The organism is Mycobacterium sp. 1274761.0, from assembly GCF_001668615.1.
In the GTDB taxonomy this organism is placed as follows: Bacteria; Actinomycetota; Actinomycetes; order Mycobacteriales; family Mycobacteriaceae; genus Mycobacterium.
Genome location: NZ_LZMC01000038.1, coordinates 171115 through 228726 on the forward strand (window position 1 = coordinate 171115; position 57612 = coordinate 228726).

Annotated in this window: 52 protein-coding genes and 2 pseudogenes (1 of these 54 only partly in view); 24 read left to right on the forward strand and 30 right to left on the reverse strand. The window is 66.4% G+C overall.

Translation table 11 applies throughout. From position 1 onward, the window contains the following. Positions 1-256, reverse strand: the beginning of a protein-coding gene (locus A5651_RS06790; protein WP_066977129.1) for a hypothetical protein. 413 nt of this gene lie to the left of the window's left edge; 256 of the gene's 669 nt are visible here — the first part of the coding sequence; its start codon is at positions 254-256; the stop codon falls past the left edge of the window. A gap of 44 nt (positions 257-300) precedes the next feature. Next, a complete protein-coding gene (locus tag A5651_RS06795; protein WP_066977340.1) occupies positions 301-1515 on the reverse strand; it encodes a multidrug effflux MFS transporter in 1215 nt (404 codons plus the stop codon). Between the two features lie 55 nt (positions 1516-1570). On the opposite strand from A5651_RS06795, the gene A5651_RS06800 reads away from it, so the two are divergent. Both A5651_RS06800 and A5651_RS06805 read left to right on the forward strand, forming a co-directional pair. Next, positions 1571-2023, forward strand: coding sequence for a MarR family winged helix-turn-helix transcriptional regulator (locus A5651_RS06800; protein WP_082943620.1), 453 nt, complete (start codon positions 1571-1573; stop codon positions 2021-2023). 13 nt (positions 2024-2036) lie between these two features. Continuing rightward, on the forward strand, positions 2037-2993 hold the full coding sequence (locus tag A5651_RS06805) for a DNA polymerase domain-containing protein (RefSeq protein ID WP_066977137.1): 957 nt from the start codon (positions 2037-2039) through the stop codon (positions 2991-2993). On the opposite strand, the gene A5651_RS06810 is transcribed toward A5651_RS06805, so the two are convergent. After that, positions 2981-4060, reverse strand: a complete 1080-nt coding sequence (locus A5651_RS06810) for a spore photoproduct lyase family protein (protein WP_066977153.1) — start codon at positions 4058-4060, stop codon at positions 2981-2983. The two genes, A5651_RS06805 and A5651_RS06810, sit on opposite strands and share 13 nt — an antisense overlap. 418 nt (positions 4061-4478) lie before the next feature. Between A5651_RS06810 and A5651_RS06815 the strand changes: the two genes are divergently transcribed. The 3 genes from A5651_RS06815 to A5651_RS06825 are packed head-to-tail and all read left to right on the forward strand — an operon-like array spanning position 4479 to position 6818. Continuing rightward, the gene (locus tag A5651_RS06815; protein WP_066977156.1) at positions 4479-4724 is read left to right on the forward strand and encodes a BatC protein; all 246 of its coding nucleotides are present in this window, start codon (positions 4479-4481) and stop codon (positions 4722-4724) included. Positions 4725-4734: 10 nt separating this feature from the next. After that, positions 4735-5934 carry a cupin domain-containing protein gene (locus A5651_RS06820; RefSeq protein ID WP_066977344.1) on the forward strand — a complete coding sequence of 400 codons (1200 nt, stop codon included), beginning with the start codon at positions 4735-4737 and terminating at the stop codon, positions 5932-5934. Then, positions 5931-6818: a sucrase ferredoxin gene (locus A5651_RS06825; RefSeq protein WP_066977159.1), complete on the forward strand. Its 888-nt coding sequence runs from the start codon at positions 5931-5933 to the stop codon at positions 6816-6818. The genes A5651_RS06820 and A5651_RS06825 overlap by 4 nt, the downstream gene beginning before the upstream one ends. Positions 6819-6821: 3 nt before the next feature. Here A5651_RS06825 and A5651_RS06830 read toward each other — a convergent pair whose 3' ends face one another. Both A5651_RS06830 and A5651_RS06835 read right to left on the reverse strand, forming a co-directional pair. Beyond that, positions 6822-7925: an acyl-CoA dehydrogenase family protein gene (locus A5651_RS06830; protein WP_066977162.1), complete on the reverse strand. Its 1104-nt coding sequence runs from the start codon at positions 7923-7925 to the stop codon at positions 6822-6824. A gap of 7 nt (positions 7926-7932) precedes the next feature. Continuing rightward, positions 7933-9108 (reverse strand): acyl-CoA dehydrogenase family protein, encoded by a 1176-nt coding sequence (locus A5651_RS06835; protein WP_066977166.1) that lies wholly within the window; start codon positions 9106-9108, stop codon positions 7933-7935. A 213-nt stretch (positions 9109-9321) separates the two neighbouring features. Here A5651_RS06835 and helR point away from each other — a divergent pair, with 213 nt between their 5' ends. Next, positions 9322-11550: an RNA polymerase recycling motor ATPase HelR gene (gene helR, locus A5651_RS06840; RefSeq protein WP_066977169.1), complete on the forward strand. Its 2229-nt coding sequence runs from the start codon at positions 9322-9324 to the stop codon at positions 11548-11550. Here helR and A5651_RS06845 read toward each other — a convergent pair. Then, positions 11513-12232: a CoA pyrophosphatase gene (locus A5651_RS06845; protein ID WP_066977172.1), complete on the reverse strand. Its 720-nt coding sequence runs from the start codon at positions 12230-12232 to the stop codon at positions 11513-11515. The two genes, helR and A5651_RS06845, sit on opposite strands and share 38 nt — an antisense overlap. Positions 12233-12263: 31 nt before the next feature. Further along, positions 12264-12740 (reverse strand): MarR family winged helix-turn-helix transcriptional regulator, encoded by a 477-nt coding sequence (locus tag A5651_RS06850; protein WP_066977175.1) that lies wholly within the window; start codon positions 12738-12740, stop codon positions 12264-12266. 77 nt (positions 12741-12817) lie between these two features. Here A5651_RS06850 and A5651_RS06855 point away from each other — a divergent pair, with 77 nt between their 5' ends. The 3 genes from A5651_RS06855 (at position 12818) to A5651_RS06865 (ending at position 16103) form a co-directional block, all read left to right on the forward strand. Continuing rightward, the gene (locus tag A5651_RS06855; protein WP_066977178.1) at positions 12818-13876 is read left to right on the forward strand and encodes a glucose 1-dehydrogenase; all 1059 of its coding nucleotides are present in this window, start codon (positions 12818-12820) and stop codon (positions 13874-13876) included. A gap of 3 nt (positions 13877-13879) precedes the next feature. Continuing rightward, positions 13880-15688 (forward strand): glycoside hydrolase family 15 protein, encoded by a 1809-nt coding sequence (locus tag A5651_RS06860; RefSeq protein ID WP_066977182.1) that lies wholly within the window; start codon positions 13880-13882, stop codon positions 15686-15688. Positions 15689-15782: 94 nt separating this feature from the next. Continuing rightward, on the forward strand, positions 15783-16103 hold the full coding sequence (locus A5651_RS06865; protein ID WP_066977185.1) for an ANTAR domain-containing protein: 321 nt from the start codon (positions 15783-15785) through the stop codon (positions 16101-16103). Here the strand turns inward: A5651_RS06865 and A5651_RS06870 are convergent. The 4 genes from A5651_RS06870 to A5651_RS06885 are packed head-to-tail and all read right to left on the reverse strand — an operon-like array spanning position 16100 to position 19541. After that, positions 16100-18268: a glycoside hydrolase family 3 C-terminal domain-containing protein gene (locus tag A5651_RS06870; RefSeq protein WP_066977188.1), complete on the reverse strand. Its 2169-nt coding sequence runs from the start codon at positions 18266-18268 to the stop codon at positions 16100-16102. The genes A5651_RS06865 and A5651_RS06870 overlap by 4 nt on opposite strands. Next, positions 18265-18702: a thioesterase family protein gene (locus A5651_RS06875; RefSeq protein WP_066977192.1), complete on the reverse strand. Its 438-nt coding sequence runs from the start codon at positions 18700-18702 to the stop codon at positions 18265-18267. Before A5651_RS06875 ends, A5651_RS06870 begins: the two co-directional genes overlap by 4 nt. Then, the gene (locus A5651_RS06880) at positions 18692-19306 is read right to left on the reverse strand and encodes a TenA family protein (RefSeq protein ID WP_066977195.1); all 615 of its coding nucleotides are present in this window, start codon (positions 19304-19306) and stop codon (positions 18692-18694) included. Before A5651_RS06880 ends, A5651_RS06875 begins: the two co-directional genes overlap by 11 nt. 10 nt (positions 19307-19316) lie before the next feature. Next, entirely contained in the window at positions 19317-19541 is a 225-nt protein-coding gene (locus A5651_RS06885; protein WP_066977198.1) for a hypothetical protein, read from the reverse strand. 244 nt (positions 19542-19785) lie between these two features. Between A5651_RS06885 and A5651_RS06890 the strand changes: the two genes are divergently transcribed. After that, positions 19786-20253 (forward strand): hypothetical protein, encoded by a 468-nt coding sequence (locus tag A5651_RS06890; protein WP_066977347.1) that lies wholly within the window; start codon positions 19786-19788, stop codon positions 20251-20253. Between the two features lie 36 nt (positions 20254-20289). Further along, complete coding sequence (locus A5651_RS06895) at positions 20290-21063, forward strand: enoyl-CoA hydratase/isomerase family protein (RefSeq protein ID WP_066977200.1); 774 nt, start codon at positions 20290-20292, stop codon at positions 21061-21063. 15 nt (positions 21064-21078) lie between these two features. Here A5651_RS06895 and A5651_RS06900 read toward each other — a convergent pair whose 3' ends face one another. The 8 genes from A5651_RS06900 to A5651_RS06935 all read right to left on the reverse strand — a co-directional run bounded on the left by A5651_RS06900 (position 21079) and on the right by A5651_RS06935 (position 34360). Beyond that, on the reverse strand, positions 21079-21834 hold the full coding sequence (locus tag A5651_RS06900) for a class I SAM-dependent methyltransferase (RefSeq protein WP_066977204.1): 756 nt from the start codon (positions 21832-21834) through the stop codon (positions 21079-21081). Then, positions 21831-22811, reverse strand: a complete 981-nt coding sequence (locus tag A5651_RS06905) for a methylenetetrahydrofolate reductase C-terminal domain-containing protein (RefSeq protein ID WP_255361790.1) — start codon at positions 22809-22811, stop codon at positions 21831-21833. Before A5651_RS06905 ends, A5651_RS06900 begins: the two co-directional genes overlap by 4 nt. A 292-nt stretch (positions 22812-23103) precedes the next feature. Further along, positions 23104-23961, reverse strand: coding sequence for an acyl-CoA thioesterase II (locus tag A5651_RS06910; protein WP_066977210.1), 858 nt, complete (start codon positions 23959-23961; stop codon positions 23104-23106). A gap of 36 nt (positions 23962-23997) precedes the next feature. Then, the gene (locus A5651_RS06915; RefSeq protein ID WP_066977214.1) at positions 23998-25359 is read right to left on the reverse strand and encodes a cation:proton antiporter; all 1362 of its coding nucleotides are present in this window, start codon (positions 25357-25359) and stop codon (positions 23998-24000) included. A gap of 8 nt (positions 25360-25367) precedes the next feature. Continuing rightward, positions 25368-26225 carry an ABC transporter permease gene (locus A5651_RS06920; protein WP_066977219.1) on the reverse strand — a complete coding sequence of 286 codons (858 nt, stop codon included), beginning with the start codon at positions 26223-26225 and terminating at the stop codon, positions 25368-25370. Further along, complete coding sequence (locus A5651_RS06925) at positions 26225-27073, reverse strand: ABC transporter ATP-binding protein (protein ID WP_066977222.1); 849 nt, start codon at positions 27071-27073, stop codon at positions 26225-26227. Before A5651_RS06925 ends, A5651_RS06920 begins: the two co-directional genes overlap by 1 nt. Continuing rightward, positions 27070-32568 carry a type I polyketide synthase gene (locus A5651_RS06930; protein ID WP_066977224.1) on the reverse strand — a complete coding sequence of 1833 codons (5499 nt, stop codon included), beginning with the start codon at positions 32566-32568 and terminating at the stop codon, positions 27070-27072. The genes A5651_RS06925 and A5651_RS06930 overlap by 4 nt, the downstream gene beginning before the upstream one ends. 28 nt (positions 32569-32596) lie before the next feature. Next, positions 32597-34360 (reverse strand): NAD(P)/FAD-dependent oxidoreductase, encoded by a 1764-nt coding sequence (locus A5651_RS06935; protein ID WP_066977350.1) that lies wholly within the window; start codon positions 34358-34360, stop codon positions 32597-32599. A gap of 273 nt (positions 34361-34633) precedes the next feature. Here A5651_RS06935 and A5651_RS06940 point away from each other — a divergent pair, with 273 nt between their 5' ends. Next, complete coding sequence (locus A5651_RS06940) at positions 34634-35662, forward strand: fused (3R)-hydroxyacyl-ACP dehydratase subunits HadA/HadB (protein ID WP_066977226.1); 1029 nt, start codon at positions 34634-34636, stop codon at positions 35660-35662. A 12-nt stretch (positions 35663-35674) separates the two neighbouring features. On the opposite strand, the gene A5651_RS06945 is transcribed toward A5651_RS06940, so the two are convergent. Continuing rightward, a complete protein-coding gene (locus A5651_RS06945) occupies positions 35675-37252 on the reverse strand; it encodes an FMN-binding glutamate synthase family protein (protein ID WP_066977229.1) in 1578 nt (525 codons plus the stop codon). 137 nt (positions 37253-37389) lie between these two features. Between A5651_RS06945 and A5651_RS06950 the strand changes: the two genes are divergently transcribed. Continuing rightward, a complete protein-coding gene (locus A5651_RS06950; protein WP_066977232.1) occupies positions 37390-38634 on the forward strand; it encodes an MFS transporter in 1245 nt (414 codons plus the stop codon). An 8-nt stretch (positions 38635-38642) separates the two neighbouring features. Beyond that, positions 38643-38819, forward strand: coding sequence for a hypothetical protein (locus A5651_RS25660; RefSeq protein WP_197496564.1), 177 nt, complete (start codon positions 38643-38645; stop codon positions 38817-38819). A 12-nt stretch (positions 38820-38831) separates the two neighbouring features. On the opposite strand, the gene A5651_RS06955 is transcribed toward A5651_RS25660, so the two are convergent. Then, positions 38832-39038, reverse strand: a complete 207-nt coding sequence (locus tag A5651_RS06955) for a zinc-ribbon domain-containing protein (RefSeq protein WP_369803916.1) — start codon at positions 39036-39038, stop codon at positions 38832-38834. Between the two features lie 22 nt (positions 39039-39060). Here A5651_RS06955 and A5651_RS06960 point away from each other — a divergent pair, with 22 nt between their 5' ends. The 3 genes from A5651_RS06960 (at position 39061) to A5651_RS06970 (ending at position 41083) form a co-directional block, all read left to right on the forward strand. Beyond that, positions 39061-39498, forward strand: coding sequence for an EVE domain-containing protein (locus A5651_RS06960; protein WP_231988593.1), 438 nt, complete (start codon positions 39061-39063; stop codon positions 39496-39498). Between the two features lie 61 nt (positions 39499-39559). Continuing rightward, complete coding sequence (locus tag A5651_RS06965; RefSeq protein ID WP_156662674.1) at positions 39560-40237, forward strand: GAP family protein; 678 nt, start codon at positions 39560-39562, stop codon at positions 40235-40237. Positions 40238-40291: 54 nt separating this feature from the next. Then, complete coding sequence (locus A5651_RS06970) at positions 40292-41083, forward strand: DUF1906 domain-containing protein (protein ID WP_066977238.1); 792 nt, start codon at positions 40292-40294, stop codon at positions 41081-41083. A gap of 14 nt (positions 41084-41097) precedes the next feature. On the opposite strand, the gene A5651_RS06975 is transcribed toward A5651_RS06970, so the two are convergent. Continuing rightward, the gene (locus A5651_RS06975) at positions 41098-41484 is read right to left on the reverse strand and encodes a hypothetical protein (RefSeq protein ID WP_231988594.1); all 387 of its coding nucleotides are present in this window, start codon (positions 41482-41484) and stop codon (positions 41098-41100) included. A 339-nt stretch (positions 41485-41823) separates the two neighbouring features. Between A5651_RS06975 and A5651_RS06985 the strand changes: the two genes are divergently transcribed. Then, positions 41824-42246, forward strand: coding sequence for a pyridoxamine 5'-phosphate oxidase family protein (locus tag A5651_RS06985; RefSeq protein WP_066977362.1), 423 nt, complete (start codon positions 41824-41826; stop codon positions 42244-42246). Positions 42247-42284: 38 nt separating this feature from the next. Here the strand turns inward: A5651_RS06985 and A5651_RS06990 are convergent, their stop codons facing one another. The 5 genes from A5651_RS06990 to rpsF form a co-directional block, all read right to left on the reverse strand. Continuing rightward, positions 42285-45377, reverse strand: a complete 3093-nt coding sequence (locus A5651_RS06990) for a replicative DNA helicase (RefSeq protein WP_066977365.1) — start codon at positions 45375-45377, stop codon at positions 42285-42287. 478 nt (positions 45378-45855) lie between these two features. Continuing rightward, entirely contained in the window at positions 45856-46314 is a 459-nt protein-coding gene (gene rplI, locus A5651_RS06995; protein WP_066977244.1) for a 50S ribosomal protein L9, read from the reverse strand. Positions 46315-46337: 23 nt separating this feature from the next. Further along, on the reverse strand, positions 46338-46592 hold the full coding sequence (rpsR, locus tag A5651_RS07000) for a 30S ribosomal protein S18 (protein ID WP_059100487.1): 255 nt from the start codon (positions 46590-46592) through the stop codon (positions 46338-46340). Positions 46593-46631: 39 nt separating this feature from the next. Then, positions 46632-47144, reverse strand: a complete 513-nt coding sequence (locus A5651_RS07005) for a single-stranded DNA-binding protein (protein WP_066977248.1) — start codon at positions 47142-47144, stop codon at positions 46632-46634. 103 nt (positions 47145-47247) lie between these two features. Further along, positions 47248-47538 (reverse strand): 30S ribosomal protein S6, encoded by a 291-nt coding sequence (gene rpsF / locus A5651_RS07010; protein WP_066977251.1) that lies wholly within the window; start codon positions 47536-47538, stop codon positions 47248-47250. 142 nt (positions 47539-47680) lie between these two features. Between rpsF and A5651_RS26190 the strand changes: the two are divergent. Further along, positions 47681-48996, forward strand: a pseudogene (locus A5651_RS26190) (adenylate/guanylate cyclase domain-containing protein). A 3-nt stretch (positions 48997-48999) separates the two neighbouring features. Here A5651_RS26190 and A5651_RS07020 read toward each other — a convergent pair. The 3 genes from A5651_RS07020 to A5651_RS07030 all read right to left on the reverse strand — a co-directional run bounded on the left by A5651_RS07020 (position 49000) and on the right by A5651_RS07030 (position 53673). Further along, a complete protein-coding gene (locus tag A5651_RS07020) occupies positions 49000-50616 on the reverse strand; it encodes a glycosyltransferase family 87 protein (protein ID WP_066977368.1) in 1617 nt (538 codons plus the stop codon). A 107-nt stretch (positions 50617-50723) separates the two neighbouring features. Then, positions 50724-53246 (reverse strand): transglycosylase domain-containing protein, encoded by a 2523-nt coding sequence (locus A5651_RS07025; protein WP_082943622.1) that lies wholly within the window; start codon positions 53244-53246, stop codon positions 50724-50726. Further along, positions 53239-53673, reverse strand: coding sequence for a DUF5318 family protein (locus A5651_RS07030; RefSeq protein ID WP_066977254.1), 435 nt, complete (start codon positions 53671-53673; stop codon positions 53239-53241). Before A5651_RS07030 ends, A5651_RS07025 begins: the two co-directional genes overlap by 8 nt. Before the next feature lie 110 nt (positions 53674-53783). Between A5651_RS07030 and A5651_RS07035 the strand changes: the two genes are divergently transcribed. From A5651_RS07035 to A5651_RS07055, 5 genes and pseudogenes are all read left to right on the forward strand, one after another. Continuing rightward, positions 53784-54674 (forward strand): DUF1707 domain-containing protein, encoded by an 891-nt coding sequence (locus A5651_RS07035; protein WP_066977257.1) that lies wholly within the window; start codon positions 53784-53786, stop codon positions 54672-54674. 18 nt (positions 54675-54692) lie between these two features. Continuing rightward, a complete protein-coding gene (locus A5651_RS07040) occupies positions 54693-55550 on the forward strand; it encodes a DUF1707 domain-containing protein (RefSeq protein ID WP_066977259.1) in 858 nt (285 codons plus the stop codon). A 120-nt stretch (positions 55551-55670) separates the two neighbouring features. After that, positions 55671-56216, forward strand: coding sequence for a PadR family transcriptional regulator (locus A5651_RS07045; protein ID WP_066977266.1), 546 nt, complete (start codon positions 55671-55673; stop codon positions 56214-56216). A 46-nt stretch (positions 56217-56262) separates the two neighbouring features. Further along, a complete protein-coding gene (locus A5651_RS07050) occupies positions 56263-57342 on the forward strand; it encodes an inositol-3-phosphate synthase (RefSeq protein WP_066977269.1) in 1080 nt (359 codons plus the stop codon). A 90-nt stretch (positions 57343-57432) separates the two neighbouring features. Continuing rightward, positions 57433-57612: pseudogene (locus A5651_RS07055) on the forward strand (alpha/beta hydrolase); the annotation flags it as partial.

The following is a 57612-nucleotide window of genomic DNA, read 5'->3' on the forward strand; positions in this document are numbered from 1 at the left end:
TGACGTCGATCTCGTAGTCGAGCCAGCGGGTGTCGGTTCGGTCGTGCTCCCGCGCCGTTCGCTGGATCGTCTGCCACTGGGCCGTCCGGCTGAGCCGCTTCGGTTGCGCCCCATCGCCTTTCGTCGCATCGTCGGGAGCGGGGTCATCAATGCGGTCGCGGACTTTGGTCACCGCCTTGTAGCCGCCGTAGATCACGCCGATCAGCGGCACGATCACGATCAGCAGCTCCACGAGCCGGACGATGAGCAAGCCCATTCCGCCAGGATGCCACCGTCGGTCGCGTTGGCGGCGCCGGAATGTCAGCGCTCGCGCGTCAGCAGCACAAGGGCCGACGCCGCAATCAGCGCGCTGGTCACCATTGCGATAGCCATCGGCAGCGCGGTGTGGTCGCCGGCGATGCCCACCAGCGGTGCGACGACCGCGGCCATGCCGAATTGCAGGGCGCCCAGTACGGCCGAACCGCTGCCGGCGACGTGGCGGACTTCGTCGAGCGCGAGCGCCGTCGCGTTGGCGACGACAAGCCCAAGGCTGGTGACGGCACACCACAGCAGAACCAGCGTCGCCCAGAGCACCGGGCCGAGCACGGCGTCGACGACCAGCAGCGCCGAGAACAACACCAACAGGCTGACGCCGAGGTGCAACAGCGGCCGCTGGCCGAAGCGGGCGACGATCCTGGCGTTGACGGCGTTCATCGCGACGAGACCAACGGCGTTGGCGGCGAAGGCAAATGAGTACGTGATTCTCGACAGGCCGAGGACGTTCTGCAGCACAAAGGGTGACGCGGCGATGTAGGAGAACATGACCGTGAAGCCGAACGCGAACGCGCACGTGTACCCGACGTAGCGGCGGTTGCGGAACACCGACGCCGCTTCGCGCACCATCGCGCCGAGACCGCCGGTGGTGCGGTGCTCGGCCGGATGCGTCTCGGCCAGCACGAAGCTCACCCCGAGAAACATCGCCGCCGCGAGCCCGGCGAGGATCCAGAAGACGCCGCGCCACCCGATGGGGCCGATCAGCGAACCGCCGAGCAAGGGCGCGACCACCGGAGCCGCCCCGTTGATGATCATCATGATGCTGAAGTAGCGGGCCGCCCTCGCACCGTGGGCCCGGTCGGAGATTACGGCGCGGCTGAGGACCACACCGGCCGCGCCGCTGAAGCCCTGCACGAAGCGGAAGGCGGTGAGCAGCCCGATGGTCGGCGCGAGCGCGCAGGCCGCTCCGGCGCCGATGCACACCAGCGTGCCTGCCAGCATCAGGGGTCGCCGTCCGAAGCGGTCCGACAGCGGACCGATGACCAGCTGTCCGAGCGCCAGCCCGATCATGAACGTCGTCAGCGTCAGCTGGATCGCCGATGCGGACGTGCCGAACTCGGTGGCCATCGCCGGGAATGCGGGCAGGTACATGTCGATCGAGAGCGGGGCGACCGCCGTCAGCAGCGCCAAGACCGCCAGCCAGCTCAGCGGTATGGCGGTGGGGGTCGCAGTCTCGGGCCGGGCCGCGCGTACGTCAGTCATCCACATCCTCAGACAGTTATAAATTTATAGCTATATTTAGAGCTACTCTATCGACATGGCCCCCGTCCGGGTACCCGCAACCATGCGTGAGATACGCGACATCGCCGAGACCACGCGCACGCTGGTGTGGTCGCTGCGCCGCTTCGGTGAGCGGCAGGTGGGTCTGGAACCGCTGCCGCACTCGGAGTTCGAGGTGATTCGGACGGTCGCCGACAACCCGTCGAGCACGGTGTCCGATGTGGCCCGGGTTCTCGGGCTGCAGGCCAGCAACGTCAGCACGACCGTGCGCCGCCTCGTCGACCGCGGTCTCATCGACCGGCTACCCGATGCCCACGACCGCCGGTCGACTCGCCTGCGGCTCACCGACAAGGCGAGCAGGCACAAGAAGATGATCGAGTCGGTGTGGGTTGACGGTGTGCGCAGGCAGCTCGACGGGATGACCGACGATGAGGTCGCACTGCTGGTGAAGGCCGCGCCGCTGTTCCGCAGGCTCGCCGCGATGACGTGACTAGGGTCAAGACGTGGCCGCCGAAGAGCAGCGCGACGGGGTAAAGCTGACCAACCTCGACCAACCGCTGAGCCCACGGGCCGGCGCCACCAAGCGCGACCTGGTGGACTATCTCGACGCGGTCGCCGACCGAATACTGCCCGGGCTCGCGGGTAGGCCGTTGACGGTGCTTCGCGTGCTGCGCGGCCAGGACCCGTTCATGCAGAAGAACGTCCCGAAATACACGCCGGATTGGGTGAAGACGGTGCCGCTGTGGGCGGAGGCATCCAAGCGGGAAGTGCATTACGCATTGTGCGACGACCGCCGGACCCTGCTGTGGTTCGCGAACCAACGAGCGGTCGAGTATCACCCGGCGCTGGGCATGGCCGACGACATCTACCGGCCCACGCATCTGGTCCTCGACCTCGACCCGCCCGCGGGCGGCGCCTTCGCCGACGTCGTAGCCGTCGCACACCTGGTGCGTGAGGCGCTGTCGAACTGCGGCCTGGCCGGTGCGGTAAAGACCAGCGGCGCAAAGGGAATTCACGTCTTCGTGCCCATTGACGATTCCAATCCGGTCGAGGATGTCGCCGGCGCCACCCGGGCACTGGCGGCGAGGACGGAAGCCCTCGACCCCGACCGCGCCACCACCGCCTTCATCGTCTCCGATCGGGGCGGGAAGGTATTCGTCGACGCCACCCGCGCCGGCGGGGCCACGGTCGTCGCCGCTTACAGTCCGCGATTGCGTCCGGGCACCCCGGTGTCGTTCCCGCTGGCCTGGTCGGACCTCGATCGCATCACCCCCTCCGATTTCACCGTGCACACCGCGATCGACGCTCTGGGCGGAGCAGATCCGTGGGCGGACTTCATGCCCGAACCACAGCAGCTACCAACGGACTTGATCGAACAGGGGCGCACCATCCCCGTCGCGCGGGTGGCGGCCATGCACGAGGGCAAGCGACGCGCCCGCGCCAACCGTCAGAAGGCGTAGCGAATCCGACAGGACGGCAGCCGGTCGGCGATGAGGTTGGTGAGCTGCTGCACCCACTTGCCCTTCCAAGGGCTTTTGTAGCGGACGTTCCACTGTCCGCTCTGGCTGCGCTTGAGCTGCTGCAGGTCGGGTCGCCACAGCAGCTCTTCACCCTTGGGATGCCAGCCGAGGTTGACTTCGTGCAGGCTCTCGTTATGGGTGAGAAAGATGATCTCGGCGGCGAGTTGGCTCTTGGTGCGTTCGTTGGTTCCGTCGGCGATCTGGTCGAGCAGCTCTGCCCAATCTCTCAGCCAGTCCTCGTGAACGATCACCGGGCTGAAGTTGAGGTGCACTTCGTAGCCGGCTGCAACGAAATCGTCGAGCGCAGCGATCCGTTCGGCGACCTTCGACGTACGGATGTCGACCAGCCGTGACGTCATTGCCGGCATCAGGCTGAACCGGATACGGGTGCCGCCCCTCGGCTCATAGGTCAGCAGTTGCGGGTTCACCAACTTCGTCGCGAAGCTGGCCTTCGCGTTGGGCAGTCGTGCAAAAAGGGCGACGAGGTCGGCGACGTTGCCGGACACCATGGCGTCGACCGAGCAGTCGCTGTTCTCGCCGATGTCGTACACCCAGTCCACCGGATCGCATTGGTTGGGGGCGGGCTTGACGCCTTGTCGGGCCGCGTGGCGCTCCAAATAGCCCGCGATCTTGTCGATGTTGGCGAAGACCGTGATCGGGTTCGCGTACCCCTTGCGGCGCGGCACATAGCAGTAGGAGCAAGCCATCGCGCAACCGTTGGCCGTCGACGGGGCGATCCAGTCGCTGGACCGTTCATTGCGACGCGCCGACAACGCTTTTTTCTCGCCGAGAACGAGGACTTCGCGCTTGTTGCTCACCCAGTCCTCGACGCTACCCTGGTTGCCATAGAGTCCGGGGAGCGTCTGATGGGTGGGCACTTCGATGCGCTCGGCGCTGGGAAATCGTTCCAGCACCTGGCGGGCACGAGCAAAGCGGTCGATATCAGGCTCGTGATAAATCCGCTTGATGTCTAAGAGCCGCGAGGAGACGTCGTGGGCAAGACTCACGAGCCGAGCAACGAATGATCATGCTCGACTGTTCCGCGAGCGCTCAGGCGACGAGGTCTTCGCATACCGCGCTGGCGTGCGAGGCGCAGACCTCGTCTTCGAGGCTGAAGTGGCCGCAGGTTGGGCAGATGAAATCGAGCATCTCGCGCCGCCTTCCCAGGCTGAGATGTCTATTCGCGCCGGGCTGCTGTGGCGCTGCTGAGGTTGTTACCCGGGATTCTCAGAGCGAAACAGTGCGCTGACACAGAGCGCTGACACAGAGCGCTGACACAATGTCGCGCTGAGAGCGCCGTCGCGGCTATATATGGCAGGGCGGCCCGCTCAGGCTGACGTTGTGGTCGGCTGCGGATCCGTTTCGTTTGTCCGTTCCGCGGCAACTCCGTGCCCACGTGAACAGTCGAGGAGAAAGGATCGCAGCATGGCGCTCGACGACGACGACATCACGACCTCTGGCGGCGGTGAAGGACCTGCCGACGGCGGCTCGAACCCGGAAGGGCACGACGGCGGTGCGGACGGAACCGCAGGCGGTGAAGGACCCGCGGACGGAGGCTCCAACCCACAAGGCCACGACGGCGGTGCCGACGGAACCGCGGGCGGTGAAGGACCCGCCGACGGAGGCTCCAACCCACAAGGCCACGACGGCGGTGCCGACGGAACCGCGTGACCGCTTCTCGGTGCTGAGCCGCTGCGTCGCCGTCGATCCCCAGACGTTCGCCGCTGACTACTGGGGCCGCAGGCCGCTGCTCAGCGAATCAGCAGCGCTGCCCCGCGATTTCGGCGACCTGCTCTCTGCCGACATGGTCGACGAGCTGATCGCCGAACGCGGGGTGCGCGCGCCGTTCATCCGGCTGGCCAAGGAAGGCAGCCTGCTGGCCAGAGACTGCTACCTGGGCCCGGCGGGTTTCGGCGCGGAAATCGGCGACCAGGTGGACTCGGCAAAGGTACTGGCCGAATTCGCCGCGGGCGCAACGATTGTGCTGCAGGGGCTGCACCGGCTGTGGCCGCCGCTGATCGACTTCGTGCGCCAGGCGGTCGACGAACTCGGCCATCCGGTGCAGACCAACGCCTACATCACCCCGCCAACCAATCGCGGCTTCGATCCGCACTACGACGTGCACGACGTCTTCATCCTGCAGACCGCGGGCCGTAAGCGGTGGATCGTGCACGCGCCGGTCCACGAACACCCGGTTGCGTCGCAGCCGTGGACGCAACACCGCACCGCGATCGAGGAGCGGGTGACCGACGACCCGGTCATCGACACGGTGCTCACCGAGGGCGACGCGCTCTACCTGCCCCGCGGCTGGGTGCACTCGGCGCAGGCGGTAGACACGACATCGATCCATCTCACGGTCGGCGTCTCGGCTGTCACACGTCTCGACGTCGCACGCGCTGTCGTCGATCAGCTGGCGACCGTCGGGGAGTACCGCAAATCGCTGCCGATGGATCCCCATCAGGATGAGATCATCGCGACCGTGACGAAGGTGATGGCGGAGATGGTGACCTCCATGCGTGACGACGCCGCCGAACTCTGTGACGGCGCAGCGGCGTCGTTGTTGCGTCGCCACGCGGACCGGACGCGGCCCGTCGCGGTCCGCCCCCTGGCATCCTTGTCGGCCGCCGAGCACGCCGAGGACGTGGCGGTCCGGTGGCGCCATGGGCTGATCGCCACCCTCGAGCATGCGGATGAGCGTCTCGTGCTGACGCTGCCCGGCAAGATCATGACGTTCCCGTCGTCGTGCGCGGCGGCGGTCGCCGCTCTGCACCGCGGGTTGGTGGCTGACGCCGCCTCGCTGCCGGGCCTCGATCACGCCGACGCAACGGTGCTGCTGCGCAGGCTGCTGCGAGAGGCCGTCGTCGTACCGGTCAGCGGATGACCACTGGCAAGCCGGTGCCGTGCAGCGACCAGTCGCTGGCCCGCGGTGACACGATGTACGGCACCGCGTCAGCAGGGTTCTCCTGGATGCTGCTGGAATTGCCTGGCGGCTGGGGACGTTCGGCGTTCCTACAGTCGCCGTCGGTCATCGATCCGCAGCTCGGCCGCGCCATCGTGCGGCGGGTCGAATCTGCGAAGATGCGCATCGCCGCCATCCGCAAGCATGGCCGTCGCGAAGCCACTCCGCGCTGGCGATGGTTCGTCGCACATTCCAGCGTCGGCGCCGAGGCGCTGTATGCCGGAGAGGTGGACGACCCGCGCGGCTACCTCGACCTGGCGTTGGACGGGTCCGACGGCGAGCTGTCAACCGATCCCGTCGTGGCGATCTGCGCGCACGGTAAACACGACCAGTGCTGCGCCGTGCGCGGGCGTAGCGCGTGCACCGCGATCGCGGCGCAATACCCCGAAATCACATGGGAATGTTCACATCTGGGCGGTGACCGCTTCGCGGCCACCATGCTCGTCCTACCGGAGGGGTTGTGCTACGGGCGGGTGGACTCCGCCGACTCTGCTGAGCTCGTCCGGCTGTACCTCGAGGGCAGGCTCGACAACAGGTTCCTCCGTGGCCGTACGTCGCTACCCCATGCCGTGCAGGCCGCCCAGCACTTTGCCCGCGAGGCGTTCGGCGACGACCGGATCGACGCGTTGCACCCGACCACCGTGGACCACGGCGACGGCCAGATCCGCGTCGTCCTCGATGCCGAGGCCGGGGCGATCGAGGTCGTTCTGGCCGAGCAGTTGTCAGACCCGCTGCAGTCGCAGTGTCATGCGCAGGTGCTGGGCCGCGTCCGCACGTTCACGCTCGTGTCGATCACGTCGACCTGAAACCTAGAGCGACACCGTTTCATATGAGCCGATCTGGCCGGCAAGCAGGCGCAGCTGGTCGTCGGTGGTGCCGAAGGTGTTGTCGATAGCGGTGATCCGAGCGGCGTAGTGCCCCACCGGGTACTCGGCGGTCATGCCGATACCACCGTGCAGTTGGATGGCCTCCTGTGCGATGTGGCGGCCGGACCGGCCGATCTGCAGCTTGGCGCGGGCGGCGACGACCGGATCGAACCGGCCGTCGGCGATCGACATCGCGGCATAGAAGTTCATGCTGCGCGCCAGTTCCAGTGACACATACATGTCGGCCGAGCGTTGAGTGAGCGTCTGAAACGTCTTTAGCGGAACCCCGAACTGCTTGCGCTCGCCTAGGTAGGCAGTGGTCAACTCCAGCGCCTGCTCCATCGCGCCGACCGCCTCGGCGCACAGCGCCGACTGGTACCGAATGACGGTGTGCGCGAGCGCTTCTGAGACGTCACCCGCGCCGAGGGGTTCGGCGGGTGTGGACTCGAAGTCTAGCTGGGCGCCGCGCCTGCCGTCGAATGTCCGGAACGGATGGCGGGTTGTCTTCGCGGCGTCCACCAGGAACAGGCCGACCCCGCCCTCCGGGAGGGCGGCGGTGACCACGATCGAGTCGGCTGAATCTCCCGCCAGCACAGGGCTTTTCCGGCCGCTCAGCGTCCATGTGTCCCCGCTCTGGGTAGCCTTGGTGGCCAGCTCCGTCGTCGTCACCCGGACGCCGGGTTCGTCGTGGGCGAACGCCAGCAGCTTGGCGCCGGTGGCCACCTCATCGAGAAGCTGCTTCTGCTCATCGGTGCCCAGCTCTGCGATCACACTGCCCGGGATGAGCGCGGCCTGCGCCACCGGCTCCGGCGCGAGCCGCCGACCCACCTCGGTCATGACGACCATGATCTCGATCTGGCCCGCCTCCGTCGGATCGAATCCCAGACCCAGCAGGCCGACCTCGGCCAACTGGCCCCACACCTGGCGACTCCACCCCAGCTCACCATTGGTGACCTCGTTGTACTTGGTGATGTCGTAATTGCGCGTCAGCACGTCACGGGTGACGTCACGCAGCAGCTGCTGTTCCTCGGTCAGGTCAAAGTCCACGATCGCCTCACAATCCCAAGATGGTCGACGCGATGATGTTGCGCTGAATCTCGTTGGTGCCGCCGAAGATCGACGTCTTACGGTAGTTCAGATAGCGCGGCGCGGCCTCCTGCGCCCATGGGGCCGCATCGATTTCGCCCGCCGCGTCGAACGGCAACGCATCCGGCCCGGCGACCTCGATGAACAGCTCCGTCGCCGCCTGCTGAAGCTGGCTGCCGCGCAGCTTCAGAATCGACGAGGCCGGGTTCGGCTTGCCGTCGGCCTCCGATCCGCTGACCCGCATCTGCGTCAACTCCAACGCCAGCAGCTCGTTTTCCACCTCGGCGACCCGGGCGGCGAACAGTGGATCCTCCAGCAGCGTCGACCCGTTCACCCGCACCTGCGCTGCCCGCTGCTTGACCTGGGACATCCACAGCTTGGTGTTGCCGATGCGGGCGATGCCGGTGCGCTCGTTGCCGAGCAGGAACTTCGCATACGTCCACCCTTGGTTCTCCTCACCGACCAGCTGATCGGCGGGTACCCGGACGTCTTCGAAGAACACCTCGTTGACCTCGAAGCCGCCGTCGATCAACTTGATCGGCCGCAGCGTGATCCCGGGCGTCGACATCTCGGCGAGCAGGAACGAGATTCCCGCCTGCTTCTTGGGCGCCTCGGGATTGGTCCGGGCCAGCAGGAAGATCCAGTCGGCGTACTGACCGAGAGTCGTCCACGTCTTCTGCCCGTTGATCACATACGAGTCGCCGTCGCGGACCGCGACCGTGCGCAGCGACGCGAGATCCGATCCCGCCTCGGGTTCGGAAAAGCCCTGACACCACCAGATGTCGAGGTTCGCAGTGGGCGGCAGGAACCGCTCCTTGAGTTCCTGGGAACCGAACTGGGCGATCACCGGCCCGACCATCTTGGCGTTGAACGGCAGCGGCTCCGGCACGGCCGCCAGCTGCATCTCGTCCAGCCAGATCTGGCGCTGCAGCGGCGTCCAGTCCTTACCGCCCCATTCGACCGGCCAGCTGGGCACGGCCAGGCCGTGGGAGTTGAGAATCCGCTGGGTGGTCACCAAGTCGTCGGGATAGTTCAGCTCGCCTTCGCGCGCCCGCTCCCGGATCTCGGCGGGTATCTCGGTGGTGTAAATCCGACGCAGCTCGTCGCGAAATGCGACATCTTCGTCACTCAGCGCCAATTTCAAGGTCGACCCCGTTCTCTCGCGCTGCAACCGTAGCTAAACCGCTGTACCCGGTGCGCGGGGCATCCATGTGGGAAAACAAAGATCGGAAGCGCGCCGTCCTGTACCGATCGCTTCCCACTCCAATTTACCGCGGACCCCGGGGCTTGCGGCAAGGCCAGGGTGATACCGCACAATCGACCGTCCTGACCGAAAACTCGCAGCATCTGGGGGCATGTGACGACTCACGAACACAGCGACGAACTCCGCGAGGAGCAGCGGTATACAGACGGGCTGTACGCGCGGCTCGACGCCGAGCGCGCCCGGGTGCGCGACGCCTACGCTGCGGCGTTGGCCAGCCCGATCGACGTCAAGGACGGCGGGACGCTCGTGCAGCGGGATTCCGAGGTACGCGCGCTGGCGCGGGAGATGCGCCGGCTCGACGTCGCCGACAACGGGTTGTGCTTCGGCCGGCTGGACACCGTATCCGGGGAACGCCGCTACATCGGCCGGATCGGCATCTTCGACACCGACGACGACTACGAACCGCTGCTGATCGATTGGCGGGCACCCGCGGCGCGGCCGTTCTATACCGCGACCGGCGCCAACTCCGAGGACATGCGCCGGCGGCGTCAGTTCCTCACCCGCGGCCGCCGCGTGGTCGACTTCACCGACGAAGTATTGGGCCGCCCGGACGGTGCCGAATCCGACAGCGGAAGCGACGCGGCGCTGCTCGCGGCGGTCAACGCGCCGCGCGGCGACGGCATGCGCGACATCGTCGCCACCATCCAGGCCGAGCAGGACGAGATCATCCGGCTCGACCACCCCGGCGTCCTGGTGATCGAGGGCGGCCCCGGAACCGGCAAGACGGTGGTGGCGCTGCACCGCGTCGCATACCTGCTCTACACCCAGCGCAGACGCATCGAGAACCACGGCGTGCTGGTCGTCGGGCCCAACGCGGCGTTCCTGCGCCACATCGGCCGCGTGCTGCCGTCCCTCGGCGAGACGGACGTGGTGTTCATGACGACCGGGGACCTGCTGCCAGGGATGCACGTCACCGCCGAAGACACTCCGGAGGCCGCGCGCGTCAAGGGCTCGCTGGCGATGCTCGACGTGCTGGCGGCGGCGATCGCGGACCGGCAGCGGGTGCCGCGGCAGCCGATCCCGATCGAGCTGGCGGATGTCACGGTGCGCATCGACGCCGAAACGGCCGAATGGGCGATCCAGGAGGCGCAGGCAAGCGGGCGCCCGCACAACGAGGCGCGGGCGGTGTTCCTCGACATCGTCACCTATGTGCTCACCGAACGGGCGATCGCGCGCATCGGGCGCGGGTGGCTGACCCGCGACGACGCCCAGGCGTGGGAGGAGCTGCGCAGCGATCTCCTCGAAGAGCTCGCGGACAACAAGGATTTCCCCGCGGCGGTGGACGAGCTGTGGCCGGTGCTCACGCCGGGCGACCTGCTGTCGTCGTTGTACAGCTCGCGCGAGCGGCTGCGCACGGCGGGCGCCGATGCCGCGCTGTGGCGGGCCGAGGGAGACGCCTGGACCGTGTCCGATGTGCCGCTGCTCGACGAACTGATCGACCTGCTGGGCCCCGACAAACCCGTCGGCGCCTCCGCCGAGCAGCAGCGGCGGACCGAAGCCGAATACGCCGCCCGGGTGCTCGACATGATGGTCAGCCGCGAGGATCTGATGTCCGACGAGGATCATCTGCTGGCCACCGACCTGCTCTACGCCGAGGACCTGGCCGAGCGTTTCGAAGAACGCGACACCCGCGAACTGGCGGAACGCGCTGCCGCAGATCGGGATTGGACATACCGGCACGTCGTGGTCGACGAGGCTCAGGAGCTGTCGGAAATGGAGTGGCGGGTGCTGATGCGGCGCTGCCCCAGCCGGTCGTTCACGGTGGTCGGTGACCTCGCCCAGCGCCGCTCGGTAGCCGGGGCGACATCGTGGGCGGCGATGCTGGAGCCGTACGTGACGGGCCGCTGGGTGTACCGGTCGCTGTCGGTGAACTACCGCACCCCCGCCGAGATCATGTCGGTGGCCGCCGCGCTGCTTGCCGAGTTCGCCCCGGGGGTGCAGCCGCCCGAATCGGTGCGCGCGACGGGTGTGCACCCGTGGGCGCGTCGCGTCGCGGCCAGCGAATTACCTTCTGCCATAGCGGAATTCGTCGATAGCGAAGCGCAACGCGACGGCACCAGCGTGGTGATCGGCCCGCGCGGTGTGCCCGGCACGGTCCCGCCGTCAAAGACGAAGGGGTTGGAGTTCGACGCCGTGCTGGTGGTGGAGCCCGACCGGATTCTGGCCGAGGGGCCGCGGGGTGCGGCCGAGCTGTACGTCGCGCTGACCCGCGCCACGCAACGGCTCGGCGTGCTACATGTGGCTGCATTGCCGGGCGCGCTGAGGGGACTCGCGGAAGAGGGACCTACTTCCAGGCGAAAACGGGTTGCTCCAAGTCGTTGACCGGGTCGTGACGGCCTTCCAACCCGAGCCACCGCAGCTGCAGCAGCACCGCACCCGTGGGCGCATGAATCAGGTCGTTTCCCAGGGGAATCTGCACAACCGGCCGCGGGCTCTCCGGGATCGTGATGAAGCGCGGCGAGTCCTCGCGTTGCAGTTGATGCAAACCGACCCGGTAGACGGCCAACACCTCGTCGGGTGCGGGGCGTGGATCGAGGCGGCCGCCGCCCCACATCACCACCGGGGTGATGACGTAGCCCGACCGGGTCGGGTAGTCGTCGAGCAGTCCGAGCACAGTGTCGACGGACAGTCGGATGCCGACCTCCTCATCGAGTTCGCGCAGCGCGGCGTCGACGGCGGTCTCGCCCGCGTCCAACCGACCGCCCGGCAGCGCCCACTGAGCGGCGTGCGATGACAGCCGGGTAGCCCTGCGGCACAGCAGAAAAGCCGCACCGCCGGCAACATTGACCATGCGGCCGTCGAGGCCGGCCAAGCCGGCGTCGCGACCTTCGTTCCACCCTTCGACGTCCACGGGGTCGACGCGGTCGTCCCCTGCCTCGGAGTCAACGAGCACGACGGCGACAGCTGCGTGCCGCTTGTCCGGGTCGGTGACGCTGCGGCGGTCATGCCGTGACAAGTTGGCGCGGATCCGGTCGCGCAGGGCGGTGTCGTAGGCAATCGTCACGCGTCGACCATAAGCACACGGGCCCCTGGGTTCAGACGAGGGCGTGGCGGTGCTGGTCTTCCGGCTCGCCCGCGGCGGCCGCGAAGTTGTCCAGTGCGGCGCTGAGTTGCTCGCGCTGCCGCTGCGTCATCTGCCGCAGTATCCGGCGGACCGCGGCGCGCCGGTGACGGATCACCCGGTCGATCAGAGCCTGCCCTTCGGACGTCAGGCTGAGTGTGATGTTGCGGCGGTCGCTGGGATCCTCACGGCGGTCGACCATCTGGATCTTGATCAACCGGTCACAGATGCGGCTGGCATTGGACGGGCTGACCTCCAAGCCCGCCGCGACGGTGGCAAGGTTGATGGCGCCGCGGGTCGCGATCATCATCATCACCCGCAGCTGGGGCACAGTGACGACATCATCGACCTCGGCGATCGACGCCGCGGTGATCCCGACGAACGCACGTGACGCCCGCATGACCGCTTCGACCTGCTCAGCCGATACGGTGCCCCGGTCGTTCTTCGCCATCGCCGCCCCCTCTAATTGTTGCCTAAGCGCAATGATTAGTTGTTTGCAACTAATGCGTACCGGCAAGTCAATGTTTTATGCAAGCACTGACCGTAGCCCCCGAACAAACAGATTCGCTCCGCGTCGAGGAAATCGCCGAGCCGGAAGCCGAGCCGAACGAGCTCTTGGTCGACGGGCTGGCGGTCGGCGTCTATGGCACCGACAAAGAGATCGCCGCAGGCTCTTACGGCTGGGCCCCCCAGGGGAAGGACCGGTTGGTCCTCGGCCATGAGTCGCTGGGCCGGGTGGCCGCCGCGCCGGACGGCACTGACTTCACGAACGGCGACCTGGTGGTGGGGGTGGTGCGCAGGCCCGACCCGGTTCCCTGTGAAGCCTGCGCACACGGGGAGTTCGACATGTGCCGCAACGGCCGCTACACCGAGCGTGGCATCAAAGAGCGCGACGGTTACGGCAGCCAACGCTGGACCGTCGAAACCGATTACGCGGTGAGGCTGGATCCGCGCCTTGCGGACGTCGGCATGCTGCTGGAGCCGACAACCGTGGTCGCCAAGGCGTGGGAGCAGGTCAATCGGGTGGGCGAACGCGCCTACTTTCACCCCCGCCGTGCGCTGATCACCGGCGCGGGACCGATCGGCCTGCTGGCGGGACTGCTCGCCGTGCAGCAGGGGTTGGAGACACACATCCTCGATCGGGTCACCGACGGACCCAAGCCGGGCATCGTCAAAGCACTCGGGGCGACTTATCACCATGACGACATCGACGACGTCGCATCGCAAATCGAGCCGGACGTCGTCATCGAGGCAACGGGGGCGGGACCGGTGGTGTTCGGGGCCATTGCCGCCACGGCGACCTACGGCATCGTCTGCTTGACCGGGGTGTCACCCAAGGGACGCGCGCTGAAAATCGACGCCGGAGCTGTCAACCGTGAACTCGTTCTGGAAAACGACGCAGTGGTCGGCTCGGTGAACGCCAACCTGCGCCATTACCGACAGGCCGCCGAAGCGTTGGGCGAGGCCGACAAGGACTGGTTGGCGAGCCTGATCAGCCGGCGGGTCCCGCTGCACCGGGCGAAGGAGGCGTTCTCGCCACAGCCCGACGACGTCAAGGTCGTGATCACGCTCGACGACGCTCGCTGAACCATGACGGGGATCGAGGACTACGCACTGCTGGGTGATCTGCACACGGCCGCGCTCGTCGGCCGCGACGGCGCTATCGACTGGCTCTGCCTGCCGCGGTTCGACTCGCCCGCCTGCTTTGCCGCCTTGCTGGGCGGACCCGATGCAGGGAGCTGGTGCCTGGCGCCGGTGCGTGGCGGTCAGGCGACCCGTCGGCGTTACCGGGACGACTCGCTGGTGCTGGAGACTGATTGGGTCACCGGCGACGGCAGCGTGCGGATCATCGATTTCATGCCGCCCCGGGGCAAGGCGGCGGATGTCGTCCGCATCGTGGAGGGAATCAGCGGCCGCGTACCGATGACGATGACGCTGCGGCTGCGGTTCGAGTATGGCCACGTCGTGCCATGGGTGCGGCGACGCCACGGCGGTCTTTCGGCCATCGCAGGCCCCGATGCCGTATGGCTGCGCACCCCCGTCGACATGCACGGCGAGCACCTCACCACGGTGGCCGAGTTCATCGTCGCCGAGGGGCAACGGATTCCCTTCGTGCTCACCCATCAACTGTCACACCTGCCGCCGCCGGACCCGGTCGACGCCGATAAAGCCCTCCGTGAAACCGAGCAGTGGTGGGGAGAGTGGATGTCACAGTTGCGCTACGACGGGCAGTGGCAACCAGAAGTACGCCGCGCGTTGCTGTTACTGAAGGCGCTCACCTACCAACCCACCGGCGGGATACTCGCCGCGGCGACCACGTCACTGCCCGAACAACTTGGCGGTCCTCGCAATTGGGACTACCGATACTGTTGGCTGCGCGACGCGACCTTCACGCTGCAGGCGCTGCTGGGCACCGGCTTCGTCGACGAGGCGCGGGCCTGGCGAGAATGGTTGGTGCGCGCGGTCGCTGGTGACCCCGCTGACCTGCAGATCATGTATGGCCTTGACGGACGTCGCCGCCTGCCCGAATCGGAGCTGCCGTGGCTCGCCGGATATGAGAACTCGAGTCCCGTCCACGTCGGCAATGCCGCGTCCGCTCAACTTCAGCTCGACGTGTGGGGAGAAGTCCTCGACGGCCTGCATCTGGCCAGAGAGTCGGGGTTGCCCACCGACGAGGTAGCCTGGGATGTCCAGGCCGCGCTACTCGACTTCCTGGAAAGTCATTGGGACCAACCCGATTACAGCCTGTGGGAGATGCGAGGTCCCGCGCGCCAATTCGTGCACTCCAAGGTGATGGCGTGGGCAGGCGTCGACCGCGCAGTGCGCACAGTCGAGAACCAACACCTGCCAGGACCGCTGCATCAGTGGCGGGCCCTCCGGTCCAAGATCCACCACGACATCTGTTCAAACGGATACAGCACGTCCCGCGAATGTTTCACCCAAGCTTATGGTTCCGACGACCTTGATGCGGCGCTGCTGCTGATGCCACGTGTCGGGTTCCTTCCCTACACAGATCCCCGCATTGTCGCCACCGTGAAGGCCATCCAGGAGGAACTCAGCTGGGGTGGCCTGCTGTTGCGGTATCTCCCCCAGGCGAGTGACGACGGGCTTCCCGGAGCCGAGGGCGCCTTCCTGGCGTGCACATTCTGGTTAGTCGATGCGCTCGACGGCATCGGCCAGCGTGAGCAGGCCACCGCGCTTTTCGAGCGTCTGCTCGATCTGCGCAACGACGTCGGGATGCTCAGTGAAGAATACGATCCGGAGACCGGTCGTCAATTGGGTAACACTCCACAGGCTTTCAGCCTCGTCGGACTCATCAATAGCGCACGCCAACTGAGCGGTCACCACACCGGTACCTCGGCACACGTCCGAGAACAGGACCTGTACGTGACTGGCTGATCACACCTATTCGTATGTAGCAATAGTTGCGGTATAGCAAATAACGGCGTACCAAGGAGATAGATGCCGCTCAGCAGTCCCCAGGAAGAAGCCCGTGTTCGCCGACCCTCCCGCTGCGCCATGTTCGAACGACGAGCTTCGGCGCGAACTTTGGCAGCTGGAATGCAAGCTTGCCAGCCAGGCTGTGATCGAACAGGCCAAAGGCATGTTGATGGGTGCTTTCGGCCTGAGCTCCGATCACTCCTTCGAGGTGTTGAAGTGTCTGTCGCAGTCCAACAACATCAAGTTGCGCGAGGTCGCCCACTACGTCGTACAGCTATGGACGAGTCGCGGTCCCCGCGCCGATGTCGACGAAGCGTCAGCATTTCTGGTAGCCCTCCATCGACACTTGGCAAGCGAAAGTAACGTCAGCTAACCGGGATTCCGCGGCGAACCCTCGGCATTGGCCGCTGCGAGCATCGCATCTATCCGGTCCTGGTCGACCGCGACCCCGGCCGCGGCGGCGAGCGTGCTGATCTTGCCGATCGGAATGTCCTCGAGCATGCGTGTCACCGCGACACCCTCGGGCAGAGCCGCGGCCAGCAGGGGTCCGGCGACCGGGTGTGAGAGCACCTCACTGATTGACGATGACCGAGACAACGGCAGGCGGACATCATCACCGATGACGTCAACGTGCACTGTAGCCCGGATGTCTCGGCTCGATGCGGCGATTTCGACGCTGTAGCGGCCACCCTCGACCACCCAGGCATCGACGCGAATATCCCAGTAGGCGAGATCTTTTCGGCGGATGGTCAAGACGATCTCGCGGCTCTCCGCCGCCGCAAGCTCCACCGAGGCGAAGGCCTTGAGCTCGCGCGGCGGTCGCTGCACCGCCCCGTCGGGCAACGCGGTGTACGCCTGCACGATCTCGCGACCCGCGACGGCACCGGTGTTGGTGACGGTGACGCGAACGGTGATGTCGCCGTCGGCGCCAACAGTCGCCGCCGCATCGCGGTAGCCGAAGGTGGTGTACGACAGGCCGTGTCCGAACGGGAACGCCACGTCGAGGTCGCGGGCGTCGTACCAGCGGTACCCCACGAAGATGCCCTCGCCGTAGCGCACGCGGGAGAACTCGCCGGGGAAGTCCAGGTAGGCGGGTGTGTCCGCCAGGCGGCGCGGAATCGTCTCGGTCAGCTTTCCCGATGGGTTCACGTCGCCGAACAGCACATCGGCGATCGCGCCGCCGCCGGCCTGCCCCAGAAGCCAGCCTTCGACGATCGCGGGCACCGTGTCGGCGAACGGCAAGGCAACGACACCGCCGTTCGACACCACCACGACCGTGTTCGGGTTCGCCTCGACGACGGCGTCGACAAGCGCCAGCTGCGCTGCGGGCAGGTCGATGTGGTCACGGTCGTAGCCCTCGGACTCGTCCTGCTCGGGCAAACCGACGAAGACGACGGCCACGTCGGCGGCGGCTGCGGCCGCGGCGGCCTCGTCCGTCGTGTGACCCGCGGTGTAGGTGACGGTTCCCGATGCCGCAGCCCGTATTTCGTCGATTGGTGTGTCGAGGCGGGTCGGTGTGACCTGCGACGAGCCCGCCCCTTGGTACCGCGGTTCGACCGCCAACGCCCCGACCACGGCGATGCCGGCATCCTTGGCGAGCGGGAGGACGGCGCCGACGTTCTTCAGCACCACGATGGAGCGGGCGGCCGCTTCCCGTGCGAGCGCATGGTGCGCGTCGACATCGAAGACGTCGCGGCCGGCGGCGGCGGCGGTGGGCGGGTTCTGAGCCTTGCGCACCAGGGCGAGCACCCGGTCAGCGGCGGTGTCGAGGCGCTCCTCGGAAAGGATGCCGTCCTCGACGGCGGCAACGATGCGCTGAGTTGAGGCCTCGGAGCCTGGCATGTCGAGGTCTACGCCGGCCGCCAGCGACGCCACGCTGTCGTCGACCGCTCCCCAGTCGGACACCACCACCCCGTCGAAGCCCCACTCGTCTCGCAGCACCGTTGCCAGCAGCCACGGATTATGCACTGCCGCAATGCCGTTGATGCGGTTGTACGCGCACATGACGGTCCAGGGTCTGGCGTCTTCTACGACGCGTTCGAAGCCACGCAGATAGATTTCGCGCAGCGGCCTCGCGTCGACGTCGGCGCTGACGCGCATGCGGTCGCGCTCTTGGTTGTTGGCCGCGAAGTGCTTGGCCGACGCGCCGACACCTCTGCTCTGAATACCCGCCACCATCGCCGCCCCGAGAACTCCTGAGACGACGGGATCTTCGGAGAAGTACTCGAAGTTGCGGCCGCACAACGGCGACCGCTTAATGTTGATGCCCGGTCCGAGCAGCACGCCCACATCCTTGGCCGCCGCCTCCGCGCCGAGCGCCGCACCCACGCGCTCGACGACGTCGACGTCCCATGAACAGCCGAGCCCGACAGCGGGCGGAAAGCAGGTTGCCCGCTCGCCGTGTTTGCGTACGCCGTGTGGCCCGTCGGTCAACATGATGGAGGGAATGTTTTGCTCTTCAATGGCTTTCGTGTACCAGAAGCGCACACCGCTAATCAGCGCCGCCCGTTGCGTCAGCGTCAGATCCTGGGTGCTCATGTCGCCGGTACGGTGATGCGTGACAGCGCTTCTCGTATCGGGTCGGGAATCGCTACCGCGTTGCGGCTCTCCCGATCGACGAAGACGTGCACGAAATACCCGGCGGCCACCGCCTCGTCGCCGGCCTCCGTGAAGACCCCGATTCCGTAGGTCACCGACCGGCGGGACAGCTTGTCGACGCGCAGGCCGGCGCGCAGCGCCTCTGGGTAGGCCACTGGGGCGCGGTAAGCGCAGTGCGATTCCACCACCAGTGCGATCACCGGCGAGGCGTGGATGTCGAGGCCGCCTTCGGAGATCAGGAAGTGGTTGGCCACAGTGTCGAAGTAGCTGTAGTAGGTGACGTTGTTGACGTGGCCGTACACGTCGTTGTCCATCCACCGCGTGGTGATCGGCAGGAAGTACCGGTAGTCCCCGGCGCGGTGGTCAGCGGGCATAGGCGGCCTCGAAGAACCCCAACTCGAGTTGCATCGCCCTGCCGTATGCGTCGCGAACGCGCGCCGTGTCGTCGGCCTGATCGTCCAGCAGCCGTTCCAGGGACGAAGCGATGTCGGCGAATCCAGGATCGGCATAAGTCTGCACCCATTGTGCGTACGGCCCGGCCCGCCCCGCGTCCAGCGACGCGCCGATGAAGGCGTACAAGCGCATGCACGGGGTCATGGCCGCATAGATCACGCCCAGCTCTTGCGTGGCGGCGGTGGCCAACAGGAATTCGGTGTAGGCCAGCGTCGCGGGCCACGGTTGGACCCCGGCCATGTCGATCCCCCACTCGGCGGCATAGGAGGCGTGCAGGCCGAGCTCTTGCCGAACGCCGGTGAGCAGATCGGCCAGGGTCAGCAGCGTTGCGGTGTCCGGGCTACGCGCCAGGGCCAATGCATAGGCGCGGGCGAACGATTCGAGGAAGAAGGCGTCCTGCGCGATGTAGCCCGCGAACAACTCGCGCCGCAGAGACCCGTCGCCAATGCCGACGACGAACGGATGTGCAAGGGCGTCGGCGGCCATACCGGAGTTGTCCGACCACAGCCGGTCAGACAGCGTCACGGCCGCCCGCTCAGCGCTTCAGCCAGCCTTTGACGGTGTCCAGTTCCCTGGACGTCGACATCAGGATGTTGTCGCGGTACAGCGCGCCACCGCTGATGGCCTGGTCGCCCTGCCACACGATGTGCACGCGTTCGGGCCGACGCAGGTAATAGTCGCTGCGATCGGCGTCCCGGTGCTGCCAACCGGCCTCCTCCGCGAGCAGGGACACCTGCTGGCGCTCGCCGCTCGACGTCATGGACCTACCTCCTCTATCGCCCGCGTACGTTATCCAACCCTGTCCAGGTGACGATAACGGCCCAGGTCAGCGGGCCTGGATGGGGCGGTCCCCAACTACCGCCGCGGCGGCCTTCGTTCAATCCGGAATTTCTCAATCGTTATTCAGGTTTGTCTCAATTGTCACATGGGTAACTTCGGTAACAGTGGTGGAGGTAGCCACCACTGGCCACAAAACCGAAGAAAGAGATGAATGGACCACATTGATGAACACTGTCCTCTACTTCCATCCCAACGGCACCGCCTATGAAACCCGCGCCTACAGCAAGGCCGACGTCGCACAACTGGTCAGCGACCGCGGGCTGCAATGCCTGACCAGCGCTGACCGGCAGTTCGACTTCTGGTTCAGCCCCTCGACCCAGCCTTGCCAGCGCGGGATCAACCGCACCGCGACCGAACTGCTGTTGGCCACCACGAACCTCACCGCGAAGACGGTGCCGCTGCTGCGCGGTTGCGTCGTCGTCGCGACCCATGACAGCGACGGCGACCTCGACGGGCTGAGCTGGACCCAGTTGGATCTGCTCGTCCGCAGGAGCGGCTCGCTGACCAAACGCGACGACCGCGTGCTCAACCGCCGCATCGCTCGCGAGGGCCGCCGTCAACAGCGCCGCGCGCAAGCCGCCAAGCCCGTCGGGGTCCGTGCGACGAGATCGCGCACACCCGTCGCTCACTGAGCCCGGGCGGTGCCCGGGCGTGGCTAGTGTGCAGCCATGAGCCTGGTCACCTATGAGCTAGCCGATCACGTCGCCACCATCACCCTCAACCGTCCCGAGGCGCGCAATGCCATCAATGGCGCGCTCCGTCAGGACATCAACGCGGCGTGGGAACGCTTCCGGGACGACGAGGACGCCTGGGTAGGGATCCTGACCGCGAACGGGGACGTTTTCTGCGCCGGCGGGGACCTGAAGGACTCCGAGGGAACGGTGGGCACCTTCGGTGGCACCTTCTGGGAGAAGCCGACGATCAACTCGTTCGAGAGCGGCATGGAGCTGTTCAAGCCGACGATCGCCGCCGTGCAGGGACCGTGCATCGGCTATGGCCTGACCGGAGTCCTGTTCTGCGACTTCGTCATCGCCAGCACCGCCGCGACGTTCTCGTTCCCGGAGGTATCGCTCGGGATGCCCACCGTCGTCGGCGCGATCCGGTTGCCCGAACGTGTGCGGTGGGCCGACGCGATGGAGTTGCTGTTAACGGGCCAGCCCATGACGGCGCAGCGTGCCAAGGAGATCGGTCTGGTGTGGCGGTTGGTCGAGCCTGACGACTTGCAGTCGGAGGCGTCGACATGGGCGCGCACGCTCACCGCGGCGGCGCCGCTTGCCCAACGCGCCACCAAGGAGATCGCCTGGCGCACGGCCGACATGGGCTGGATCGAATCGGTCCGGTTCGGGGAGACCATGCGCAAGGTGGCCGCCGCTACCGAGGACGTGTCGGAAGGAATTCTGGCCTGGCGCGACAAGCGCTCGCCCAGGTGGCGCGGACGCTGAAGTCAATGCCATCGGTCAGGCTCGCCGCAACAGCAGCATCTCGCCGGTCAGTGCGCCAGCGGCTAGCAGATCACCGATCTGGTCGCTCTGGCGTTGCGCCAGCTGCCATGTCCGCGACGCGCCGTAACGCTCGGCGAGGGCGTCGGTGACGGCGTCGACGCGCTCGTTCCACTCCGGCGGGATGGCGGGCAGATCTGCTGTGCTCCGCCAGGCGTCGATCCGGAGCCCAGCCCTGTCGATCAGCTCGCTTAAGCCATCTGGAGAGGGAAAATTGTTGCCCTCGGGCTGTTCTGGGCCGATCCGCTCGCGCGCGACGAACGCGAGCAGAGCAATTCTGCCCGGGGCACGCACAGTTCGCCGTAACTCCGTGAGCAGCTCCAGCTGCCGGGGCGTGGTGCAAAGCACGCCCAACGACCAGCTGGCGTCGAACGAGTCATCACGGATGGGGAGTGCGGACGCGACAGCCTGCACCACCGGGAAGCCAAACAACCGGCGGGCCGCGCGGCAGGCCCCTGCCTCGGGTTCGACGAGTACCGGCGCCACGCCGACTGCCTGCGCCGCATATGCCGCAGGGCCTCCGACTCCGGCACCGCAGTCGAGCAGCGAGTCCGACGCCGCTAAGTTCAACTGGTCGATGATCCAGTCGAGCGCAGCGGGGCTACCGCTGCCCCTGCAGCCCGCGGGGATGAAATAGTCGGGTCCGAGATCGACGGCCACTTCCGCTGTCCATTCCGCCACCGTGTCGAACTCGGCGTCCATCGGTTCGGTCATGCGGCTACCTCGTCCTTGATGCGGTTCCCGACTTCGGCCTTGATCTCAGCGCCGATTCGGGTGCCGGAGCCGGAGGCCAGTCCTGAGAGATTCACACCGGCCACGCCGTCGATCGACAACAGCGTTCGCGCTTCCGCCACCGCGGCGGCGATTCCGGCTGCGACCGGGTCGGCGGCGTCGAGCACGTGCTCGACCACTGCCTTGTCGAGTTCCAACCCGGGCAACCCCTGCAGAACGGACGCCGAGACTATGTCGGTGAACACCGCGACCCCCGCGATCACCGGTATCGACAATCCCAACGATCGCGCCCGCGACATGAAGTCGGCGATCATCTCCGGAGCGGGCACATGGTTGAGCACCGCCAAGCTGGCACCTGCACGCTGCTTCTCGAAGAGTCGCTGTGGTCGCGCGAATACCGGTGGCGCGGTTGGCGTTTCGGGAGCTGCCGCCACCATGCCGAGCGATGCGGCGAGTGACACCAGCCGCGGGCCGTCGAGGTCGAAGGTTTGGGTGACATCGGGGCGCACATCGTAGCCGCGCCCGTCGCCGGTGACGCACAGCACTGTCTGTACGCCGAGGCTGCGCAGCCCGCGCAACTCCTGCTCGAGAACGACGCGATTGCGGTCCCGGCAGGACAACGTGATCCACGGCGACACGCCCGCCTCGAGCAGCAGACCGCCCATGAGAGTGGGCGGGAAGTCGGGCCGGTTCTGGTGTTCGCCGACGAGCACAGCGTCAGCTGACGGTGCGAGGATGCTCGCGGTGGCCACCGCGTCGGCAGCGTCGAACGGAGTGCAGCTGAAGTCAGCGAGCACCAGCGGCGCCTGAGCCGCCCGGCCGTGCGCCTCGGGCCCCGACCACGGCACCACGTCGGGAAACGCACAGGGCCCCGGACGCATCTCACACTGCCCGTCGGGACGGACGCCACCGCAGGGCCCGTGGCGCATCCGCTTGGGACATCCGCGGTCCGTTGACAATCGCACGCCTCTCTCGTCTCGGTGTTCGCAGGCATGTACCCGCGACGCGGGCGACCCACGCACGATTGCGCGGACGGACATGCGGGTACGTGACGGATGACGCCGTTACGGATTACCGCAAAATTGTCATGGCGGTGCCCCGGACTCGAGAGGAAGACAACGATGACATCGCAGGAACCCGCCAAGGAATCCGACGAAGTGCTGACCACTCCGGCCACTCCCGGAGCCGAGGCGCTGCCGACGACCGATGAGGAGGACGCGTCGCAGGAGTGACCGTCGGCTCACCCGCGAATCAAGTGGCACCGCGGCCGAAGTAGAGCTCCTGGGTGGCGATGCAGACCAGCTGCCCGGCGCGGTTGTACAGCGTCGAGGTGGTCAACCCGCGGCCGGCAATGCCGCTCGGCGAGAACTGGTCGGAGAGCACCCAATCCGACAGATCCACTGGCCGGTGAAACCACAGCGCATGGTCGATCAGCGCATTGAAGGTGCTGACCGGTGTCGCGCGCCGCATCCCGAGCGCAGCCTCGACCATGCTCGTGCCCGTGAGATAGGCAAGCAAGCAGCTGTGCAGCACTTCGTCGCCGGTAACGGGCTCGGCGGGCCGCCACCACATGCGCAGGCGCGGAGAGGGCTCCGGCAGGTCCAGTGCCAGCCGCGGCGGCGCGTCGACGTAACGCCGCTCGAACGGTTGCGGACGCACCCAGTGGCCGTCCAATTCGTCTGCGTAACAAGCTAATTGCTCCTGCACGGGCTGCAGCGAGTCCGGATCGGGAACGTCGGGCTCGGGCATCTGGTAATCGAGCGACTCAACCCGCTCGCTCAACGACACCAGTGCCTCGAGAAGGATCTGGCCGTCCTGGCGGGCCGTCACCTGACGGGTGGACAACGTGCCGCCGTCGCGCGCCGGGTCGACGTGCAGGTCGACAGGAAACCGGGCGTCACCGGCCCGCACGTAGTAGACGTGCACGCTGTGTGGCGACCGGCCCGGCGCGGTCCGGCTGGCCGCCATGAGCGCCTGCCCGGCGATGTGGCCGCCGACGATGTGGTGCGCGGGATTGTCGAGCTGGGTGGCGACGAAGTGGTGGTCGTCGCGGCGATCCACGTCCAGGGTGGCGATGATGTCAGTTAGCGACGGCGAGCGGTAAGTCACCGTGGCATCATGCCCGCGGTCGGCCGAGCGGAAAAATCACGCGCCGAGCGCGGACGGCGCCTGCGGCGCGCGGTCGTGCGGTTCTTCGCCGGCCGGCCCGAACTTCGAGCCCGTCTTCTCGAGACGACGTTCGAACAGCCGCTGCAGCGGCGTGGCGACGAAGGTGGTGACGATCGTCATCAGCGCCAAGATCGTGTAAAGCCGGGCGGAGATGAGGCCCTGCTCGAACCCGATGTTCAGCAGAATCAGCTCCATCAAACCGCGGGCATTGGCCAGGGCGCCCATCGAGCTGGCCTCATACCAGCTCATTCCCTGCCAGCGCGCCGCCAGCCCGACCGCGCCGAACTTGGCGGCGAACGACACGACGAGCACTAGCCCCGCCATGAACAGGGTGGCACCGTCGAAGATCAAATCGAGCCGCGTATTCAACCCCGAATAGATGAAGAACGCGGGCAGCAGTAGATAAGCGACCAGCGGTTCGAACCGCTGTCGGATCGCGTCGAGCAAGGCGCCGCGCGGCATGACGGCTCCGGCCACGAAAGCGCCGAACACTGAATAGATTCCGACCGCGTCGGTGAACCAGCTGGCGGTCAACACCACGAGGAGCACGACGCTGGTGTGCGCGATCGGCAGACCGCCGGTGCGTTCAACCTCGGCACGCGGCGGCGTCCACGTCTCGAGCCTGCGAAGCAGGGGCCGCCCCGCGTACACCATGAACAGCAGGTAGGCCAGCCCGCCCCCGACGGCAAGGAACGCGCCGAACAGGGTGCCCTTCGCCGTGGCCACAACCGTCGCCAGCAGAACCCACGAGCACGCATCGTCGACCGCGGCGCAGGACAGCGACATCGTCCCCAGGCGCGTGTCGAGCAGCCCGGACTCGTAGATGATCCAGGCCAGCATGGGGAACGCGGTGATGGCGACGGCCGCGGCGACGAACAACCCGCCCTGCCACGGTACGACCTCACCGGTGAAGTAGCCGCCGAGGCTGACCATCCACCACCCCACGACGCCGCCGAGCACCAGCGGGACACCGACGCCGGCGGCCGACGTGACCCCGGCCTGCCTGGTGTGGGCGCTGAGGATGTCGAGCTTGAACGAGGCGCCGACCAGGAACATGTAGAGCACGAGTCCCAGTTGGCCGACGACATAGATCGCCGTGAGGTTCGGATGCGTGATGGTTTCGGCACCGATGGTCAGCTTCGTCGGAAACAGCCACCGCTGTCCGGCGGGCCACAATAAGCCGAGACCCGAAGGGCCGAGGAGGAATCCGGCCACCATCATCGCGATCACCTGTACCTGGGCCAGCCGCCGGAACAGCGGCCACAGCAGCCGGTAGGTCACCAGGATGACCGCGATCTGCAGGAAGAAGTGGTAGGTGATCGCGAGCAACGAGGGCATCGGAACTCCTAGCCTCGATCCGACCAACGGAATACCGACAGACAACCGATCAGACCCGCGACGCTCCACGCGGCAAGTACCAAAAAGATCCGCCCGTGTTCCCAGCTGCCTGCCGGTTCGAAGACCTCCATCTGAGGGGGCAACAGCACCGACCGGAAGCCTTGGGCGATCCACTTGACCGGGAAGATCGACCCGAGCACCAGCATCCACGTCGGCAGGATCATCAGCGGAACGTATGTGCCGGAAAGGAATTGCAAACCGACCGCCGGGCCGTTGGTGACGACGGCGGCAGAAACCGCGTTGCTGGCGATGTTGCTGATCAATATGCCCAACAGCGAGCAGCTCGTGATACCCAGGATGAACACCCAGGTCAGCGTCAGCCATCCGGAGAGGCCGTCGGGCAGCCGCAGGCCGAAGACGAGAACGCCGACGGCCAGCAAGATCACGGCCTCGGCGACGCTGACGATCGCGACGAGCATGACCTTTCCGATGAAGTACGACGTCGCCGTGGCTGGTGTGCCCCGAAGCCGTCGCAGGGCGCCGGTATCGCGGTCGGCGGCGATGCTGATGCCCAGGTTGATGAACGACGTCGACAGGATTCCGTAGGCCAGCATGCTCGCCGCGATCACCGCGCCGGTGCTGATGTCGCTGTTGGGCAGTTTCGCCGTGAAGATCGAACCCAGCAGCAGACAGATCACCGCAGGCATCGAGAACGTGAGGGCCACCTGTTCGGGCCGGCGGTAGAACATCTTCAATTCCGGTAGCACGCGCGACAATCCGATACGCGCGGCCGACGGCAGCGGCGCTTTCGATTCGGTCCTGCCGTGCCGCCGCGGCGATGTCGCGACCCGATGCTCGACGACCATCACGCTGCGCCGATCAAGTGTAGGTAAGCGTCCTCCAGCGACGGCCGAAAGACGGTGAGTCCCGCCAATTCTCTGCCATCCCCGCTGCGCTTGTTGATCAGCGCGGTCGGGTAGTGGGTGATCTCCTCGTGCACCTCGCCGTCCTCCACCCATCGAACTGTCGCCGCGGAGTTCACGTGTTCGGTCAGCCTCGTCGGCGAGTCGACAGCCACCACCTTGCCGTCGGCGATGACCGCGACGCGGTCGGCCAGAGCGGCCGCCTCCTCCAGATAGTGGGTGGTCAGCAGGATCGTCGTGCCGTCGGCCGCCAGAAGCCTGATGAGCTCCCAGAAGTGCCGCCGCGCTTCGGGATCGAACCCGGTCGTCGGCTCGTCCAGGAACAGCAGTTCCGGCTTGCCGACAATGCCAAGCGCGACGTCGAGCCGGCGGCGCTGGCCTCCGGACAGCGTCCTCACCCTCGACCCGGAGAGGGCCCCGAGGCCGACGAGGTCCAGCACCTCCCCCGGGGTTCGAGGTGTGCGATAACAGCTCGAGAACATCTGCACTGTCTCATGCACCGTCAGCATCCCGGCGTCACTGACCTCCTGCAACACGATGCCGATTCGGTCGCGCCATTCTCGGCCCGCCGAGCCCGGGTCCTGCCCCAGCACGCTGACCCGCCCGCGATCGCGTTTCCGGTGACCTTCAAGGATCTCGATGATGGTGGACTTCCCGGCCCCGTTCGGGCCGAGGATCGCGAAGATCTCGCCGTAGGCGACGTCCAGATCGAGATCGTGCACCGCAGGCGTCTGACCGTACGCCTTGGCCAAGCCCTGGACGTGAACAGCCGGGGTAGAGGCAGACGTCATGGGTTCGGCACCTCCGCCTCGGGCGCGGTGGCGTCGGCTTCCAGGTCGGCCAGCAGCTCACGCAACTCGCTTTCGGACAGCCCGTCGACGAGCTGCTCCACGTCGGCGTCTGTGGCGGGCGACTGTTCCTCCGCTAAATCCGTTGCCGCGGCGAGAGTTTCACCGTGAATCGCACGGAGCTCGGCGAGCACTCGCGCGGATAGTGAGTTCACGCTGACGCCGCGCAGAATTTCCAGCACCGGCAGGTCGATCGAAAAGATCGTGTTGACCCGCACCCGTAAGTCCATCGCCATCATGGAGTCCAAGCCGAGGTCGTCCAGCACGTCGTCGGGCTCGATATCGGATACGGCACAGTCGAATACGTCGGCGACGATTCGCCCGAGGTGCTCGGCGACCACCGTAGGCCTGTCGGCTTCTGGCGCGTCAGCGAGAACGTCAAGCAGCGAGGCGCCTGAATCCGGTTGTGCCGATGACGATCCAGAGTGCTCGAGGTCAGCGAACATCAGCGGCAGCCGTTGGCTCAGTCCCGCGCTGCGAGCGCGGTTCCAGTCAGCCGATATCGCGACGACATGGGGGACCTTCTGACCGATCAGCCGGTCGAGGATGCGAGTGCCGAGGGCGGGCGTGATCAACTCGATTCCTCGTTGCGCGTACGTGTTCTCCAGCTTTAGCTCCTCGACCATCCCCACAGACCACGGGCCCCATCCGATCGTGAGTGCCGGACGTCCCTGCGACTGGCGGTAATACGCGAAGGCATCGAGAAATGCGTTGGCCGCTGCATAGTTGGCCTGTCCCGGTGACGCGACGGTGGATCCTGCGGAACCGAACATGACGAAGAACTCGAGGTCGTGCTGCCCGAACACGCTGTGCAGCACGCGGGTACCGGTGATCTTGGCTGCCACCACAGCGGCGTAGTCCGCTTCGGACATGTTGATCAGCAGTTTGTCGTCGACCGCTCCTGCAGCGTGAATGATTCCGCGCACCGGCCGGCCGCCCTGCCGCACGTGGTGGTCGCGCCACGTCGTCATCTGCTCAGCGTCGGTGATGTCGACACTGGCGACAGAGATCTGTGTGCCGAGGCGTTCGATCGCCCGGATCGCCTCGACAGTCGTGAAGTGCCTGTCCTCCTTGGTCATCGCCGCCCAGCACGTCCGGTCGGGGAACGTGCTGCGGCCCATCAAAACGATGTGCCGCGCGCCGCGTTCGGCGAGATAGCCGGCTACGACGCGGCCGAGCGCTCCCGTGCCGCCCGTCACGATGTAGGTCGCATCCGCAGAAAGCTTGGTGGGAAACGGCTTTGTCAGGTCGCGGCAGATGCGCAGGCGCGGGACGAACGTCTCGTCGCCGCGGATCGCGATCTGGTCTTCGGGAGATGCGCCGAGAAGATGCGCGCAAATGCGCGCTGCTGACCTCTCGCAGTCATCGTTTGGGTCGATGTCGATGAGGCCGCCCCACAGTTCGGGAAACTCCTGATGGCCGATCACTCGACCGAGTCCCCAGAGGGCAGCCTGGTCGGCCCCGGTCAGATCGGTCCCGGGCGCCGGTTGCGCGTTGCCGGTGACCACGTGCAACCGCGCGGCGCCGCTACCGTGTGCCGCGAGCGCTTTGACGAGGCGCAGCACCGTGAAGGCACCTAGCTGATCTGCTTGTTCGGCGCGCGCCGGCATGTCGAGCGGCCAGCAGTCGACGATGCCGGTCAACCCGCCGCGGTCGCCGAGGTGCCGCTCGAGAGACTGGTCGAGCCGTGCGGCGAAATCCGAGTCCGACGACTCGACGCAACGCACCTTCTGCCCGCGTCGGCGTAGTTCGTCGGCAAGCCGTGCGCCGACGCCGGACGCGTCGGCGAGAATCAGCCAGGACCCGGTCCCCGGGACATCTGCGTCGGGTATCGCCGCCGCGGTGTTGTCGAAAACCTTTGGCGACCATTCGAGCTCGTAGAGTGCCCGGTCGATCCGGTCGAGCGACATGCGCGCCGACGCGCCAAGCGATTGCACGGCGAACCCCTCGAAGACGGCGAGCCGGTTCCCGTCAGGGTCTGTGATGGCGATGTCGCATTCGACGGCTTCCCGGGTCGCCGACAGCACACGGACATGAACCCGCATGTGCGGCTGCGGCGAGCCGTATACCGCGCAGTGGCGGACACGGGTGGGCAGATAGGGCTCGTTGGTGTCCTCGTGTCCGGAGAACGGTGCGCAGAACAAGGTCTGGAAGGCCCCGTCGACCAGTACGGGGTGAAACCGGTAGTCGTCCAGGTCGTCGGCGACGCCGTCCGGAACGGTGATGTCTGCGACGGCCCAGTCGTGGCCGGCGGTCACCGCGACAACCGAGCGGAACGCGTCACCGTAACCGAAACCCAACGCTTGCGTGCCGCGGTAGAAGTCCTCGCCGCTCGTCGTCGTCAGCGGCCCCGCGCCGTCGGGTGTCTCGTCGCGGCCGCGCGAGACCGGCAGCGTGGTGAGTTCTGCGGTTGCGGTGATCGCCCATTTGAGGTCCCCGTCGGCGGTGGCGGTGAATGCCGCGAACTCAAGGGAGCCGTCCGCCTCGTTGAGGGTGGTACGCAGCACGGGATCACACGTCTCGTCGAGGATGACGGCACGGTGAAGCACGAGGTTGTCCACGCTGTGGTCTGATCCGTAGGTGAGTTTGGCTGCGGCCAAGGCCATTTCGACGTAGACCGCTGCCGGTACGACTACGCTTCCCTGCACGCGGTGGTCCTGCAGCCATCTGTTGGTGACCGGGTTCAGTTCGGCCTCCCAGGTGGGATGCACGGCCCGCACCGGCTGTCCGAGCAATGGGTGCACGGGTCGGTAGTAGAGGGCCTCCTCGGCTTCGTGTGTTTCGTCCCAGTAGCGTTTCGTCTGCCACGGGTACGAGGGCAACTTCACGTATCGGGCCCCGCTGCGGGGATTGACAGCGTCCCAGTCGACGTCGTGTCCGTGACAGTGCAGTGCGGCGACGCACATCATAAGCGTGCGGGCGTCGTCGTGATCGCGGCGCTGCGCCGCAATCACCGAAACCCGTTGCGAACCAGCAGTCTCCACGATCGGCGCGGCCAGCACGGGGTGGGGTCCGAGTTCGACGAAGTGCGTGTACCCGTCGTCCAGCATCCGGCGAACCGCCGGTTCGAACAGCACGGAGGCGCGGATGTTCTGCCACCAGTACGCTGCGCCGGCACGGTAACCGTGCAACCGTTCACCGGTGACCGTCGAAAACAGCGGCACGGTGGCGTCGTCCGACGACAACCCGTCCAACGCCTCAAAGAGGTCGTCCTTGATCACGTCCATGTAGTGAGTGTGATAGGGCACCTTCACGGCGAGCATCCGACTGAAAACGCCCGCCTTGTCCAGCTGGCGAGCGATCTCGTCCAGCACTTCGTCGTCACCGGCGATGGTCAGCGCCGACGGGCTGTTGACGGCGGCCACCGAAACACCCTGCCCGAAACGGCTTTCCAGCTCCCCATCGAGTGTCTGCAGCAGGCTGTCGGCGTCGAGCCCGACGGCGAGCATGCGGCCTCGCCCGCTCGTACGCTGTTGCAGCCGGCTGCGGTGGTAGATCACCTCGATCGCCTGCTCGAAGGTCAGCAGACCGGCCAGATGGTGGGCGGCGACTTCCCCGGCGCTGTGTCCCACCAGAGCATCGGGCACGATGCCGAACTCCGCGAGTTGTCGGGCCAAGGCGACCTGGATGGCGAAGTTGGCGGGTTGCGCGATTTCGGTTTCGCCCATCCGGGATCGGGTTTCGTCGCAGCGCAGTTCATCGACGAGAGACCAGTCCGCGTAGCGGGACAGTTCCTTGTCGCTTCGCAGAATGCTGTCGGTGAACGCGGGAAAGACGTCGAGCAGCCCGCGGCACATCCGCCACCACTGCGGTCCCATGCCGGTGCAGACGAACGCCAGCTTGGATGCGCTGGGTTCGGTGCGGGCGGCGGGGATCTGGCCGCCGTCGGCGACCGCCCGGAGTTGTTCTTCGGCGTCGGCGACGGTTTCGGCGATCAACGCTTGACGGTAGGTGTGGTGGGTGCGGCGCCGGCTGAGTGTGTAGGCCAAATCCGTCAGCGCGATGTCGTCGTCTGCGGCCAGCTGCTCCGCCAGCCGGCCGGCGGTCTCAGCCAGCGCTTCGCTGCTGCGCGCCGAGATCGGCAGGACGGCGACGGGAAGAGGGCGGGCGATCTCGTGGCGAGCAGCAGGCGGGGCGCTCGGGGGTTCGGCGAGGACGACGTGGGCATTGGTGCCGCCGAACCCGAACGAGTTGACACCCGCGATCCGCCGCAGGCACGCCGGGAAGGGCCGGCCCGCCGCCGGAATGTCGATGTTGAGATCGTCCAGGCAGACCTGTCGGGTCGGCCGCCGAAGATGCAGATTGGCCGGTACGTATCCGTGTTGGAGGACTAATGCCGCTTTGATCAGCCCGGCAATCCCGGCACCGGCTTCTAGGTGGCCGATGTTCGTCTTCACCGACCCGATCAGCAATGGGCGCGCTGCCGGCCGCTGTGTGGCCAAAGCACCGGCCAGCGCCCGCATCTCGATGGGGTCGCCCACGGGCGTGCCTGTGCCGTGCGCTTCGACGTAGCCGACCTCACCGGGGGCGACGCCGGCCCGCCGGAGCGCTGCCGTGATGGCCGCCTCCTGCGCTTCTCCCCGCGGCACGGTGATGCCGTCGGTGTGGCCGTCTTGCGACACCGCTGACCCGAGAATCTGGGCGTAGATGTGGTCGCCGTCGCGGACCGCGTGCTCTACCGGCTTGATCAACACGACCGCGCCGCCCTCTCCGCGGGCATAACCGTCGGCTGAGTCGTCGAATGCCTTGGACCGCCCCTCCGGGCTCAAGAAGCCGCTCTTCGATTCGGCGATGGCGGTGTTGGGGCCAATCATGATGTTGACCCCGCCAGCGAGGGCATGGTGGCATTCGCCGTTCCAAATGCTCTGCGCCGCAAGGTGTACCGCTACCAGCGAGCTGGAGCACGCGGTGTCGACCGACATGCTGGGTCCACGGAAGTCGAAGGCGAACGAGATCCGGTTCGCCAGCATCGTCATCATCATCCCGGTGGCCGAATGCGGCTTGAACCGGTAGCGGCTGGCGCGGCCCTGATTCTGCAACAGCTGATAGTCGAGGGTGAAGCCGCCGATGAAGACGCCGACGTCGGTGCCGGCCAGCTGGTCGGCTGGAACGCCTCCGTCTTCCAGCGCCTCCCACGCCACCTGCAGTAGAAGGCGCTGCTGCGGATCCAACGAATGGGCCTCGCGGGGAGAGATGCCGAAGAACTGCGGGTCGAATTGGTCGATCTGATCGAGGAATCCGCCTCTGCGGGTGACGATCTTGCCGAGCTTCGCCGGGTTCGGATCGTGATACCTGGCGGCGTCCCACCGCGTGCCGGGAACGTCGCGGGTCGCGTCGACGTCGTCGCACAGCATCTGCCAGAAGCTTTGTTGCGAGTCGACGCCGCCGGGGAACCGACAGCCGATCCCGACGATCGCCAACGGTTCGGGGGTCTGCATGGAGGTGCCTGGCTGCATCGATGCCTACTCAGATCGTCTGCAGCGCAGAGGAACCGGTGACAAGCCAATCTCGGCTGAGCGGGTTGTCGGGCTGATCGCGGCGGTAGGCCATCCGCAGTTCCCGCAATAGTGGATCACGCTGCCATGCCTGCACCTGCCGCATCACGTCGTCGTCGGTGAAGATCTGCGACTTGTCCTCGACAACGATTTGGGCAAGCTGACCGGCGACTTGGCGGAGCAGTCGAGTATTGGCCTCGAACTGCGCATCGAAGTCCTGACTGGGTTCCATCATCGCGGTGTGCAGCGCCACCATGAAGTTCAGTGGGGCGTACAGGTCGACGAAATGCACTGTGGGAGGGCTGTGTTCGATGGCGGCCCATTCACGGAAGAAGCGTTGCACCCGGTTGCTGAGAGCGATGAGCCCTTCGAGGTGCGGCACGAACCCGGGGTCGTCGGCGACGCCGACGAATCGTCCGTTGGCGTAGAGGAATCCGATGAATCCCCAGTAGAACGCGACGTCCCAGATGATTTTGGCCGCCATCACCGGTGGCGTGCCCATCAAGCTGTACTGGTCCCGGTAGACGGCGAGCCACATGTCGGTGAGGGAGCGGAACAGAGAGTCGCTGATCTGCGCCCGCGCGGTGACGTTCTCACCGTCGAGGTCGCGCACGACCATGTCGGTGACGAGGCCGTTGCCGATCGCCACCAGATCCAGTCCCGACGAATACAGCGGGTCGAGGAAAATTCCGCTGTCACCGGTCAGGCACCACCGCTGCCCACCGTCGAACACCTTCGTCACGCCGTGGCTGTACTTCTTCATCACCCGGAAATCTCTGATCAGGTGCTCGTGCTCGGCCAGGACCGCCGCGCACTGCGGCTCATGCTCAGCCAGCCAGGAGGTGGCGCGGGACAAGGTGTTGAACGTCTCGAACGGGTGGTAGGCGGGGTCGGCGACGATCCCGACGCTGGTGGCACCCGATGCGAGGCGGATCAGCCACACCCAGTACCCGTCCCCCATGAGGTGGTTGGTGGACAGTGCGCGGTCGCCCTCGGTCAGCCGGCCCTGCCACGCCGGGTCGTCGCTCCACGTGCCGACGTCGATTTCGGTCGCGACACGCAGCCAGCATGCGTTGCAGTCGTGCTGATTGACGCTTCTGAGATCGAGCTGGCGGGCAAGTGTGCGGTTTCGCCCTGAAGCATCGACGACCCAGCGCGCTGTCGTCTCTTGGAGCTTGTCGGTGTTCTGGAAGGCGATCGTGTGCGGAGGACCCGCGGGCCCCAGGCCGACAGACCGAACTCTGCCGTCGATGATTGCGATGCCCGCAGCGAGGCAGCGGCGGTGCAGTTCGTTCTCCAGCCTGCCGCGGTCGATCTGGTAGGTCACCTGCGGAACGAAGGACGAACTGCCGACCTCCATCCGACGGGCGATGTCGGTGTTTCCGTCGTGAGTGAAGAACATCCGCAGACCCATCTTGCGGATTTGAGCCGTGCTCAAGTGGTCGCCGAGACCGAGCCGATCGCGTAGGTAGTGCGCCGATACTTCGACCGTCGACTCACCCACGGTGTGGGTGACCTCGGCTGCGGGGTGACCGGATGCCGCGATGATCGCCACGCGCGTCTCGGGCCGCGCGGTGCGGATCTCCAGCCCGAGGGTGAGACCGGCAACGCCGCCGCCCACGATCACGACGTCGTGTTGTGCCGCCGGCACCGCGGCCTCGGATAACCGATTTCTCAGTTTCCCGGCCAGGACGGCACGCGCTTCGGCATCCAACTGCGAAAGTTGCGCTCGCACGTCCACTTTGGCTGCCCTTCCTCGACGTCCGCCTCCTCGCGACCGGGATCGGCCGCCGCGCAGTCACCGGTTCGCTGAGCCAACGTCATGGACGCGCAGAGGCTACGGCAATCGATGCACAATCGATGCAATTGTGACACGGGCCATCGCTGTCGTGCAATTACCCTCCGCCGGACCTGACAAACATCGGCGGCGTTGTCGTGCGGCGGTCTCGGACCGTTAGTGTGCTCTGGTCGGCTCCAGCAACAAGCCGGCAGAAAAGTTGAGCCATTCATGACCGCAGCAGCAGAGACCTCGCCGCTGGAAGCGCGGGTCGGCCACTACTACCAGATGGCTGACACCTACCAGGTCGGCCGCGAGAAACTCCGCGAGTACGCCCGCGCGGTGCAGGACTACCACCCCGCGCACTGGAATGTCGCCGCGGCCGCCGAACTGGGTTATCCAGACCTGGTAGCCCCGCTGACGTTCACCTCCACTCCCGGCATGACCTGCAACCGCCGGATGTTCGAAGAGGTCGTTGTCGGCTACGACACCTACATGCAGACCGAAGAGGTCTTCGAGGCGCACCGCCCGATCGTCGCCGGCGACGAGCTGCGTATCGATGTCGAGCTGACGTCGGTCCGCAGGATCGCAGGCAGGGACCTGATCACGGTGACCAACACGTTCACCGACACCGCCGGCGAGCGGGTGCATACCTTGCACACGACCGTAGTCGGCCTCACCGCCGAGGATGTCAACCCTGCGATCAAGACCGCGGTCGCCAGCAAGATGATGCACGACGTCAACATCCTCGCGGTCGGCGGAGCCGACGCCGACTACCGCAAGACCGTGCGACCCGAGGGCGGGTTCCGCTTCGCCGAGGCCACCGCGCGGACCCCCGGGACACCGTCGTTCGACGAGGTGAAGGTCGGCGACGAGCTGCCGGTGCATCATGCCAGGCTGTCCCGCGGTGACCTGGTCAACTACTCCGGCGTAGCAGGTGACGCCAACCCGATCCATTGGGACGAGGACATCGCCAAGCTGGCCGGGTTACCCGATGTGATCGCCCATGGCATGCTCACCATGGGTTTGGGCGCGGGATTCGTCTCCTCGTGGTCAGGCGATCCCGGTGCGGTGACCCGCTATGCGGTGCGGCTGTCGGCCCCCGCGATCGTCACGGCCGCCGAGGGCGCCGACATCGAGTTCAGCGGCCGCGTCAAGTCGCTGGACGCAGATACCCGCACCGGCGTCGTGCTGGTGGCGGCGAAGTCGGCGGGGCGAAAGATCTTCGGGCTGGCGACGTTGACCGTCCGCTTCAGCTGACGGGGCGTCCGGTCAACCGACAGCGTCCGAGGACGGCGGCGCGGAGCTGCCTTGGGGCTTGCCCCACGTCATCAGCCGGATGATCTCCGCGCGGTCGTCATCCGACGGCAGGCCCATGCCGGGCTTGTAGCCGTAGACCTCATGCAGCGGCGTGGATCCGGTTCGGCCCTCGAGGATGTCGACCGAATCGGTGGTGATGAGGCCGGGGTGCGCGACGCCGCAGGCTTCGGCCACCTTGACCAGATCGCGGCGCAGCGTCTTGATGTAGTTGGCGACCCGTCCGGCCTTGACCTCGGGCACCAGGCCACGCGCCAACCATGCGTTCTGTGTGGCGACGCCGGTGGGACACGTGTCGGTGTGGCACTTCTGCGCCTGAATGCAACCGATCGCCAGCATCGCTTCCCGCGCGACGTTGACCATGTCGCAGCCGAGCGCGAAGCCGACCACCGCGTTGTCGGGCAGGCCGAGCTTGCCACCGCCGATGAACGTGACGCGGTCGGTTAGATCGTTCTCGGCGAAGATCCGGTACACCCGGGCGAAGCCGAGTTGGAAGGGCAGCGAGACGGTGTCGGTGAAGATCATCGGCGCCGCACCCGTTCCTCCTTCACCGCCGTCGATGGTGACGAAGTCGACGCCGCGGCCCGTGATGCGCATGAGATCGGTGAGCTCGTACCAGAACGAGAGGTCGCCGACCGCGGACTTGATTCCTACGGGCAGACCGGTTTCCGTGGCGAGGAGTTCCACCCAGTCGAGCAGGCTGTCGGTGTCGGAGAATTCGGCGTGCCGCGACGGGCTGACGCAGTCCCGGCCCGCTGGTATGCCTCGAGCCTCGGCGATCTCGGCGGACACTTTCGGTGCGGGCAGCAGGCCACCAAGGCTGGGTTTGGCCCCCTGGCTGAGCTTGATCTCCAGCGCACGCACCGGTGCACCGGCCACCACGTCCTTGAGCTTCTCGAGGTCGAAGCGGCCGTCGGCGTCGCGGCAGCCGAAATAGGCCGTGCCGATCTGGAAGATGAGCTCGCCGCCGTGGCGGTGGTAACGCGAGATGCCGCCTTCGCCGGTGTTGTGCAGACACCCGGCGAGCGCGGCACCCCGGTTGAGGGCTTCGATTGCGGGGCCCGACAGCGAGCCGAAGCTCATGGCCGAGATGTTCACCACGGAGTCCGGTCGGAATGCTCCGCGGCGCTGCCGGGCCGCGCCGATCACCTTCGCGCATGGCAGACCGACCTCGCGCGACGCCTCCGGCGTCGACTTGGGCGTGGACAGCGCGAACGTCGCGTGCTTGATTACCGGGTAGCCGGCGGTGTACTCCATGTCCTTGTCGGTGCCGAAGCCGAAGTAGTTGTTCTCCTTCTTGGCCGAGGCGTAGACCCAGCGACGCTGGTCACGGGTGAAGGGTCGTTCCTCGTCGTTGGCAGCGACGATGTACTGCCGCAGCTCGGGCCCGACGGCCTCGATCAGGTAGCGCGCGTGGCCCACCACCGGATAGTTGCGCAACAGCGCGTGTTTGCGTTGGAAGAGATCCCGCGCGGCGATGGCACCCAATGCGGAGGCGGCCGCGGCGGCGACTGCACGAACGGCCCTGCTCACTCCGGCAGTGTTTCCGCACTGCCCCAAATCAAAACCGAGTAGCCGCGAGCGTTGACTCGGGCCGATCCCGACATACATCGAGATGCTATGCATATAGGTATGCGCTTGCCCGTCCGCCCCGCTCCGGCGGTGGACGGATGACCGCGCAAGCCACCGCCCCGCCGCGGCCCCGCGGCGCCCTCGGGCTGATCTTCGATCCCGTGTTCGGGGTGCTGTTCTGGGGCAAGATGTTCGCCGTCGTCGGGGTCTGGACCCACGGCATCGTGGCCGCGATCGTGATGTACGACGCCACCCGGTCGGCGATGATGGTCGGCCTCGTCGGCGTGGTGCAGTTCGGCCCGCAGCTGATCTTGAGCCCGACCAGTGGCAAGTGGGCTGACACCGGGAACCCCGCGCGACAGATCCTGCTCGGCAGGGTGCTGTGCGTTGCAGGCTCGGGTTCGGTGGCGGCGTGGCTGTTCCTCGATGAGGGCCTGCGGGGCATGTCCGCGGCGGTTCCCGTGCTCGTCGGGTCGTTGTTGGTCGGTCTGGGTTTCGTGGTCGGCGGTCCTGCGATGCAGTCAATCGTGCCGAATCTCATTCGCGACGGCGAACTTTCGACGGCCATGGCGCTCAACAGCATGCCGATGACGCTCGGGCGGGTGGCCGGACCGGCGTCGGGTGCCTACCTGGCGGCGCACCTGGGGTCGGCCGCCGGATTCGCGGTCAGCGCCGGGCTGCACCTGATTTTCGCGCTCTTGCTCGCCGTGGTGCGGTTTCCGTCTCCGCCGCCTCGTCATGCCGATACCGACTACCGCGTGCGCACCGCCGTCAGGTACGTCTGGACGGACCGGCCGCTGCTGCTGGCGCTGATCGCGGTGACGACGGTCGGGATCGTCTCCGATCCGTCCATCACGTTGACTCCGTCCATGGCCGACGAATTGGGCGGCGGCACACGGCTTGTCGGAACACTGTCGGCGACGTTCGGTCTCGGCGCGGCGGTCGGGATGGCAACGCTGGCGCTGATGCGCGGCCACCTGCCGTCGGCTCGGGTGTCGTCGATCGGGTTGGCCGGCCTGGTGGCCGGCACCGTGATTCTCGCCGTCGGCACGGTGTCCGCGGTGGCGATGACGGGGTTCGCGGTCGCCGGGGTCGGTTTCGGATGGGCGATGACGGGGCTCAGCACGCTCGTTCAGGAGCGCGCGCCGGAGGTGTTGCGGGGCCGGATCATGGCGCTGTGGCTGGTGGGTTTCGTCGGCTCGCGGCCGATCGCGGCGGCGGTGCTCGGCGGCACCGCTGACCTGATAAACGTGCAGGCGGCGTTCGCGGTGGCCGCGGTGATGTGCTTGGCGGTGGCGTGGTTGTGCCGACCGTCGCGATTGGGCGCGCCGTTGCCCGGGTAGGCGAAGGCATGCCCGATGACGAACGCCCCGATCTCAACGATGTGATGGTTCCTACCGAAGAGGTGCATCCCGACCATCGCGAGCACGCCAAGATGCCCAAGCACCCCGACGATGACGAGTTGGCGCGCCGCACGGAACACGAGCGTCAGGTGGTCAGCGGCGACACGCCGCCGGCGGACAACTGACCACGGCCTCGGTCAAGCGGCCAAAACCTGGCCGCAGATCCCGCAGACCTCGAACTCCCGGCGCCCCCATCGCGCGAGCGGAACGAAGAAAACCGTGAACTGCTTGAACTCCTGCATTCGCGTCCACTGCGCGTTGTTGTGGCAGTGGGGGCATGTCCGCACCTGCCCCACGCCGAGAACCTTCTGCTTGGAGGCGAAGCCGAAGAGCAAGAACAACACCACATCAGCGTAGGGAAGAGCCTTGGCGCCGCTGCGTGTGACCCTCGACGACCTCGGTGCGTGGATCATCAAGTGCAACCCACGCAAGACGCCGCTTGAATCCATGCGGGCCGCAGGCGAGGCGCGGTCGTCGTGGTGCATCGCCGACAACTACCGTTCACGTCTCATCCGGCCGGGCCAGCGAGTGCTGTTCTGGGTCACGTCACATCCGCGGCGAGGAATCTGGGGCGCGGGTCGCGTCACCGGAGATGTCACCGTCGAGGGCGGCCGGCTGCATGTGCCTGTCCGCATCCCGCTGTTGGCTGAGCCGGTGACGGCGGCCGAGCTGCTGACGGTCGGGGCGTTGCGCGCGATGGAGGTGTTCCGGTCACCGCAGCAGGCCAACCCGTCGTGGGTGAGCGAAAAGGAATGGACGCTCCTCGAGCCGCTACTGCCAGCCACCGGAATGGCTGCGGGCTAGAGTAGCCTGACCAGGCCAGCGGTCGGCGATCTCGAGATGGCGCGGCGAGAGGAATGTGTTGGTGGGCAATACGATTGGTCAAATCCTGCCGCTGGCCGTCACCTTGATGGCGGGGCCGCTGCCCATTCTCGTGATTCTGTTGATCCTGGTCTCAGAAGGGGCGGCCGCCAAGGGCGTGGCGTTCGTGAGCGGTCGAATACTAGGCCTCGTGGCGTGTCTGGCCATCATGATCGCCGTCTTTGCAATTCTCGGCCTACACGGGCCCGGCCATCGGGATCACCCTGCGCCGGCGTTGTCGATCGCGCGCATCGTCATTGGCGTCGTGCTGCTCGGACTTGCGGTGCGGCGGTGGCGTCGCCCGGCGCCAGATCCAACGAAACCGAGTCCTTTGGTGCGCCGCGTCGACCGACTCTCGCCTATCGGGTCGATCGGCATCGGCGTAGCCGTCAGTGTGATCGACCCGTCGAGCCTCGCGATCGTCCTGCTGGCAGGCGCGGACATCGGCGCTGCACACGGGTCCCTGCCTGCGAAGCTGGGCGTGGCGGCGGGATTCTTGTTGGTGTCGACGGTGACGATCACCGTGCCGCTGATCGCCTACCTCGTCGGTGGTGCCGGGGCCCGGGCACGATTGGCTGATTTCAAAACGTGGCTGCTGGCCAACGAGAAGGCAGTGACGATGGTGCTGCTGCTGGTCTTGGCGGCGATGGTGATGGGCCGCGGAATCAGCGACCTGAGCTAGTGCGACCCGGCGAGGCTACACCATTAACGCTGGCCACATTGTTAACATCCGGCCGTGCAGGGCTATTCAGGTTCGCGCGCGGTTTCCCGGCGCGACGCATTGCGCTTTGCAGCCGCGGCGTCGGCGCTGTTCGGCCTGGGCGTGGCGTCAGCTGGTGCGGCCGCTCCGACGGCGCGGGCTGCTGCTCCGCAGCTGATCGACTTCGCCGCCCGTCAGATCCCCGCGCAACACATCCGGGCCGCCGGGTACTCCGGGGTGATCAACTACGTCTCGCTGTCGCGGCCGGGCTCGACGTTCGGTGCCAAGCCGATCACACGCCCCTATGCCGAGGCGCTCACCCAAGCCGGTCTGGTGATCGTCAGCAACTACCAATACGGAAAGCCGGGCGGGACCGCGCCGTCAGACTTCACGCGCGGGTTTGCCGGCGGCGTCGCGGACGCCCAGACCGCGTGGCAGCTGCACACCGCGGCAGGTGGCGGCCGGAGTGCACCGATCTTCTTCTCCGTCGATGACGACATCAACCGTCAAACATGGAACAGTGTTGCGCTGCAGTGGTTTCGCGGGATCAACTCGGTGCTTGGCGTTCAGCGCACCGGGGTGTACGGCGGCATCGACGTGTGCCAGTGGGCAATCGGCGACGGCGTGATCGGTAGTTCGAGCACGCCCGGGCGACGCTGGGCGTGGCAGACACGGTCGTGGTCCAAAGGCCAGGTCCACCCCGCCGCCGTTCTGTACCAACGGATCGTGAGCACGAAGTCGAATCCGGGGCCGTTGGTCGGCGGGCTCGAAGTCGACGTCAACGACGTCCTGGCCCAGGATTGTGGCCAGTGGAATCTGCACCCGTAAGACGCCTTTGAGTGCTAGCAGGAAATCGGGATGCCCGTGAACCCGTCATGGCCGCATTCGCGGGCCGACCCCGGCGGGGGGTTCGGGCCATCCCAGAGATCGCTGCCCTCGACTTTGATTTCGTAACCGGCTGGCCGATACGTGACGGGATCGAGGGGGCCGACCATGACCTCGCGTGCGACATTGCCCATGCCGGGCTGCACGTACTGCCAGGTGTGGCACACGTTCATGTCCCAGTGATACATGGCTCCCGGTCCCGGGGGATTGTGCATGGACATTCCGGGGCACCACTCATGCGGCTGCGACGGGAGGGCCTGCACGGTACCGGTTCCCAGCCCGAGGCTTGCCGCGGCGAGGCCGGCTGACAGAAACGTCCCGGCGACTATTCGTTTGGCGTGCATATCGATGTCCCTTCGTGTGTGCACAGGCCGCGGTGGCGGCGTCGTTTCGGAAAGTGCACCCCGACCGAAGTACTACCGATCCCAATAACCGGGATCGTATCGACATCCCTGCACGTATACCGCCGATTCATCGTGGACATGCAGCGAATTTGGGTCCGCGTCGCACGCGGTCGTGCCTGTTCTTGCCGCGATGTTCACGCTGCGCATGCTCTCGATCTCGCCACCTACACCGGTATCGACGGATAGCGCAGCCGAAACCGACTCGATGACAACACCTTTGCGGCGCAATCGACCCGCCCGAGTGGAATACGTCACGCACCGATGACGTTCGTAGCCACTATGAGGCACTTCACGGAGTCCGGGCGTCATGGTTTTCTTCAGGACGTACACGTCGGCGTGCTGTCCGTCGCCGCGTCGGATGGCCGTCCCCCGGCGAGCGTGCCGATTTGGTACGAGTACACCGATGGGCACATCCTCATCAACACGGGTGCGCGATCGCGCAAAGCGCACCTGATCAAGCAAGCGGGAGTCGTGTCTCTGGTCGTGCAGAGGGAAGAACCGCCGTATCAGTATGTCGTCGTTGAGGGCACCGTGGTCGACACCACCGAACCCGCGCCGCGCGACGTTCGGGAGTCCATCGCCATCCGGTATCTCGGTGCGGCGGGCGGACGTGCCTTTGTCGAGAACATGGGCGACTATCCGTCAGTGTTGTTCACCATCCGTCCCGATCGGTGGCTCACAGCGGACTACTCCGACGAATAGCCGGCCCTCGAAGCGAGCATCTGTCGCAGTGCTGGTGTCTATCTCGCCATGTTGGTGAAGCGCGACAGATGCAGTTGGTGTGCCACGGTGATCGTCTTGGTCGGACCGTTGCGATGCTTGGCGATGATCAGGTCCGCTTCACCGCCGCGCGGATCATCGCGCTCGAAGGCGTCCGGGCGGTTGAGCAGGATCACCATATCCGCATCTTGTTCAAGCGAGTTATGCAGGCTGACTAAGTTAGCCACGAAATTATGTGTCCCGCTTACGGTTCCGTCATACACATCCTGCTCGCCGATGCTCGTCACTTCGACGATCTGATCCCAGAACACGTCATTGGTCGCCAGATCGTGAAGCACGTTGTCCTCAAGCAGAGCCGCGGCGCGGTGCAGCCGCGCGCGACTCGGTGCGTGCTTCCACATCGTCGATCCACAGAATTTCGTGCCCATCGCCGCCGCGAATTGGCGGTGCGTCATTTGCCTCTCCGCGAGCGCACCCCTGACCTGATCCCACACCGCCTTGGGAACCGTGTCCAAGTTGGTGTTGCGCGCTTTGACTTCCAGATTGACGATAACCTCTCGGACCGCAAGAGCTTTCATGCCGTTTACGCCCACCTGCCGCAGGAAGCGCAGCTGATTCTCGCCTCCATAGATGTACAGGTGCCAGCAGTCGCGGTATCCCGCCTTAAGGGTCCGCTTGATGCGGCCAAACACTCCGACCCGGGCCAATAGTCCCGCGACGTCATCGACGAGCTGTCTACTGGTCGACGCGTAGTAGATGCGCCCCTGTCCATGCTTGGCATCCCACGAGACCGACCCGTCGGTTGCCCACAGATGATTGAGGAACAACGCGACTTGATCGTTGGGTAGCGCGAAAACCTCTCGGGGAACGAACTTATCGTAGCTTCGCTTGCCGAATAGACCGAGCTCATCAAGCCACGCCGCAATCGGATTGCGTTTCCCGTGGGTCAGGCGGTAAGGCGCCGGTAACCGAAGGGTGGACACCCGGGCGACCGCATCGTCGTCTCGGAGGGCTGTGACGCCGAAGTGCTTAGCAGCGTTCGCAACGGCCGCCAGGTTGAGCTCATCGATGCTGGCATAGCGGATCGGCTGGTTCTTCACGCAGGATCCGTCACCGATCATGTGCGCGAGCAGGATTACCTCGTCGTCCTGTAAGCGGTGCGTGTTCACCGGCTCTGGCACCCTTCGCGGGACTGCCACCCGATCGCCGAGGTTCAGGTCCTCCAGAGCGGTCCAGCCGTCGAGCGACATAAACGGATGGTTACCCGTCGCCTCCACCTGACGACCCGATGCAAGACGTACTTTGAAGACTTCCTTTCGGCCACTGGGGAAGACATTCGTCATCGGCCGCGCCACCATCCGCTTGCGGTCGTCGAGCGACCACACCAGCGGCCGCTCCCCCGTACGCATCAGTTCGCCAAACGTGACTTCAGCGCCGTTGTCAGCGCGCAGTATTCGCGTATCCGCCGTCAGACAACCCGATTCGCGGAGGTCGGACAGCATCGGTTTCTTGTCGGTACGTTGTTCGGGACCGCGGTTCAACTGGCTGATGGCGACGACGGGTAGTTCGAGCTCTTTGGCGAGCAGCTTCAGATGTCGAGAAAACTCCGACACCTCTTGCTGTCGAGATTCGACCTTCTTACCCGACGTCATCAGCTGCATGTAGTCGACGACGACTAACCGCAGGTCGGCTTTCTGCTTCAACCTGCGCGCCTTCGCCCGAATCTCCATCATGGTGAGATTGGGTGAGTCGTCGATATAAAGTGGCGCCTCACTGATCTCACTCATCCGGCGCGCCAGACGTGTCCAGTCGTCGTCGCTCATCCGACCCGACCGCATGTCGGCCAGCTTGATTTTGGCCTCTGCCGACAGCAACCGCATGACGATCTCGGACTTGCTCATCTCGAGTGAAAACACCACGCTGGCAAGGCGATTCTTAATCGAACACGATCTCAGGAAATCGAGGCCGAGCGTGGAATTGTGCGTCGGTACCATTCCCGGACCCGCCAGATACAGATGCGCAGCGTTGTCCACCTCGACACAACGCACCGGCACCGCCGGGATACGACGCACCGTCTCGACCTTTACGACTGGTGCCGTGGTAGTGGCGATCGTGCCGCGGTCGTCATAGCGGCTAGAGCAACCGGCAGCGGCAATCGTGTCCACCCCAGAACGCAGCATTGCCGTCGTTCGGGTGCCGTGCTCGGTCGGCCACTGATGCGACGCGTCGGCAACGATGTGCGTGCCGTCTGAGAACTCCACTCGGTAGCAGGGACGACCGATCATCACGTCGGTCGCGGCTGTCACTCGTGTCGGAGCACCGTCCGCGCCGAGCAACCAGTCGCCCACCGAGACGTCGCCCATGGCGATCCAGCCGCTCGGCATCGGCAACGGGGTGTCCAGGGCCAGCGCCTTCCCTACACCCGGCCGGGCGGCCACGATGATCATCTGGCCGGCATGCAAGCCATTGGTCAGCTCATCGAGTTCGACGAAACCGGTCGGCACACCGGCGGCCAGTCCGCCGTTGGACGCGATGGCGTCGATCTCGTCCATCGTCGGCTGCAGCAGGTCCTCCAGCGCGACGAAGTCCTCCGACGTCCGTCCCTCGGTGACGTCGTAGATTTCGGCCTGCGCCCGGTCCACCACCTCGGCGACATCGGCGCCGTCCGCGCCGGCGTAGCCGTACTGCACGACCCTGGTGCCAGCCTCGACCAGTCGGCGCAACAACGCCTTCTCGGCCACGATGCCCGCGTAGTAGCCGGCGTTGGCAGCGGTCGGCACAGTGGAGATCAACGTGTGCAGATACGGCGCCCCGCCGATGCGGCGCAGCAGCCCCCGCCGGTCGAGCTCGGCGGCGACCGTAACCGCGTCAGCGGGCTCGCCGCGGCCATAGAGGTCGAGGATCGCGTCGTAGATGCTCTGGTGGTTCGGGCGGTAGAAGTCGCCCGGCCGCAGCCGCTCGAGCACGTCGGCGATGGCGTCCTTGCTCAACAGCATGCCGCCGAGAACCGCTTGTTCGGCGGCCTCGTCCTGCGGCGGTTGGCGACCGAATTCTTCAGTGGGCGGAGGAACGTCGGCGAGACCCGAACGGCCCCGGTCGTCGACGACAGCCACGGCGCCCACCTCCCCTCAAGTATTTCGAACGTACGTTCGAAATCTTACCGTGACTCTAAGACAGGCCTCTGACAGGAACAGGTTCTCGGCCGCCCGAATAGTCGCGCGACGGCCAACGCTAGACGTTGCTGGAAGGGTCGCAAAGAGGGGCTGTGCATGAACGTGTGGATGGGATGTGGATATCTGTACCCGGCGGTGTTGAGGCGTTGGGGAGAACCTGTGGACGGAACTCGGCGCCCGTCACATCCCCGCAGATAAGCGGACCATACGGGTGGTAATTAGTTGTGGATGAGAAATTCTTCGGCGTGTCGTGGCGGGTTGCCGCTTCGGGCGTGTTGTGTTTCGCGTCGGCGCCGCCCAGGTTAACGGAGCGTTAGGTTCGCTGCGCGGATAGACCGAATATCAGTTCGCCAGAAATACGGCGACGGCGGCGTGAAGGCCAGTTATGGCCCTCACACCGCCGAATTGACGCTTGCGCTTACGACTCGGCGACGACGTTCACCGAAACCGCGGCGTCCACCTCTGGGTGAAGGCGCACCGAAACGGCATGCGTGCCCAGGGTCTTGATGTGTCCCTTCGGCAACTGGACGGTGCGCTTCTCGAGATTGGGTCCGCCGGCCTTCTTGATCGCGCCGACGATGTCAGCGGCCGTCACGGAGCCGAACAGTTTGCCCGAATCCGACGCCGTGCGCGCCGGAAGCTCGACCGTGCCCAGACCCTCCAGCGCGGTCTTGAGCTCGTTGGCATGCTCGATGCCGCGGATGGCCTTGGTCTCCCGGGCGCGCCGAATCGCGTCGGCCTGACGCTCGGCACCGCGGGTGGCGGCGATCGCCAGGCCGCGCGGCAGCAGATAGTTACGCCCGTAGCCGTCCTTCACCTCGACGGTGTCGCCGGCAGTCCCGAGGTGATCGACCTCAGCGGTAAGAATCAGTTTCATCTCTTCGCCTCCTTCAACTCTGCTCAGCGGGTCGACGAACTGAACGGCAGCAGAGCCACCTCGCGGGCGTTTTTGACCGCGATGGCGATGTCGCGCTGGTGCTGCACGCAGTTGCCGGTCACGCGGCGCGCACGGATCTTGCCGCGCTCGCTGATGTAGGTACGCAGCAGAGCGGTGTCCTTGTAGTCGATGGTCTGCCCCTTCTTCGAGCAGAACACGCACTTACGGGTCTTGACCGGCTTCTCGGGAGCCGGGCGTCGTTTGGTGGCCTTGGCCATGGTTTGTTTCTCTTTCTTACTTACTGATGGAGTTTGGGTCTAAAAAGGCGGTTCGTCGTCGCTGCCGGAGAACGATCCGGATGCCGGAGCGCTGCCCCACGGGTCATCCTTGGGCTCGGAGCGGGCCCCGCCACCGCTGCTGACGCCACCACCGCCGCTGCCGAAACCGCCGCCTCCGCCGCCGCTGCGGCTGACCTTGTTCACCTTGGCGGTGGCGTAGCGCAGCGACGGACCGATCTCGTCGACCTCGACCTCGACCACGGTGCGCTTCTCTCCCTCGCGGGTCTCGAAGGACCGCTGCTTGAGACGGCCCGTCACGATCACTCGGGCACCGCGGGTCAGGCTTTCGGCGACGTTCTCGGCGGCCTCACGCCAGATGTTGCACCGCAGGAACAACGCCTCGCCGTCTTTCCATTCCCCGCTCTGCCTGTCGTAGATGCGGGGTGTCGACGCCACGGTGAAGTTGGCGACGGCAGCACCGCTCGGCGTGAAGCGCAGTTCAGGATCGGCGGTCAGGTTTCCGACGACAGTGATGGTGGTGTCACCAGCCACGAGGTCCTCCAGGTGTCAATATCGGCTCTTCGCGCAAGCGCTCATCGCAGGGCGGTGGTTGTCGTGGGCGAGCCTACGCAGCCACCCCGACTACCGGCAGCCTTTAGTGCTTGTCGGTCCGCAGCACCTTGGTCCGCAGCACCGACTCGTTCAGGCTGAGCTGACGGTCGAGCTCGGTCACGGTGGCCGGGTTGGCCTTCACGTCGATCACCGCGTAGATGCCCTCGGCATGCTTGGCGATCTCGTACGCCAGCCGGCGGCGGCCCCAGATGTCGACCTTGTCGACGGTTCCACCGTCCTTGCGGACGACGTTCAGGAACGTCTCCAGCGAGGGTGCGACGGTGCGCTCGTCGAGGGTGGGGTCGAGAATGACCATGATTTCGTATGGACGCATGAGAACCTCATCACCTCCTATGGGCTAGTCGGCCACGGCCTATCCGTGGCAGGAGGGTTACCTGCGTCGGCAACCGGCCCAGGCTACAGGAACCCCCGCTGATCTGCGAAATCGCGCCGCCCGTCCGGCATACCCTTCGGCCGTGTTTTCCGAGACGCGCTACGCCCTCAACGGGAACCTGCGCGTCGCCTACCGGGCATCGGAGCCTGGCGAGCGCGACATTGTGTTCGTGTCGAACTGGATCACCAATTGCGAGGTATTTCCCGAACTCCCGTCGATCAGGGGCTGGGCCGAGGCGATGACGTCGCTCGGACGACTGATCTTCTTCGACCAACCGGGCACCGGAGCGTCCGACCCCGTCACGGCCGACGAGATGCCCAACATGGAGCAGTGGGCCGACAGCATTACGGCCGTACTCGATGATCTCGGGAGCCGCAAAGCGGTCGTCCTCGCGATCGACGGCGCCTTCGCCCCGGCGGCCCTGTTCGCGGCCACCCACCCGTCCCGCGTCACAGCACTGGTCGCGCTCGAGTGCTACGCCGACCCGTTCGCCGAAAGCACCGGGGGGCTGGGGCTCGAAGAGGGCACCGCAGCGGCCCTCGCCGATTGGGGCACGGGCCAGACCCTGCATGCGGTCAACCCGGACATGCCGTGCAACGAAGAGATCCGCGCGGCGTGGGCTCGGCTGGAACGCTTGACGTCGAGTCCGCGGACCGTCGCGCTCATGGGCCCGATCTTCGCCAAACAGGATGTGCGGGCGGTACTTCCGACAATACGGGTGCCCACCCTGGTCGTGCATCACTCCGACGACGAGGTACTTCCGCCTGCGCAGGGCCGCTACATCGCCGATCACATCGCGGGCGCGAAGTATGTGGAGCTGCCGGGCCGCAACATGTACCACATCGTTGAGCCGTGGCGAGCGTCCTTCCTCGAGGTCGCCGAGTTTCTCACCGGCCATCAACCGCAGGTGGCGGACGACCGCGTGCTGGCCACGGTGTTGTTCACCGACATCGTCGGCTCGACGCAGCGGGCAGCCGAAATGGGTGACCGGGATTGGCATGCGCTGCTGGATGCGCACGACGCAGTCGTCCGCGCGCAGTTGGCACGCTTCGGCGGCCGAGAAGTGAACACCTCCGGCGACGGGTTCCTTGCGACGTTCGACGGTCCTAGCGAGCGATCCGCTGCGCCACGGCAATTCGCGACGCGGTGCAGTCCCTGGGTATCGAGGTGCGTGCCGGGCTGCACACCGGTGAGTGCGAGATCCGCGGTGACGACATCGGCGGCATCGCCGTGCACATCGGGGCCAGGGTCAGCGCGCTGGCCGGATCGAATGATGTGCTCGTGTCAAACACGCTGCGTGACTTGGTGATCGGATCAGGACTCGAGTTCGACGACCGCGGCACCCACCGACTCAAGGGGGTGCCGGGTGAATGGCGCCTCTTCGCCGTCACCTCGTAGCGGTCAGCTGGGTTGATCGACAAGTTCGGGTTCGGCGGGTGAGGCCGTCTTGACCCGCGACCGGTTCTCGGCGGGCCGCAGCCACGCGGGTAGCCAACCCGGCGGGCGGTCCGGCGCCTCGTCGAACACCCCGCCCGACGGGTCATCGAGCTCTCCACCGAACCGCACCAGGTCGAGCTGTGGCCGATAGATCTGACGAATCACCAATGCGCACAAGGTGATCACCGCGATATCGCGTAGCAGCACCGTCGAGGTGAACCACTGCTCGGGCAGACCGCGGTTCTGCTCGCCGTAGAGGAACAACATTCTCGGCACCCACACCAGCGCATCGATCGTCATCCACGCCAGCAGGATTCGTCGGTGCGGCAGTGCCAGCACCGCCAGCGGCACCAGCCACAGTGAGAATTGCGGGCTCCACACCTTGTTCGTCAGCAGGAACAACGCGACGACGAGGAAGGCGACTTGGGCCAGCCGCGGCCGTCGCGGCGCTGTCAGCACGATGTAACCGACAGCCACACAACAGGATACGAACAGCACGAACACCACTGTGTTCAGGATCGTCGGCGGCTCCCACAAACCCAGCCCGGTGTCGAAACCCGGCCAGTCGGTGAACGACTTCACCACGTTGTACAGGGAATCCATATCGTCGCCGCGGCGGGTGTTGAGCCGGAAGAACTCCGACCACCCCCGCGGGAACATCACCATGATGGGCAGGTTGACCACCAGCCACGTGACGAACGCCGCGGCGGCCGTCTTGCCGACCTCTCGCAGCCGGCCCGTCCGCAAGCCCAGCAGCGCCAACGGGATCAGCAGCAGGATCGGATAGAGCTTGGCGGCGACGCCCAGCCCAATCATCACCCCGGCGAGCACCGGCCTTCGTCGCGCCCACGCCAGCACCGCGCCGGTCGCGAAAGCCGTTGCGAGTGCATCGAAATTAGTGAAGAGCTGAAAGATCACGATCGGTGAGCCGGCAACCAACGCCGCATCCCAGATGCGTCGCCCCGCCAGCCTCGACGTCGCCCACACCGTGGCGAACCAGGCCAGCGACAAACCCAGCGCCGAGATGTTGAAGAACATCACGACCTCTGCGATCGACGGGATCGGCACCACCTTGCTCACCGCGGTATAGGTTTTGGCCAGCGCCATCGCCACGTACTGGTAGATACCGGTGATCACCGGATACTCCATGTACCGCACCGCCACGTTGCCGTCGAACTGCTTCTGCGGTCTGCCCTGGCTGTCGGTTTCGATCCAGCTCGACTTGTACGGAAACTTGCCTAGGTTCAACAGCTCTGCGGTATAGAGCGGAACGGTGTCGGAGTAGCACAGCTCGTAGTACGCGCGCTGGTTCTCCCAGTTGGCGACCTTCTGGGCGGCGGTCCCCGAGCCGGTCGTCACCAGGCAGGCCGCCTTGGTCGAGTAGCCCAGCACCAGAAACACCACGGCAATCACCAGCATCACCCGCAGCGGCGTCATGAACCGGGCCCGGCCGATCAGCGCGTGCCTGCCGACCGGACCGCCGATCACCTGCGATAGCGCCCCGACCAGAACGTCGTTGCGGCTGGGCAGATCTCGGTTGTCGGCGCTGCGCCGGTCGAGCGCCAGCGGATGGGGGGACACAGCGGCGGGCCGCTGCGAAGATACAGCGGCGGGCGGCTGCGAGGACACCGTGGACCGGACCGGCTCGCGTGCCGCTCCGTGTTCGACGCCGCTGTCCTCGCTTTCGGTCACGGGGGCGGCGGGAACGGCTGTTGCGGACCGGGCCCGGGCACACCCGGCGCCACCGGCGCCCCTGGTGCGGTCGGCGCGTACGGATCCGCGGGCGCGTACGGGCTGGGCGTCGTCTGCTGCCCCGGCGGGGCGACCGGCACCGTCGTCGGCGGACCGAACGGGATCGTGATGCCCGGCGCAACCTCGATCGTCGGCTGGATCACGGTCTCCGACGGCGGCGCAGGAGTCGACGGTGGCGGCGGCGGCGCGGCCGGCGGTCCGGCATAACCACCGATTGAGGTCGGCTTCGGGAACGATTCGACATCGGTGTCCTCGAGTGCGCCGTCCATCGTCGTCTTCCAGATGTCCGAGGGCAAGCCGGAGCCGTAAACCGGTGAACCCCACTTGTTCTCGAGCGGCTTCGTGCCTTCGGTGGTGCCGACCCAGACCGCCGTCGACAGCGACGGAGTGAAGCCGACCATCCAGGCGTCGCGGTTGGCATCGGTGTCGCCCAGCTGGTTGGTGCCTGTTTTGGCCGCTGACGGCCTGCCGCCGGCGAGCGCATGCCCCTTCGAGTACGCCGCGATGGGCTGCATGGCGGCGGTCACGTTGTCGGCGACGGCCTTGTCGATGCGCTGCTCGCCGGAGTTGTCCTCGTTGGCCGCGTCGAACAGCACCTGGCCTTCGGCGTTGACGACCTTCTGCACGAAGTGCGGGCGGTGGTAGACGCCGGACGCGGCGATCGTGGCGTAGGCCGAGGCCATGTCGATGACCCGGGTCTGGTACTGGCCCAACACGATTCCGTTGTTCGGCGGTCCACCCTTGCCGTCCTCGGACAGCGTGTGCTCGACGCCGGGGAAGCTCTCGGCAATACCCGCCTCGTGGGCGGCCTTGGCGACGTCGGAGGGGCCGTTCTTCAGCTTCAGCATCAGCCGGTAGTAGCTGGTGTTCAGCGACCGCTTCAACGCCTCGGCGATGTTGCAGGTGCCGCAACCCTCACCCTCGACGTTGTTGATCTTGATGCCGTTGACGTCCAGCGGGGAACTGTCCACCTGATAACCCAGCCCGATGCCCTGCTCCAGCGCAGCCACCAACGCGAACACCTTGAACGCGGACCCGGTCGGCAACCCTGCCTGGGCGAAGTCGAAGCCCTGAGCGTCGGTGCCGCCGAAGTACGCCTTGACGCCACCGGTCTTCGGGTCGATCGACACCACGGCGGCGCGCATGTCCGGATCCTGGCCGTCCATGTATTCCGTCACGGCTTCTTCGGCCGCCTTCTGCGCTTTCGGGTCGATGGTCGTGGTGACCTGCAGGCCCTCCGTGTTCAGCGTCTGCTCGCTGATGTCGAACAGGTCCAGCAGTTCCTTCTGCACCTGCCGTTCGATCAGACCGTTCGGACCCGTCGTCTGATTCTGGGTCCGCGCCTGATCGGGCGGCAACGTCTGCGGAAACTGCTGAGCCGAGCGGTCATTCGGCGACAGCGCGCCGATTTCGACCATGCCGTCGAGCACCCAGTTCCATCGGGCCCGCGCGCCGTCGGGGTTGTTGGCCGGGTCCAGCGCCGACGGCTGCTGGATGAGCGCCGCCAACATCGCGCCGTCGGCGACGGTGAGCTGCTCGACGGGTTTGTCGAAGTACGCCTTGGACGCCGCCGCGATGCCGTAGGTGCCGCGTCCGAAGTAGATGATGTTCAGATAGGACTGCAGCACTTGGTCTTTGGACCATTCGCTGGACATCTTCGTCGAGATCACCAGCTCCTTGGCCTTGCGGACGACGCCGCCGATACCGGCGCGCTGCGAGCCGACCAACGCGTTCTTCACGTACTGCTGCGTGATCGTTGACCCGCCCTGGACGTCACCGCCGAAGATGTTGTTCTTCGCGGCCCGCGCGAAGCCAGTGAACGAGAACCCCGGGTTGGAGTAGAAGTCCCGGTCCTCGGCAGCCATCACCGCGTCGCGCACGTGCACCGGAATCTGGTCGATGTCGACGTCGACCCGATTGCCCTCGGGTGGAACGATTTTGGCGAGCTCGCTGCCGTCGCTGGCGAGGATCGTCGACACTTGATTGGTGCGGATGTCGCCCGGCTTGGGCACCTCGACGATCATGTAGGCCATGCCGAACGTGATGATCGGCAGCACGATCAGCACGGCGACAGTCACATACAGACCGCGCCGGACCCACTTCCAGTTGATCTGCTCCGTCGCCGGCAGGCGACGCGGAGGCCGGCCGCCCGGGCCACCGGGTCCACCCGGGCCACCAGGTCCGCCTCCGGGCGGAGGATGATGCGGCGGTTGCGGCGGCCCCGGCTTGGGCGCCGGGGTGCCCTCGAGGGCGGCCTTGACGGCCTCGATCGGGTCGCGAAGCGGCGTGGTGTCGTCGACGGGCCTGATGATCGCGGTGCGGCGGTCGTCGAACGGCGCGCGCGGTCGACGGAGGGCGGGACGGTCGAATCCCGGCGGCGGGGGCGCGCCCGCACCGTCAGCAGCGTGTCGCTCGGGGACATCGCTGGCTGACCGGTTGTGGCGCCCTTCGCTATTCACTGGCCGTCCGCGCACCGTTGCGCGCGGTCCGTGACGAGCGTGGTCCCCGAGAAGGGCCAGTGGGTCGGACCGCGCCGAGCACGTACGACTTCACCAGGTGATTCCAGCTGCAGGTACGGCATACCTCCACCACGTGTACGGAGAATTCGTCGTAGCGGGACGCCAGCATGACCAACTCCTCGGCGGTCCGCGCAGAACCGGATACCGCACCGAGGTGGTCGCCAAACACCCACGACACCAGGGTCAGCTGTTCCTTGCGGCAGATCGGGCACATCACCGAGCTCGGCTTCCCATGGAACTTCGCGGCTCGCAGCAAATAGGGATTGGCGTCGCAGACCTCCGAGACGCCCGTGCGCCCCGAATAGACCTCCGCCAGCAGTGACCGGCGCCGAAGCGCGTAGTCCACCACCTGTCGCTGCAATCGCACGAGGACCAGAGTACGTCGGGGGCCGTTGGCGTGGAGTCTCGATGGGGGTCAGGCGCTGGCGCGTCGTCATCTGTCTGCGCAGACGCGCCCGCGCTCCTACGATCGTCGACGTGGCGGCAGCTGATCGGGGGCGGCGAACCCGGGGCACTCGCGCCCGCGACAGCGACCGCGCCGCGACCTGCCAGATTCTCGACGCTGCTTTCGCCGACGGCCAGCTGTCGATGGAGGAACACCGACAGCGGGTGAGCGCGGCCACCAACGCCGCCACCCTGGGCGAGTTGCAGCCGTTGGTCGACGACCTGCAGACGGCGGCTGCGATACAACCGTTCACGCCGACGCACAGGTACCGAGCCGTCATCCTCGCGGCGGTGTCGGGCGTGGTGGTGTGCGTCGCCGTCGTCGCCTGGCTCGTGTTCAGACACCCCGGGTTGGACACCACCGCTTCGACGACCCCCGCCGAACCGACGTCCACCCACGTGCTGGCCGCCGAACCGACCACCGCGGCCGAGGCGCCCGCCGAACCGGCTCCGGTCGTGCTGACGCCGCCGGCGAACCTGCAGTCCGCCGACGGGCTGACCCGCGTCATCGACACGATGCGCGAAAGGTTCGGCGACACCACCGGTTACGAGCTCGCCGTGATGTCCGACGAGGCGATGCTGGCCCGGCCCGATCCCTCCGACGAGCATTCGAAGCTCATTTACTCGTTCGACGGCGGGTGGGGCGACCCGTCCACCCGAAAGCGCTCCGACACCGACGACGTCACCGACCTCGCCGCCTTCGACATCCCTGCCGCGGCGGCCGCACTGCAGGCGGCACCGGCGACCCTGCGGATCGCCCCGACCGACGTCAAAGAAACCTCTCTCGACATCGACCTGGTCGCCGACCCCGGCGGGCCGGGCGGCCTGGAGCTGCTGATCAAGGTGACCACGACGGCCGGCCCGAACGGGTGGATCTACCTCGACGGCGCCAGCAACATCAAGCGCGTCGAATACCCCGGCTGACATCTACGATCATCTTCCGTGGCGACACGGCAGACAGCGGGCACCCGGGCAAAAGACAGCGACCGCACCGACACCTGCCAGGTGCTCGACAGTGCGCTTGCCGAGGGTCAGCTGTCGATGGCCGAGCACGGCGAACGTGTCAAGGCCGCCACCAACGCCGCCACCCTCGGCGAACTTCAGGCACTCGTCGACGACCTGCAGACGGCGAACGCGCCCGTCAAGCTCCCCGACCTCAAGGAGCCGCGGCGGTTTCCCACCGGCAGCGGCCGATGGGGCATCAGGATCGCAACGGCGGCCGTGCTCGTTCTCTTCGGCATGGGGATCGGCTGGGGGCTCTACGGAAACACCAGCTCGCCGCTGAGTTTCCAGACCGATCCGGGAGCCAAGTCCGACGGGATACCCGCCAAGGTGCTGACGCCGCCGCGGCAGCTGCAGTCGCTGGGCGGGCTGAACGGGCTGTTCGAGCAGATGCGCAAGAAGTTCGGTGACACCACCGGCTTCGAGATGAACATCCGGCCGGACCGCGCCACGCTCTACCGCCCGGACCCCGAGGACCCGCGGCGCAAGCTGATGTATGACTACCGCGGCGGCTGGGGCGACCCGTACTCGACCACCACCGTCGACAGCGACGACCGCGTGGTCGACCTTGCGAAGTTCAACTTCGAGCAGACGATCGCGGTCCTGCGCGGCGCACCCGAGACGCTGAAGATCCAGCGCAAGGACATCTCCGACACCTGGATCGACATCGAGCCGTCGAAGGACCCGGCGACACCGGACGCGGTCAACGTCCGGATCTACCTCAGCAGCGAGTTCGGCAGCGGCTTCATCGACCTGGCGCCCGACGGCGCGATCAAGCAGATCAACGAGCCCAGCTAGGCCGCAGTCGGCCCTGGTCGGCCACCCCCCGCGTGGCGGCGAATATATCGGCCCGATAGTATGGGGCGAGGTGTCGGGGCGTCGTAGCGACAGACTTTGATATTCCGGGGAGGTGGTTCGATGCTGGAGCTCGCAGTACTGGGTCTTCTGCTCGAGTCGCCAATGCATGGCTACGAGCTGCGTAAGCGACTGACCGGACTGCTTGGCGCCTTTCGGGCATTCTCCTACGGCTCGCTGTATCCCGCGCTGCGCCGGATGCAGGCCGACGGGTTGATCATCGAGGACGCTGCGCCCGACGGAACCCCCAAGATGCGCCGGGCTCGCCGGGTGTACCAGCTGACGGACGCGGGCAAGCAGCGCTTCGCCGAGCTGGTGGCCGATACGGGCCCACAGAATTACACCGACGACGGATTCGGCGTTCATCTCGCCTTCTTCAACCGCACCCCGGCCGAGGCCAGGATGCGGATCCTGGAGGGCCGCCGTCGTCAGGTGGAGGAACGCCGAGAGGGCCTGCGTGAAGCCGTCGCACGGGCCAGCAGCTCGCTTGACCGCTACACCCGCCAGCTGCATCAGCTGGGGTTGGAGTCCAGCGAGCGTGAGGTGAAGTGGCTCAACGATTTGATTGCGGCCGAGCGGGTAGCTCAGGGTCGCGCTGAGCAGCCGTAGAACAACGAATTTCCAAGCGAATTGGATTGAGAGGGAGAACGTCGCCATGACTGGAAACACCGAGGTGCGGGTCGCGATTGTCGGTGTCGGCAACTGCGCGTCATCGCTTGTCCAGGGTGTGCAGTACTACCAGGACGCTGACGAGAACGCCACGGTGCCCGGCCTGATGCACGTGCGCCTCGGCGCGTACCACGTGCGCGACGTCAAGTTCGTCGCCGCCTTCGACGTCGACGCCAAGAAGGTCGGGTTCGACCTGTCCGAGGCGATCTTCGCGTCGGAGAACAACACCATCAAGATCGCCGACGTACCGCCCACCAACGTGACGGTGCAGCGCGGCCCGACGCTCGACGGCATCGGCAAGTACTACGCCGACACCATCGAGGTGTCCGACGCCGATCCGGTGGACGTCGTGGCGGCCCTCAAGGAGGCCGAGGTCGACGTGCTGGTGTCCTACCTGCCGGTGGGCTCGGAGGAGGCCGACAAGTTCTACGCGCAGTGCGCGATCGACGCCGGGGTGGCGTTCGTCAACGCGCTGCCGGTGTTCATCGCATCCGACCCCGTGTGGGCCAAGAAGTTCGCCGACGCCGGCGTGCCGATCGTCGGCGACGACATCAAAAGTCAGGTCGGCGCCACCATCACCCACCGCGTGATGGCCAAGCTGTTCGAGGACCGCGGCGTGCAGCTCGACCGCACGATGCAGCTCAACGTCGGCGGCAACATGGACTTCCTCAACATGCTCGAGCGCGAGCGGCTCGAGAGCAAGAAGATCTCCAAGACCCAGGCCGTGACGAGCAACCTGCAGCGTGAGTTCAAGACCAAGGACGTGCACATCGGCCCGTCCGACCACGTCGGCTGGCTTGACGACCGCAAGTGGGCCTACGTGCGGCTCGAAGGCCGGGCCTTCGGCGACGTGCCGCTGAACCTGGAGTACAAGCTCGAGGTGTGGGACTCGCCGAACTCCGCGGGCGTCATCATCGACGCGGTACGCGCGGCCAAGATCGCCAAGGACCGGGGCATCGGTGGACCGGTCGTCGCGGCGTCCGCCTACCTGATGAAGAGCCCGCCGCAGCAGCTGCCCGACGACATCGCCCGAGCGCAGCTGGAAGCCTTCATCGAAGAGAGCTGACCCCTTCCCGTTTGTGAATCTGACGACGCTTTTGGGTGATTTGCGTCGTCAGCTTCACAAATGACCATGGCGACGGCGTTAGATGGTGTCGTGGTCTCCGACGATGAACTGTTGAACCTCGACGAGTTCGGGTTGCTGCACGAGAACGCCGAGCAGATCGGACACACCGGCCCACTGCCGCGCGTAGAACGCATCGAGGCCGACGGCATCAGCGCGTTGAAATGGAGCGAAGAGCCCCCGCAGGTGGTGTTCCTGCACGGCGGCGGTCAG

Bases quoted from the DNA above. Each gene is read 5' to 3' on its own strand.
- rplI (WP_066977244.1), bottom strand. From the start codon at position 46,314: ATGAAACTGATTCTTACCGCTGAGGTCGATCACCTCGGGACTGCCGGC.
- A5651_RS25660 (WP_197496564.1), top strand. From the start codon at position 38,643: ATGCCCGATGACGAACGCCCCGATCTCAACGATGTGATGGTTCCTACC.
- A5651_RS06860 (WP_066977182.1), top strand. From the start codon at position 13,880: ATGACGGGGATCGAGGACTACGCACTGCTGGGTGATCTGCACACGGCC.
- A5651_RS06870 (WP_066977188.1), bottom strand. From the start codon at position 18,268: ATGAGCACCCAGGATCTGACGCTGACGCAACGGGCGGCGCTGATTAGC.
- A5651_RS06925 (WP_066977222.1), bottom strand. From the start codon at position 27,073: ATGACGTCTGCCTCTACCCCGGCTGTTCACGTCCAGGGCTTGGCCAAG.
- A5651_RS06900 (WP_066977204.1), bottom strand. From the start codon at position 21,834: ATGACCGAACCGATGGACGCCGAGTTCGACACGGTGGCGGAATGGACA.
- A5651_RS06885 (WP_066977198.1), bottom strand. From the start codon at position 19,541: ATGACGTCGAGCGGCGAGCGCCAGCAGGTGTCCCTGCTCGCGGAGGAG.
- A5651_RS06795 (WP_066977340.1), bottom strand. From the start codon at position 1,515: ATGACTGACGTACGCGCGGCCCGGCCCGAGACTGCGACCCCCACCGCC.
- A5651_RS06985 (WP_066977362.1), top strand. From the start codon at position 41,824: ATGAGGCACTTCACGGAGTCCGGGCGTCATGGTTTTCTTCAGGACGTA.
- A5651_RS06855 (WP_066977178.1), top strand. From the start codon at position 12,818: ATGCAAGCACTGACCGTAGCCCCCGAACAAACAGATTCGCTCCGCGTC.
- A5651_RS06975 (WP_231988594.1), bottom strand. From the start codon at position 41,484: ATGCACGCCAAACGAATAGTCGCCGGGACGTTTCTGTCAGCCGGCCTC.
- A5651_RS06940 (WP_066977226.1), top strand. From the start codon at position 34,634: ATGACCGCAGCAGCAGAGACCTCGCCGCTGGAAGCGCGGGTCGGCCAC.
- A5651_RS06895 (WP_066977200.1), top strand. From the start codon at position 20,290: ATGAGCCTGGTCACCTATGAGCTAGCCGATCACGTCGCCACCATCACC.
- A5651_RS06890 (WP_066977347.1), top strand. From the start codon at position 19,786: ATGAACACTGTCCTCTACTTCCATCCCAACGGCACCGCCTATGAAACC.
- A5651_RS06915 (WP_066977214.1), bottom strand. From the start codon at position 25,359: ATGCCCTCGTTGCTCGCGATCACCTACCACTTCTTCCTGCAGATCGCG.
- A5651_RS06800 (WP_082943620.1), top strand. From the start codon at position 1,571: ATGGCCCCCGTCCGGGTACCCGCAACCATGCGTGAGATACGCGACATC.
- rpsR (WP_059100487.1), bottom strand. From the start codon at position 46,592: ATGGCCAAGGCCACCAAACGACGCCCGGCTCCCGAGAAGCCGGTCAAG.
- A5651_RS06950 (WP_066977232.1), top strand. From the start codon at position 37,390: ATGACCGCGCAAGCCACCGCCCCGCCGCGGCCCCGCGGCGCCCTCGGG.
- rpsF (WP_066977251.1), bottom strand. From the start codon at position 47,538: ATGCGTCCATACGAAATCATGGTCATTCTCGACCCCACCCTCGACGAG.
- A5651_RS07050 (WP_066977269.1), top strand. From the start codon at position 56,263: ATGACTGGAAACACCGAGGTGCGGGTCGCGATTGTCGGTGTCGGCAAC.
- A5651_RS06920 (WP_066977219.1), bottom strand. From the start codon at position 26,225: ATGGTCGTCGAGCATCGGGTCGCGACATCGCCGCGGCGGCACGGCAGG.
- A5651_RS06930 (WP_066977224.1), bottom strand. From the start codon at position 32,568: ATGCAGACCCCCGAACCGTTGGCGATCGTCGGGATCGGCTGTCGGTTC.
- A5651_RS06850 (WP_066977175.1), bottom strand. From the start codon at position 12,740: ATGGCGAAGAACGACCGGGGCACCGTATCGGCTGAGCAGGTCGAAGCG.
- A5651_RS06825 (WP_066977159.1), top strand. From the start codon at position 5,931: ATGACCACTGGCAAGCCGGTGCCGTGCAGCGACCAGTCGCTGGCCCGC.
- A5651_RS07045 (WP_066977266.1), top strand. From the start codon at position 55,671: ATGCTGGAGCTCGCAGTACTGGGTCTTCTGCTCGAGTCGCCAATGCAT.
- A5651_RS06815 (WP_066977156.1), top strand. From the start codon at position 4,479: ATGGCGCTCGACGACGACGACATCACGACCTCTGGCGGCGGTGAAGGA.
- A5651_RS06875 (WP_066977192.1), bottom strand. From the start codon at position 18,702: ATGCCCGCTGACCACCGCGCCGGGGACTACCGGTACTTCCTGCCGATC.